Here is a 57,671-nt window from a genome sequence, read left to right as displayed (position 1 = left end):
TGATTTCGGAGTGCAGGTAACGGTAGTTGAAGCTGCTGGCCAGTTACTGCCACAAGAGGATGAAGAGGTAGCTAAAGAACTGCAACGCTTATTGAAAAAACGTGGTGTTAAAATACTGACTGAAACTACAGTGGATGCTGCAACCTGCAAGGTAACGGACGATGGAATTTCGATTGATGCCCGTAAGGGAGAGCAAACCCAAAGTCTATCCGCAGAAAAGTTACTTGTATCCGTAGGGAGAGTAGCGAATATAGAGAATATTGGTCTGGAAAATACAGATGTTCGCTTTGATAAAGGGATTATCGCTGTAAATGCTACTATGCAGACGGCTGAGCCACATATTTATGCGATTGGTGACTGTATCGGTGGACTACAGCTAGCTCATGCAGCCAGCCATGAAGGCATTATGGCGGTCAACCATCTCGCTGGTGAGAAACTTCACCCTTATCATACACATCTTGTACCGCGTTGTGTCTACACACGTCCTGAAGTTGCGAGTGTGGGTCACACTGAGAAGGAAGCTAAAGCATTGGGACATGATGTAGTAACTGGTAAATTCCCCTTCTCGGCCATTGGCAAGGCGATTGTGTACGGTCAGAAGGACGGGTTTGTTAAAGTTGTGGCGGACCGTAGCAGCGGAGATATTCTCGGTGTGCAGATGATAGGTCCGCATGTTACGGATCTAATCGGGGAAGCTGCATTGGCTCAACTGCTGGATGCAACACCTTGGGAGGTTGGCGAGGCTATTCATGCTCACCCTACACTTTCGGAGATCATTGGAGAAGCAATGTTAGCTGTAGATGGAAGAGCTATCGGGATTTAGCTTTTCTTTTTGGGTAAAAAGGGATTATAATAAACTCAAGCCAAGTCTTAGTACCAGGTTTTAAGATCAGGATACAATTGGTCTTAAATCCTGTAAGACTCAGGCTTTATGAATAAGGAGGTATCTCTTTATGGAATCCCAAGATACTGTAAAAACGATTAACAGACATAAGCAGCTTGGACTAAGTGATGGCCAGGTCATCGATATGTACAGATATATGCTGCTCGCACGTAAATACGACGAGCGCAGTCTGCTGCTTCAGCGCGCTGGCAAGATTAACTTTCATGTCTCCGGCATTGGCCAGGAGGCGGGTCAGGTGGCAGCAGCATTTGCGCTGGACCGGCAGAATGATTATTTTTTACCTTATTACCGTGATTATGCTTTCGTACTCTCCGTGGGTATGACTACTCGTGAATTGATGCTGTCTGTGTTCGCAAAGGCAGAAGATCCAAACAGTGGTGGGCGGCAAATGCCAGGTCACTTTGGTAGTAAGCGTCTGCGTATTGTGACAGGCTCAAGTCCTGTAACCACGCAGGTCCCTCATGCGGTTGGTTTTGCTTTGGCAGCCAAAATGCAAAAGAAAAAATTCGTCTCATTTGTAACCTTCGGGGAAGGCTCTAGCAACCAAGGCGATTTTCATGAAGCTTGTAACTTTGCCGGAGTGAATAAGCTACCGGTTATTATCATGTGTCAGAATAATCAGTACGCGATCTCTATTCCTGCTCACAAACAGCTTGGCGGTATGGTCAGCGACCGTGCTCTGGGTTATGGGTTTCCAGGTGTGCGTGTAGACGGCAATGATCCACTGGAAGTATATCGTGTCGTTAAGGAAGCTCGGGAAAGAGCACTTGCGGGTGAAGGTCCTACGTTGATCGAAGCCATGATGTACCGTTTATCTCCACACTCCACATCGGATAATGATTTGGCTTATCGGACCAAAGAAGAGGTTGATGAGAATTGGAAGAAGGACGGCGTAGCAGGATTCCGTAATTACCTGATCGGTCTGGGACTTTGGAGTGACGAGCAAGAACAGGATCTTATTGCTGAATGCAATCTTGAGCTTAAAGCAGCTATCGAATATGCTGACAACGCTCCGTTCCCGAAACCGGAAGATACACTGCTGCATGTTTACAGTGATTCCGACCTGAAAGGAGGAGCATAAATCATGGCTATAATGGAATATATCGATGCCATTCGGCTCGCGATGAAGGAAGAAATGGAACGCGATGAATCCGTGTTTGTGCTTGGTGAGGACGTGGGTCTCAAAGGTGGCGTATTTACCACAACAAAAGGTCTGCAAGAACAGTTCGGAGAAGAGCGTGTACTGGATACACCATTAGCGGAATCAGCTATCGCTGGTGTGGCGATTGGTGCAGCTATGTATGGTATGAAGCCGATTGCTGAAATGCAGTACTCTGACTTCATGCTTCCAGCAACGAATCAAATCATTAGCGAAGCGGCCAAAATCCGCTATCGTTCAAATAACGATTGGAATTGCCCGGTTGTCATTCGTGCGCCTATCGGCGGCGGTGTATTCGGCGGTCTGTACCATTCTCAGTGCCCGGAATCGATTTTCTTCGGTACACCGGGATTGAAGATTGTCGCACCTTACTCTGCTTACGATGCAAAAGGACTATTGAAAGCAGCCGTTCGTGATCCTGATCCGGTTTTATTCTTCGAGAACAAAAAGTGCTATAAGCTGATCAAGGAAGAAGTGCCAGAAGGTGATTACACCGTTCCAATTGGCGAAGCTAATCTGCTGCGTAAGGGAACAGATATTACGGTTATTGGTTATAGTTTGCCATTGCATTTTGCGATGCAAGCAGCAGAAGAATTGGAGCGCGAAGAAGGCATTACAGCGCATATTCTGGATCTGCGGACCTTGCAGCCTCTTGATCGTGAGGCGATCATAGCTGCTGCTCGTGAGACAGGGAAGGTTCTTATTGTGCACGAGGACAATAAAACGGGCGGTATTGGTGGCGAAGTGGCGGCGATTATCGCTGAGCATTGTCTATTTGAACTAGACGCGCCGATCTTCCGTCTTTGTGGTCCGGATGTTCCGGCGATGCCAATCAGCCCACCAATGGAGAAGTTCTTCATGCTTAGCAAAGAAAAAGTGAAGGCAGAAATGCTTCGACTGGCGCAATATTAAAATAGTTGAGTGGACGCGAAGCTTCGTAAAAACTTAAAGATTATGCTTACGAAGTGAGTTTTACTTCGTAAAACTTAAGTTAAATGCTTACGATGCAAGTTTTACTGCGAAGTATTTCTAAGAAGCGAAGCTTCGTAAAACTTAAAGATTATGCTTACGAAGTGAGTTTTACTTCGTAAAACTTTTAAGGAGTGAAAAGATGTCTGACAACCAAAAGTTGACTGACGTGATCATGCCGCAGCTGGCGGAATCGCTAGTATCGGCGACGATCGGCAAATGGCTGAAGAAACCGGGCGATCCGGTAGAGCAATATGAACCATTATGTGAGCTTATTACAGATAAGGTAAACGCTGAATTGCCTTCAACGATAGATGGAGTTATGGGTGAACTATTGGCGGAAGAAGGTCAGGTTGTCAATGTCGGCGAAGTCATTTGTCGTATTGCCGTGCCTGTGACTGCATCTGCTGCTCCAAACGTGACGAACACTAACACAGTTGTAGCTGATTCCTCTAGTAATGTTGCAGGACAAAGTGCCACCTCAACTGCTAACGATACAATGCGTGCACGCTACTCTCCCGCGGTACAGACTTTGGCGGCTGAGCATAACATCGACCTGACTTTAGTTATGGGTACAGGTATGGGTGGTCGAATTACCCGTAAGGATGTGCTGGCCTTCATCGAAAGTGGCGGAGCTACATCTGCAGCTTCGATTTCTGCTAGTCAACCTGCCCCAGTGGTGTCACAACCGCCTGCTCCACAGTTCGTTCAAGCCCAAGAGAAGAAGACGGAAGAGCCTCTTCGTCATTCGGGTCTACATTTGAGCGAATCTCCTCGTATTCCAACAATTGAAGTCGAGGGTGGCCGAGGCAGCAGTTCGGAATACCTGATTGATGTAACACCAATCCGGAATACAATCGCTACAAGAATGCGCCAAAGTGTCTCGGAGATTCCGCATGCTTGGACAATGATTGAGGTAGATGTGACTAATCTGGTCGCACTGCGCAATAAACATAAGGATGAGTTCAAGCGTAAAGAAGGTATCAATCTAACCTATCTGGCTTTCATGATGAAGGCTGTTGTGAGTGCGATTAAGGATTACCCGATTATGAACTCTGTCTGGGCTGTAGACAAAATTATTGTCAAACGTGATATCAATATCTCGTTAGCGGTAGGTACTGAAGATTCGGTTATCACTCCTGTAATTAAGAAGGCTGATCAGAAAAACGTTGCCGGGCTGGCACGTGAGATTGATGAATTGGCACAAAAAACCCGGGAAGGCAAACTGAGTCTGGAAGATTTGCAGGGAGGGACTTTCACTGTAAATAATACTGGATCATTTGGCTCCATTCTTTCTTATCCAATCATTAACTATCCACAGGCAGCGATTTTAACGTTTGAATCGATTGTAAAAAGACCTGTGGTCATTAACGATATGATAGGTGTACGATCAATGGCTAATATTTGTCTGTCGCTGGATCATCGGATTCTGGATGGAGTGATTTGCGGTCGTTTCTTGCAACGCGTTAAGGATAACATTGAAGGATATACCCCAGATACGAAACTTTACTGAAGAATAATAACGAGCCAAACTGTGCAGGCATGAGACTGAAAAAGGGGACCTGACGGTATGAATAATTCGGATATTCGTAAGCTGCAGATTTCATATGACCCTATTATGGAGTATGGGGAGGCTTGGGATCTGCAGAAGGAAAGTGTGCACGCCATTGATGCTGGTGAGCAACCGGAACGATTGATTCTTTTGCAGCATCCGCCTACCTATACTATTGGTTCACAGAATCATCCAGAACATCTTCTTTTAGATGAAGAGCAGCTCAAAGAAAAAGGAATCGCGCTGTTTGAAATCGACCGGGGAGGAGATATTACATATCACGGACCGGGTCAGCTTGTAGGTTATCCGATCCTTATGCTAGGTGAAGAAGGTAAGGTAGATTTACGCGGGTACTTGCGCAGTCTGGAAGCAGTGATTATTGATTATTTGGCATCCTACGGAATTGTAGGGGAACGGAAACCGGAGTATACAGGGGTATGGGTTGGAGACGAGAAGATCTGTGCCATTGGTGTCAAGTTTAACAAAAGCAAATTCCGAAGAGGGTTTGTAACTAGCCATGGTTTTGCTTTTAACATTTCTGAAGGAATATCTGGATACGGCTTTAAAGGTATTATTCCATGCGGTATCACTGAATTTGGAGTAACTTCCCTAGAAGAGTGTGCAGGTCGTCGTTTTGAACTTCAAGATGTGGCTAAAGAATTGGTCCCGTATTTTCTAAGACACTTTCCTTATGAAGAGCAGGATGAGTTCTTCGGCACTATGGCTTAAGGTTGATTAACGAACTAACAGGCAAGCCAAATAGCGGCAAGGGAATCCCTAGCCGCTATTATCAATGTTCCTTGTGTAGATATTAACCTGCAAGGAAAGGCTCGATAACCATAAAGAGCGTAGAGGCAATCATGGCGAACAACATGACGTAGATGAAGATTTTGAACCACTTATTACGTTGCATGAGTAACTCCTTTAGATTTAGTTTAAGTTAATAGCATGAAGATGGTCTTTCTGTACAACCATTGTAACGTATTCACGAAAGAGAGGGAAGTCCAGTGATTTCACAAGACAGATTGATTCAAGAATTTATGGAACTTGTCCAAGTTGATAGTGAAACAAGAAATGAACGGCAGATTGCCGATGTGCTCAAGAGCAAATTTAACGCTCTTGGCTTAGAAGTTACCGAAGATGATTCCCAGGAAAGAACTGGACATGGAGCGGGTAATCTATTCATTACCTGGCTGGCTGAGAACGGTGGATCTGCACCCAAGCTTCTGTTCACTTGCCACATGGATACAGTCGTTCCTGGACAAAATATCAAGCCTACGCTCGGCGCGGATGGATGGATTACAAGTGACGGCACTACGATCCTTGGAGCAGATGACAAAGCTGGGCTAGCTGCACTGTTTGAAGCGATCAGAGTGATTCAAGAGCAAAAATTGCCACATGGTCAGATTCAGTTCGTAATTACTGCGGGTGAAGAATCTGGATTGCTAGGTGCACGTTCGATGGATCCGAGTAATTTGGATGCAGACTTCGGTTTCGCACTCGATTCCAATGGTGAAGTCGGTGCGATTGCAGTTGCGGCACCTACACAAGCTAAGATTACGATGCAAATCTTCGGAAAATCAGCTCATGCAGGTGTTAATCCAGAAGACGGCATCAGTGCGATTCAAGTAGCCAGCAAAGCGATTGCCGCCATGAAGCTTGGTCGGATCGACAACGAAACGACTGCGAATATCGGTAAATTCGCTGGCGGCGGTCCTACGAATGTGGTGTGCGATCACGTTCAATTGGACGCAGAAGCACGTAGTATCGTGCAGGAAAAAGTTGGCGATCAAATCGCTTCAATGCGTGAAGCACTGGAGACCACTGTCCGTGAACACGGTGCAGAATGCGAATTCCGTAGTGAAATTATTTATCCAGCTTTCAGCTTTAATGAAAATGATCCAGTGGTACAACTTGCACAACGGGCTATCACTTCTATGGGACTTACGCCACGTCTGTTCCACTCAGGTGGAGGAAGTGACGCTAACGTGTTCAATGGCTTAGATGTTCCGACCATTAACCTCGCTGTAGGATACGAGCATATCCATACCACTAAGGAACGGATTAAAGCCGAAGACATTGTTAAAGTGGCTGAGCTTGTAGTGAATATTGTTAAAGAGAGCGTAAAGGGCTAATCTAAAGCTCTTTTAATTAAATGAAGGAGCTGCCTCCAAGTTGTTAAGCTTGGGAGCAGCTCCTTATAATTATAAGAGCATGTTTGATTAAGAATTTACCCTGCTTTGGTTGGAATGATCTTGGATTGATCCTTTAGGGAGAGAATGTATGAGAGAGGCATATCGGGCCCATACCGCTCTATCCACCTAGCTAAGATGGCCTTTATTTCCTCCGGTTTACCTACCATTGTAACTGCGGATGAGCTTGTACGGCTGAAGATTTCGTTCATCTGAAATTCCTTCTTTCCCTTTAAATTTGCTATAATACACCGTATGCACAATAGAGAAAAAGGAGACCAGAAACTTTATGGGAGAACAACATTTGCACAGCAAACCCGAGCTTGATGAAGTGACATTGTCTACACAGCCTGTTTTTGATGGGAAGATTATATCTTTACAGGTGGACACAGTGAGACTGCCTGATGGAAATACTGCGACACGTGAAGTTGTGAAGCATCCCGGCGCCGTAGCGGTGCTTGCTTTAAACAACAACAAAATGCTTGTTGTAGAGCAATACCGTCAGCCCATGCAACGCACTGAAGTAGAAATTCCGGCTGGGAAGCTGGATAAAGGTGAAGATCCATTAGTTGCGGCTGGTCGTGAACTTCAGGAAGAGACTGGATTTCACAGTGGAGATCTGAAATTGCTTAAATCCTTCTATACTTCTCCCGGCTTCGCCGATGAGATTATTCATTTGTATGTGACTACTAATGCAAAGCCAGGGGATATGTCACTGGACGAGGACGAATTTCTAGAAGTTTCGGAGCTTACCCTGGAGGAAGCGTATCAATATATGGCTGACGGGCGCATCGCGGACGCGAAGACGATGATGGCAGTGTATGCTTGGCATCTATACACGCTGACAGGCCAATGGAATTAACAACTGAACTGAAGAGTTTCTATTGCGATTTGCATGTTCATATAGGACGAACGTCAGAAGGACAAGCGGTTAAAATCAGCGGTTCCCGTGAGCTCACCTTTGCTGGAATTGCCAAAGAAGCTGCAGAGCGCAAGGGCCTTGAGATGATCGGTATTATTGATAGTCATTCACCAGGCGTTCTACGTGATATTCAACGTTCCTTGGAATCTGGAGAGATGACGTTAGCTGAAGGTGGAGGGATTACTTACCGAGAGACTGCGATCATTCTGGGAACAGAGATTGAAATCCGTGAGCCTGGGCGAAAAGAGTGTCATGTGCTCGCCTACATGCCGGACGTGGAGTGCATGACCGATTTTAGTGCGTGGATGAGTCGCTATATGCGGAATGTGAATCTAAGTTCCCAGCGCCTGTATGCTCCGGCTAGGGAGCTTCAGGATGAGATTTACGGGCGGGGAGGCATTCTTATCCCGGCGCATATCTTCACGCCCCATAAGGGCTTGTACGGCTGTGCTGCAGAGCGTATGGCGGACATCTTTGATCTGGACCGCATAGCTGCGGTTGAACTTGGGCTGAGTGCAGACTCCGAAATGGCTGGATATCTTTCTGAACTGGATAATTTCACGTTTCTAACCAACTCAGATGCGCATTCACTGGGTAAGTTAGGGCGTGAGTATAATGTGATGGACCTGGCACAGCCTTCGTTCGCTGAACTGCGGCTCGCACTAGAACGTAAGGAAGGGCGGAAGGTAACTGCCAATTTCGGACTTAACCCCCGGCTTGGTAAATATCACCGAACCTACTGCGGAGGTTGTGGCAGTATTATTGACGAAGCTTATGTCACATCGGAACGCTGCCAGTATTGTGGCAGTCTTAAATTGGTGAGGGGTGTATTCGACCGGATCCTAGATATCGCAGACCGAAAGACGCCTCTAGTACCCGCAAATCGTCCGCCTTATCACTATCAGGTTCCACTTGAATTTATTCCAGGCCTCGGGAAGGCTAAGATGAACGCGTTACTGCAAGCTTTTGGCACGGAGATGAACATTTTACATGGTTGTGGTGAAGCGGAAATTGCTAGCGTAGTTGGAGTGGATTTGGCGGCTATGATCGTTAGGGCCCGCTCAGGCATATTGGAATTATCAGCAGGCGGTGGGGGAACATACGGTAAAGTCGTACAACCTGGAAAGTAGAGTTATTGTCCTAAGGACAAGTCATATCGCGGGACGTTTTCTCATATGGTGTAACATGTAACCGGAAAGGGGAACGTCTCGATGCGTAATTTAAGGCTGATGATGAAGGAACAGACGCCTCTGTATATTTTTGTCGGCGTATTATTTCTGGTAGGTGTTGTATTTGGAGCTCTTATCGTTAGTGCGCTTACGATGGATCAGCAACAGGAGCTGAGCGATTATCTAGGGAATTTCTTTGTAACGGTTGATCAACAGGGTCTACCCGCAGCACCTGATTCGTATTGGAGCATAGCGGCCTTAAATCTGAAATGGATTGGGCTGATCTGGATCCTTGGATTATCAGTCATTGGGCTGCCAGGAATCTTGATTCTTGATTTTCTTAAAGGGGTATTGATCGGCTTTACGGTCGGTTGTCTAGTAAGTCAATATTCATGGCATGGAATGCTGTTCGCGTTAGTCTCTGTGGCTCCGCACAATCTGGTACTGATTCCTGTGTTGTTGGTAAGTAGTGCAGCGGCGATCGCCTTTTCCTTGCAGATGATTCGTAGCCGAGTGCTAGGACAACGTCGGACACCAGTGACTCGACCGTTTACTATGTACACCATATTGTCACTTGTAATGGCACTGTTGATTCTGGGCATTTCTAGTTTTGAGACCTATGTTACGCCGATCATGATGCGCTGGGTTACGCCCTCACTTGTACAAGCAGTGACTACCTTGGGCTTGCAGTAAAAGCGTTTGACTTCTCAAAGCGACACCCCCTATAATGGAAGAAGTGGTTTGAAGACCGGTGAGGTTATTTTCCAAGGGGGAGGGAGACAATGGAAGCTCGGATAGACAAAATTAAGCAACAGTTACAATCCCAAGGATACAAGCTTACACCCCAACGGGAAGCGACCTTAAGAGTGCTGCTGGAGAATGAGGAAGATCATCTTAGTGCAGAAGATGTTTTTATGCTCGTGAAAGAGAAAGCTCCCGAGATCGGTCTTGCGACTGTATATCGTACCCTGGAACTTCTTAGCGAGCTTCACGTCGTAGAAAAGATTAACTTCGGTGACGGTGTCGCCCGTTATGATCTGCGAACAGATACTGCGAAGCACCATCATCATCATTTGATTTGTGTGCAATGCGGTAGTATGGATGAGATTCGCGAGGATTGGCTAGGTCCGCTAGAAGAGCGGCTGGAGAAAGAATTTAATTTCACAGTGCTTGATCATAGACTTGATTTTCATGGGATATGCTATCGGTGTAGCGATAAGAATAATTCAAACGGGAATCCGTCCTAAGTCATCTTATAATGAAATTCACTTCATAAGCTCTCCCCGGTTTTTTACCGGAGGGAGCTTTTTAAATGATTGGTCGATTAGAGGTATACATATCAGTCCGTTTTGGTGCATAAGGTGAAGGACGAGCAGATCTTAACTGTATGTTAAAGGGAGGCGTCCATATGATCGTTTCTGTGCCCAAAACAGTTCGAAAGCTGTATTTTATGATCATGTTTGTGGCACTAAGCTATTTGCTCTACAGTGCTATGAGCTGGCTTGGTGAATGGATCAGTCCGATAGAAGATTATGGAATTCCTGAAGGCACCGCTGTTCGGGCTTTTGATCATGCCGATCGTGGTGGTGATGGTCTGGATACAAGACAGCGTTTGCGCTTCTATTACTGGTACGGAGAATGAAAGCTTATTAGGAAGCAGGAACAAGCGAGAAGAATGTCGAAGAAAACAAGGTGGATTCATGCAGCGTATACTAAATGTACACATCTGCAGAAGCCTCATGCTGAATGTGCTGCAGGAAGTCACTATGAGTAGCTGCGCCAGGACAGGAGCGTGAAATGATGAAGTCACACTTGCAGCCGTTTTTACATTATTTGTCCGGAGATAAAGGCTTGTCCCCGAATACACTGGAATCTTACGGTAGGGATGTATCGCAGTTTCTGGAGTTCGCTGAAGAGCGGGGGGCTAGTCAGCCTGATGAGATCCGAAGATCTCATGTGATGTTATATCTTGGTTCATTACGCGGAGCTGGCCGAGCAACTGCAACGTTGAACAGGAACGCAGTATCCCTCCGTGCTTTTTTTCATTATTTGCTGAAGGAACGTTTGATTGAGCAGGATCCAACACTGGACATGGAGACCATGAAGCCTGATAAGAAAGCTCCTATGGTGCTTACCATTTCGGAAATCGAGCAGTTATTGGCTGCGCCGGATGTGAGTACGCCACAAGGGGTTCGTGATAAGGCTATGCTGGAATTACTCTATGCAACAGGCATTAAGGTTTCTGAATTAATCTCGCTTAACGTGGATGATGTGAATACAGATATGAAATTTGCACGCTGTACAGGAACATCTGGCAAGGAGAGGGTAGTTCCCATTGGAACCCTTGCTGCTGAGAGTGTATCGGCTTACACTTCCCTTATGAGGGACAAGCTGCTTCGTGATCATCAGGAGGAACAGGCCATGTTCCTGAATAGTCTAGGCGGTAGATTAACCCGGCAAGGCTTTTGGAAAATCATAAAAAAATATGCGCGGGAAGCAAACATTGAGCAGGATATTACACCACATACGCTTAGGCATTCCTTCGCAGCCCATTTACTGGAAGGCGGAGCGGATTTGCGTTCCGTACAACAAATGCTGGGTCATGCCGATATTTCAACGACTCAGATTTATAACGGTATAGCCCGTAAGAATATGAAGGAAGTATATGAGAGCCACCATCCTAGAGCTCGTTAATTCTGCTTTAAAGATGCTTTTTGTGAGTAAGATGGTTATGATGGAATCATACTGAAAGGATAGACTGGGGAATGATCCGCAGGTTATCTTTTAGCAGAAACGGATACCTGATAAGCGGTACATTGTATCGCTAGCTTCGGAAGCCTATGTCTTCTGAAGACGGTACAGCCGTTTCTTCTTGTTGGCAAGAAAGAATATCTATATTAAAAAAGGAGTGAAGACAACAATGTCCTCATTTAAACGAATTGGTTTTATTGTTCTAGATAGTGTCGGTATCGGTGAAGCGCCAGATGCTGCGAATTTCGGTGATGCTGGATCACATACGCTTGGTCATATATTGAATCGTGTTCCTGGTTTGAAGCTTCCTAATCTCCAGAAGCTCGGGTTAGCAAATATTGCACCGCTGCCACCGCTTGAGCCTGTAGCTTCACCAACAGGGTACTACGGCAAAATGCAGGAAGTATCTGTAGGCAAGGATACGATGACCGGACACTGGGAGCTAATGGGGCTGAAGATTGAGGTTCCTTTCAATACGTATCCTGACGGTTTTCCAGCAGAATTGATTGAGAAGTTCGAAGCGGCAACTGGTCGTAAGGTAATCGGGAATAAACCGGCTTCCGGTACGGAGATTCTTGTTGAATACGGCGAAGAGCAAATGAAAACCGGTGCTTGGATTGTCTACACCTCTGCGGACAGCGTGTTCCAGCTTGCTGCACATGAAGATATCATTCCACTCGAAGAGCTGTACAGCGCTTGTAAAATAGCCCGTGAGCTGACGATGGCTCCAGAATTCTCGGTTGGTCGCGTGATTGCTCGTCCATATGTTGGCGAACCAGGTAATTTCGTTCGGACGCCAAACCGGCATGACTATGCCGTGAAGCCGCCAGAACCAACGGTAATGAACGCGCTGGCTGATATCGGTAAGGATGTTATCGCGGTGGGTAAGATCAACGATATCTTTACAGGAGAAGGAGTTACGGCTTCTTATCCGACGAAGAGCAATGAACATGGAATCGAAGTTACTATTGAGCAGCTTCGTCAACCGTTTGACGGTTTCCTGTTTACGAATCTGGTGGATTTTGACTCTTTGTATGGTCATCGTCGTGATCCAGAAGGATACGGTCGTGCACTGGAAGTGTTCGATCAGGCGCTGCCTGAAATTCTATCTGCGCTCGGTGAAGATGATCTATTGATTATTTCTGCAGACCATGGTAACGATCCGATCCATAGTGGAACTGACCATACCCGTGAATATGTGCCGCTCTTGATCTATAGCCCACGGTTTAAACATCCAGAAAGTTTGGGCATTCGTGAAACCTTCTCTGATGTAGCTGCAACCATTTCTGATAACTTTGGTGCGAAGGCGCCGCAGTATGGGACAAGCTTTTTAGCGAAACTGCAATAAAAGGGTTGTGGGTTGCTCCACAACATCAATGAAGGAGGATCATCCATGAGCGCGTTAACTCAAAAGGAAATTCAAAAAGCAGCCATATATATAAAAGACAAATGTCCGGTGGCTCCGGAAATTGGATTGATCCTTGGTTCAGGCCTCGGTGTGCTAGCAGACCTTATTACTGATGGAGTAAGCATTCCATATGATGAGATTCCTCACTTTCCTGTGTCTACTGTAGAAGGACATGAGGGCGAGCTATTAATTGGTATGATCGAAGGCCGCCGAGTCGTGATGATGAAGGGCCGCTTTCATATGTATGAAGGTTATGGACCGGAGGTAACGGCATTCCCTGTACGAGTTATGAAAGAGCTTGGTATAGCCAGTTTATTAGTAACGAATGCAGCTGGTGGAGTGAACACTGATTTCACGCCGGGTGATCTTATGCTTCTTACGGATCATCTTAATATGACTGGACGGAATCCTTTAATAGGACCTAATGATCCTGCACTTGGTGTCCGCTTCCCAGATATGTCGACCGCCTACAGTCGCCGCTTGATCCAGGTAGCGAAAGAGACGGCAGCTCAACAGAATTTCGAGTTCAAAGAAGGCGTATATGCGGGTCTGCTGGGACCTTGCTATGAAACGCCTGCTGAAATCGTAATGCTTCGTACACTAGGCGCCGATGCTGTGGGCATGTCTACAGTATCGGAGACCATTGTTGCTCGTCATGCGGGTATCGAGGTACTGGGCATCTCCTGTATTACTAACATGGCCGCGGGAATCCTGGATCAACCTCTCAATCATGAAGAGGTGATGGAAACTGCAGAACGTGTGCGTGAACGTTTCTTGAAACTGGTCTTAGGCTTTATTCCAAAAATGTAATTTCGGGCACTGCATTTTGAATTACTGGGAGGTCATAATTATGACACAAGTGATTAAATTTCAGCCATTGACGTATGAACAGGTAGTAAAGGTAGTTAATTTAACTAAACCAAAATATATCGGATTTGCTCGCGCAAATGTCCGTGAAATGCAGGTGTAAAATGAGAGCTGTCGACATTATTCAGAAAAAAAGAGACGGTGGAGAGCTGAGTCGTGAGGAAATATCCTTTCTAATTCAAGGCTATAGTAAAGGTGAAGTTCCTGATTATCAACTTTCCGCTTGGGCCATGGCGGTTTACTTTCAAGGCATGAACGCGCGGGAGACCGGTGATCTAACGATGGAAATGGCGATGTCCGGTGATCAAGTTGATCTGAGCCCAATCGCAGGCATTAAGGTTGATAAGCACTCCACAGGTGGAGTGGGAGATAAAACCACCGTGGTGCTTGCACCGTTGGTAGCTTCTGCTGGAGTACCGGTAGCGAAGATGTCCGGCCGCGGATTAGGGCATACAGGAGGCACACTTGATAAGTTGGAGTCGATCACTGGCTTCTCTGTCGAGATGGATCGCGAGCGTTTCTTTGATCAAGTAGGTGAGATCGGAGCTGCCGTGATCGGCCAGTCGGGCAACATTACACCCGCAGACAAAAAGCTGTATGCCCTTCGGGATGTAACGGCAACTGTTGAATCCATCCCTCTCATTGCAAGCTCAGTGATGAGCAAGAAGATTGCAGCTGGTGCAGACGCTATTGTGCTGGATGTCAAAACCGGCAGCGGCGCTTTTATGAAGACGCTTGATGATTCTATTGCGCTTGCCCAGGCTATGGTGGATATCGGCACCCATTTGGGTCGTAATACCGTTGCGATCATCAGTGATATGGATCAGCCACTGGGTTACGGGATCGGAAATGCACTGGAAATTAAGGAAGGAATCGAGACCTTGAAGGGTCACGGTCCTAAAGATTTGCAGGAAGTCTGCCTTATTCTGGGCAGCCAGATGCTTGTTCTTGGCGGTAAAGCCAAGGATGAAGCGGAGGCTCGTTCGATTCTGATGACACATATTGAAGATGGCACAGCGCTGGAGAAATTCAAACAAATCGTGGGTGCGCAAGGCGGCGATGTATCACAAATCGATGATCCGGAGAAACTCCCTGCTGCTAAACGATTCATTGAAGTGAAAGCGAAAACTGAGGGGTTCATTGAGGGTATTCAAGCAGAAGAAATCGGCATTGCTGCTATGCTGCTTGGTGCAGGGCGAGAAACCAAGGAATCTGTAATAGATTTGGCTGTGGGTATTCAACTCTCTAAAAAAGTTGGAGATGCTGTAGAGATCGGCGATACACTTGCAGTATTGCATATCAATGATGCCAGTGACAAGAAAGTAGAGGAAGCTGAGGGTAAGGTGTTAGAAGCTTACCGTATTACTTCTGAGTCGGTTCCACCATTGCCACTGGTGTTCGCGCTTGTTACGAAGGATGGAGTAACACGGTACTAGCCAAGGAAATGTAATTATTGTCCTGACAAAGACCTGAAATAGACAGTAAAGCGAGCCTCCCGTAATAGGAGGCTCGCTGTTTTGTGTTTTTGGCGGAGCATCTACAAATGCTTATCGATAAGATTGAAAATCTGAGAAGCCCCGCTGCTTGTATTACATAATACGACCACAGTCTCTCCGCTAGCCGGATAGATAGCCGATCGGAAGGAAACACCGGGATCGTAGCCCATAATGTGAAATTTGAACACTTTTTCTTCTCGGAGGGTGATCCATACACCATAACCATAATAGCCTTCACCATCCACATGTATGTGGGGAGTAAGCAACAATGAAGTGAGTACTGGACTCAAAAGGGTATGGTTCATTAGCCCGTTCCAGAATAGCTGCATGTCGGGAGCGGTTACGAAAGCCCCACCATCAGCGCCTCCTTTTACCGGGATTGAATAGATGTTGCTTCTCCAGCTACCATTCTCTTCCTCTATGTATCCTAGTGCACAATTGGCAGGTAAGGCATCTAATGTAAAATAACCGGATTGTTCCATTCCGCAAGGCTTAAAGATGTGAAGCTCCACATAATCGGAAAAGGACATTCCACTCAGTTCCTCCAACAGAAGACCTAGCACGATATATCCGGCATTGTTGTAGTGGAAACGTTCACCAGGGGTCCACATCATGGGGAGGTTTTGAAACATCGGTACAAAGTCTTCCAGCTGGCGTAAAGTGTACATAGGTTGTGCCTTCCACAGTTCTTCGAAATCATCCATGATTGTTTCATCAAAATAATCTGGAATCCCAGAGCTGTGCGTAAGCAGCTGATGTATGGTGATTTCAGAATTAAAGAGAGGGAACTCTACCTTCTTTAGATAGTCTGATAATCTGCTTTCGAAAGAAATCAATCCCCTTTCGACCAGTTGACAGACGGCAATTGCTGTGAATATTTTACACCCGGAAGCGATCCCGAACCGAGTATGATTATTGTTTTCGCGCTTATCCGACTTATTGGCATAACCGTAACAGCTGCTGACGATTTCTTTATTATATTGTTTTGCTAGTACTACGCCTGAGAAATCGTTCTGTTTTGCTTCTGTCTCAATATAAGTTTTAAGTGGGTTCATTGTATATTCACTCCTCTGTAAGACAGTATAGGTTCTTAGATATCATTCGTGAAAGCCTACGATTTACCTTTAAAAGTCTTAAAATAAGGACTAAAAAAATGGAAATACTTTAAATTTGAAATATTATTTATTCTCCCCTATAATAAAAATGCTCTGCAACTGCTGCTGGGCTTTTTTTAATTAATGACATCCTTACTTCTTGAGATAAATAATTGTGGTTATTTCCTTAAAAATGGAATAATTTCCACCCTTTCTGACGAAACTGGAACACAGTACCTGTGATATGAAGGTTAACGTTCAGGAGGGGAACCATTGTGAGAAAAATGCGTTTTGCTGTGCTTGTGCTCTGTATCGCTGTGTCGGTTCTAGGACCTATGTCAGGCGCTTATGCAGAAGAAAAAACCAAGGACTCTGGCAGTAATACTGCCGCTGTAGACCTCGCACCGGGAGCACGTTCTGCTATTTTGATGGACGCTGGTACCGGAACCGTTATTTATGAGAAGAACAGCCATGATAAGCTGCCTCCCGCAAGTATTACGAAAATTATGACAATGTTACTAACGGTGGAAGCGCTGGATGAAGGAAGGCTGCAGCTGACTGATAAGGTGCGAACAAGTGAATATGCGGCTTCTATGGGCGGATCGCAGATTTTTCTGGAGCCTGGTGAAGAAATGACGGTAGACGATATGCTCAAAGGCATCGCTATGGCCTCTGGTAATGATGCTTCTGTGGCGATGGCGGAGAAAATAGCTGGTTCAGAGAGTGCTTTTGTCGATCTGATGAATAAACGTGCAGAGGAACTGGGTCTAAAAGATACCCACTTTGCCAACTGCAACGGTCTTCCAGCCGCCAATCACTATTCCTCAGCTTACGATATTGCGGTCATCAGTCGGGAGCTTTTGAAGCATGATCAAATTATCAAATATACCGGTTCCTATCAGGATTACTTACGTAAGGATTCAACCAAACCGTTCTGGTTGGTGAACACGAACAAGCTGGTGCGTTTCTACACTGGTGCTGACGGATTGAAGACAGGTTACACTGCTGAGGCAAAATTCTGTCTGTCCGCTACAGCAGCTAGAGATGGCCTACGTGCTGTCGCTGTTGTGCTAGGCGAGCCGAACACAAAGACACGCAACAGTGAAGTGTCAGGCATGTTCGATTATCTGTTCTCGCAATATAAAGTACACACGATCCATAAAGAAGGGGATGCCATTGGCACCCTAAAGATTGAAAAGGGCGTAAAATCCGAGTTGCCGATAACAGCCAAAGAGACGTACAGTGTTCTTTTGAAAAAAGGTGTGACTCAAGAAGGCATTCGCCACGAACTAGTATTGCCGGAAAGCGTGAAGGCTCCAGTAGCTGAAGGTCAATCTGTGGGCAAGCTAGTGGTCTACCAAGGAACCCAAGTGATTAAGGAATATGAATTAAAAGCAGGGGAAGCTGTGCCGAAAGCAGGCTGGTGGAAGCTCTTTAAGCGCACAACAGGCTCGATGTTCGGCGTAGATTAAAAACGGTTTTTTTGTAGATTACCCCCATGTACTCTGTAGATTCATAGGGGTTTTCTTCTAGTTTTGTCGTGAGGCAGGATTCCTGATTTGCCGCGTAGAAAACCTTGTCCTTGAAGGGAATAGGTACTGTCTTTCAAGGTCAGTTTTCAAAGCAACGAAGAGGAGAGTGGCAAGCATGAATTCTCATGTGGAGATGGAGCATCACAGGGGTGTGTTGATTGTCCGTTTATCAGGGGAGTTGGATCATCACGCAGCCGATTTTGTAAGAATGGATATGGATGAAGCGATTATGCGTGGTCAGGTATCGCATTTGGTTCTTAGTCTTAAGCATCTGCAGTTTATGGACAGTTCAGGTCTAGGCGTGATTCTGGGAAGGTATAAACTGATCCACAGCAAAGGTGGAAAAATGGTTGTGTGTGATGCAACGGCACCTGTGAAGCGGCTGCTGGAAATGTCAGGCCTGTTCAAAATCATGCCCCTATATGACGACGAGAGTACTGCACTCTCGGATTTGGAGGTTGCGTTATGACAAATAGTAAGGCTGGTAACTTCATGAACGTGCAGTTCGCTGCACGCTCGGAGAACGAATCGTTCGCGCGTATAGTCGTAGCAGCGTTCGTTTCCCGGCTTGATCCTACGATGGACGAGCTGAATGATCTGAAGACAGTCGTGTCGGAAGCGGTCACCAACTGTATTATTCATGGGTATGATAGTGATCCGGAAGGTATTGTGACCATTTCGGCTTCGCTGGACAACGAAACGGTACATCTAACTATTGAGGATCAAGGACGGGGCATTGAGGATTTGGAGCTGGCGCAACAGCCGCTGTATACCTCTAAGCCAGAGCTGGAGCGGTCGGGCATGGGCTTTACTATTATGGAGAATTTCATGGATGAATTTGAAGTCACTAGTGAACCGGGACACGGTACTTCTATCTCAATGAAGAAAACCATCGTCTCGAAAAAAGCTTTATACAATTAGGGGTTGGAGCCATGGATGCAGAGTCAAAAAAAGCTCCGCCGACCTATTTGGACGATGCGGAGGTCAAACGTCTTATCGCGCTCAGTCAGGCCGGAGATAGTCTTGCCCGCGACACGCTTGTAAGCTGTAATATCCGACTGGTCTGGTCGGTAGTGCAGCGGTTTATGAACCGCGGGTATGAGCCTGACGATTTGTTCCAGATCGGTTGCATTGGACTACTAAAGTCCGTTGATAAATTTGACCTCAGTTATGAGGTTAAGTTCTCCACTTATGCGGTGCCGATGATTATCGGTGAGATCCAGCGTTTCCTTCGTGACGATGGCACCTTGAAGGTCAGTCGTTCCCTTAAGGAAATGGCTAATAAAGTTCGTAAGATGAAGGACGAAATGTCTAAAACGCTTGATCGTCTACCTACGATTGGGGAAGTTGCGGAAGCGCTAGGGGTTACACCCGAAGAAGTGGTATTCGCTCAAGAAGCCAATAAGCCACCGACCTCTATCCATGAGACGGTGTTCGAGAATGATGGAGATCCGATCACGCTGATTGATCAAATCGCTGACGAATCACAGGAGCGTTGGTTCGACAAGCTGGCATTAAATGAAGCTATCGGAGGCCTAAGTGAACGTGAACGTCTCATTGTGTATCTTCGCTACTATCGTGATCAAACGCAGTCGGAGGTTGCCAGTCGTCTAGGGATCTCTCAAGTGCAGGTATCCCGGCTGGAGAAGAAAATATTGCAGAGTATCCGTGAGCAGATTGCTCAGTAGGATAAAGTTATTCATGTAATGACGCTTGTAAAACAGCGAATTAGAACAAAAAGCCGCCCCGAAAAGGGGGGGCTTTTTATGTGGAGGTGATCTCAATATGCATTCACTCGGCGACGAGAATGTGATCACATGGTCTATGGATATGAAAGAAAATCTGCTGACGATGTCGAATATTTTAGAGGATTGGGTTGGTTGCACAAGTAAGACTATACCGCACAGCCCTGATTTTTTGCGGGAACTTGTGTATGAAGTGGATCTTGATCGATATGATGCCTACATGGAAAGATTAACAGCTGGTCATATTAGTAGTCTTGAGTATCGGATGCAACTACCTGCTGAAGGACTGAAGTGGGTTCAAAGTATCGGCACGCCTATCCTAAATAAGGAGAACAAGGTCTGCCGAATAGATGGAATTATGCTGGACATTACTGAACAAAAAACGGCGCAAATTCAATTAGAAAGCTCATTTTCTTTGTATCAACAGATGTTCTCCAATCTTGACGTGGCGATTTGGTCTTATGATTACGTAGCAAAGAAAGTATTGTTTATATCGGATGCCATTCTCAATATCACTGGTTATTCCGTTGAACAGGCGAAAGAGGATGACTTTTGGTTCCGTATAGCTCATAAGGAAGAAACCCCCTCGATTCAGGAGATCCTATCGACGGCTCGGCAAGGGATTCCAAAGCTTAGTGAGTATCGGATTATCCATGCAAATGGTGAGCCCCGATGGATACAGGTCAGAATCATACCCAGTCTGGATGAATCCCAAGCGGTAGTCCGGCTTGACGGGATCTTGGCAGATATCACGGAAAGAAAGTTGATGAAAGAGGCTTTGCTCAAAAGCGAACAGCGCTATAAATCCTTATTTGACTATAACTCAGACGTCGTATGTGAGGTGAATCTGCAAGGTGATATTTTGGCAATCAATTCTGCAGCAGAGCAAATTACTGGAGAGTCTTTAAGTATGGTCGGAGAGAATTTGTCTATCATGAATCTATTTGGAATAGAAAATATACCGGGGATGCTGGATTATTTTGAAAGAACAGTACGGGGATCTGCTCAGCACTATGTTGTGGACTCTTCCCGTAAGGATGGATCAGTGAGCCACTGGTCTATGAAAAATATCCCGACTTATGTGAATAATCGTATTGTTGGTGCTTTTGTAGTTGCTAGAGATATAACATCAGCAGTAGAAGTAGAACACAAGTTGGCACAGCGTGAGGCAGAGTATAGACTTATTATTAATAACATGAAGGATATGATGGGTGTTCTGGATCAAAAAGGTAATTTTATTGTAGCTTCCCCCTCCTGTGAGACTCTAATCGGTATTCCTGTAGGTTTAATCAAGGACACCACCATCCTAAAGTATATCGATCCAGATGAGCAAGACAGCTTACAAGAACAGATATTAAATATTTTTCGGACAAAAACGAGCAAGATGTTTTACAATCGTTTTATTCATTCAGAAGGTTATATCTTAAATTTAGAATGTCTTGCTACTCCCGTTCTAGGTGAGGATGGAGAAGTAATTAGCATTGTATTTGTAGCAAGAGACATTACTAAGAGAATCCAAATGGAAAGAGAATTAAGGGAAAGCGAGGAACTCAATCAGCAGCTGATCAAGATGTCGCCTGAAGCGGTTGTTCTCCATAGCGATTATAAGTTTGTTTATGTAAATTTTTCTTGTCTTGGTTTATTTGGAGTTTACGATGAGAGTCAACTGATCGGTGAAAATATTTTCAATTGGGCGCATCCAGAGTATCTGACGCTAACGAAAGAACGCATGCGTGAGATCTATAAAGAACCCTATAAAATCTTAGCTCCTGTTGAACAAAAGGTCGTACGTTCAGATGGAACGATTATCGATGTAGAAGTAACCGCTAGCTCCATTTTGCACAAAGGAAAAGTCGCATGTATCTCAATATTTAGAGATATAAGTGATCGAAAAAAAGCAGATGAGGACAGAGAACATACAGAGCAGATTATTCGTGAAAGTGAGGAACGGTATTTTCGCTTGCAAATGAGTCTGGATCAATTCTCCCAAGATCTTTTTGGTGTGATGAAAATTAGTCATATGGAACAGCGGTTACTTAGAGAAGTCAGAGAGACTCTGCAGATAACAAATATAAATTTTATCGCAGTTGAATCTAATTATGATAAATTATGTGAAATTATTGAGACTGAGCATGGGTATTCACTCAAGATCGGGGAGTCCCGAGGAAAAAGCTACTTGCTATCGATTAACGAGAAGACGCTTTTACTAGAAATCGGTTCTATTCGAGTGTGGCTTGAAACGATTACCCGTTATGTCAGTGTTCTCTTTGATCATTTTTTGCTCATTGAAGATTTAACGAAAGATCTTGAGCTAGCAGCTTCCAAGCAATTTGCTCCTACATGGCTTCTCCGCTTTATGTTTAATTTATCCGAGAATGAGCGAAAAAGACTTGCTCAGGACTTACACGACTCAGCGCTTCAAGAACAGATTATCTGGTATCGTAAGCTGGATCTTCTCTTAGGTGAAAGGTCCATTAAAGGGGAACTTAGAGAACAACTAGAACAAATCTCAGAAGGCTTACTCGATGTGATCTATCAACTACGGATTATTTGTAACGAGCTAAGACCCCCTGCATTAATCAATGAAGGGCTTATCTCTTCGCTGGAGACCTTATTTGAATTTACGCAGCTACGTACCAACTATCAGATTTATTTCGAGTCTGAAGCATTCACGCATAAGTTAGATGATGAAGTGCTTATAGGTCTGTACCGTATTGTGCAGGAGCTTTTAGCTAATGCAGCGAAGCACTCTTTTGCGACAGAAGTCTACATCACTTTAGCTAGTGAAGACAATCATATTCATTTGGATTATAAAGATAACGGAATTGGAATGAACCTATTTGGAGAGGATTCTCTCACGAGTATGGGGATTTATGGTATGAAGGAAAGAGTTCGAAGTATGGATGGGACAATAGTATTTCACTCGCCAGATAAAAAGGGATTAGCGGTGAATATATCTATACCTGCAGATTAATCATGCGGCATAACAATTGGATAGAGGGGTAGTCATAGGCATGATTGAAATATTGTTAGTGGATGATCATCCATCTGTTATGGAAGGGACTAGGATGATATTAGAACAAGAGGGGGATATAAAGGTTACGCTAGCCAACTCAGCTCATGAGGTGCTTGAAATGGTTAGTAGTCGTTATTTTGATGTAATGTTATTTGATCTTCATATCGCGGATGTGAACGGGATTGATTTGGCGAAGCAAGTATTAACCTTGAATGCCGATGCGATTATCCTAATCTATACCGGATATGAATTTAATAACAAATTTAACCTGATGATCGAATCAGGGATATTTGGCTTTATCTCAAAAACGACCAATAGAGAGCAGTTGATTACAGCGGTACGCTGTGCATTAAGAGGAGAAGTCATTCTACCACGGACCTTAGTTAAGCAGTTAAGGAAAGTACCGCCTAAAGGATTAGAAATTAATGATGAGCAAGTAGTCTCCATGATCAGCAAAAGGGAACATGAAATGCTAACGGAAATTGCAAAGGGGAAAAGTAATAAAGAAATAGCGGAGATTGTGCTGATGAGTCAGCGATCTCTCGAATATAGCTTAACGAATTTGTTCCAAAAGCTAAATGTGAAGTCTAGAATTGAAGCGGCTATAAAAGCTAAACGGCTCGGAATATTGAAGGAATCAGATTTTACTAATTCATTGTGAAAATACGTAACAACCCTATAGATTGAGATCCCGATCACTAGATAGTGAGGCGGGATTTTTTGTTTTGCGCTTCATTGCGGAGGTGCGCAATAATTTTGCGTGATCACGCCATTTTTTTTCGGTTACCATATTCTTCTTACAGTTTATGATGAAATAGTTCCTAAGAATTACTAAAAATTGACTAACGTAATGAGGTGCAGAAGGATGAAATGGTTTTATAATTTGAGAACAGCAGTGAAGCTAATCTCAGCATTTGTTTTGGTATCAGTCATTTTATGCTTTGTAGGATTCTATGGAATAAGCAATTTGAGTAAGATGGACGAGTCCATCGAGGATATGTATAAGAATCGCTTAACACCGATTGCCTATCTTGGTGAAGCGAATGAACTTTTTTTAACGAATAGAATAAACATACGGGATATAAATACCATGGCCAAAACCGAGGTGAAGAAAAAAGAGTATCGGGATAAATTACATAAGAATGTCCAAAGTATTGAAGACATTATGAGTAAATATAGTAAGACAAAATTGAAAGAAGAAGAATTAGAGAAGATGAAGGATTATCCTGAGATCTGGCAACGTTATACCACCAGTGTAGATCATGCGATTGAATTGGATAAGAAGATCATTAGTAATGATGAATATACGAATTATTTGCTAACAGGAGATTTACAGCTGGCCACTACGAAGATGACGGATTTCTTGCAAGGTTTAATTGACATTAATATGAAGCAGGCACAGGAATCCAGTGATAACGCCAATAAATTATATCAATCCTCCAGGTTGATTACCTTTAGTGTTACGATTATTGCACTTCTAATCAGCGTGGGTTTTGGTTATCTAATCTCGCAAATTATAGCACGGCCTCTAAATCAAGTGATGCGCCTGCTAGGTAAAGTAGCCAATGGAGACTTAAGCGAAACTTCGAATCTAAATTCTAAGGATGAGATCGGAAAACTTGCGAATTCTGTGAATGAAATGGTTCTGAACTTAAGGCATACTGTGGGGGGGATTTTGTCCTCTGCGGAAAGCGTCTCGGCGGCAGCACAGCAAATATCAGCCAGTACTGAGGAAGTAGCTAGCGGCAGTATGAGTCAAGCCACTGCAGCGCAAACGATGAATGAGTTGTTCCGAGAATTGTCTGAGGCGATTAATTCAGTAGCTCAGAGTGCAGAGCAAGCCTCAGAGCTGTCAGATCATACAATGCGTATTGCTCAGGATGGAGGTGCGGTGGTTACCGACTCCATTCAAGGGATGACGTTACTTAACAACCAAATGTCTAGACTAGAAGAAGGCTCAGATAAAATTGGCGAGATCATTGCGGTCATTGATGATATTGCTAAACAGACAAATCTGCTGGCCCTAAATGCAGCTATAGAAGCGGCTCGTGCAGGAGAACAGGGCAGAGGATTTGCTGTTGTAGCGAATGAAGTAAGAAAGTTAGCAGAGCGGAGCAGTGAGGCTACTAAGCAAGTCACGGACATTATTAAAGATATGCAGAAGAATACGCAGCATAGCGTGAAGGCTGTAGTCGAAGGCGTAACTTTTTCACAAAAAAATGGGGAAGCCTTTGAACATATTCTCTCTATGGTGAACGATACTGCTCATAAAGTAACAGAAATCGCTGCTGCCAGCGAAGAACAGGCCGCGCAGTCATCAGAGGTGTTGTACTCAATTGAGAGTATATCAGCAGCAACGGAAGAAATGGCGGCAAGCAGTAGTGAAACGGCAACAACCGCTAATGCATTAGCACAGCTTGCGGAGGAACTAAATGCACTCGTATCTATTTTTAAAGTTAAATAAACAGTGTCATGGGGATCATCATTGATAGGAGAGGAGAAGTAGTGCAAAACATAAAGGTGCTCGTTGTAGCTACTTCAGTAATAATGGGTAAACAGATCTCGAACCTAATTGCGGAGGATTCAATTATCGAGGTCATTGGAGCAGCTCGAAATGCATCCGAAGCGGTTAGCATGGTTCAAGAACTCCGGCCTGATGTCGTGACGATTGATATAGAAGTGCCAGAATTGAATAGTTTAGTAGCACTCTCTAGCATGATGTCACAGCGTCCAACCCCTATCCTTATCCTAAGCTCGGGATCAAAGGATGGAATAACAGCAACCATCACAGGTCTACAGAATGGAGCAGTGGATTTTATCTCCAAGCCAACTCAGTTATTTGGACCAGATTTATCCCAAATAAAAGACGAGCTAATATTCAAGCTTAAACAAGCTGCTCAAATTCCTTTGAGAACTCTTATCCTTAACAATATAACTGTTTCCACAGTGATTGCAGGACAACAAGTAGAAGACGCTCCTAAAACCGGATGTATGGAAGGCTTCGATCAAATCGTAGCCATAGGATGTGGAGTAGGTGGCCCGAAGGCGCTTGAAATTGTAATTGGCTCTCTCCCGGCAAACTTCCCATATCCTTTGTTGATCGTTCAGCATATGCCGCCTAAGTATACGAAAGTATTAGCAGAACGATTAAATCGCTTCTCAAGTGTACAGGTGGTTGAGGCGAAGAATGATCAGTTGGTACTCGGAGGAACGGCATATATTGCACCTGGTAATTGTCATATGACCGTAGTTCAGCAAGGGCAAGTATGTAGAATCAAACTTCACAAGAAAGCTCCCGTGAACGGATACCGTCCATCCATTGATGTATTGTTCGAATCGATTTCTGGACTGAAAAGCTTGAAGCAGCATTTGATACTAATGACCGGAAGGGGAAGCGATGGCGCGAGAGGCATGCTGGATGCCAAACAAGCTGGCGCCCAATCCACCCTTGTAGAATCGCAAGAGACTTCGATTGTAAATGAAATGCCTGAAGCGGCAGTTGAGCTCGGATGTGTGGATTATGAGGTTCCCTCTCATTTGTTAGCCTCGAAGATTATGGAGGTTACGGGGGAGTTGCGGCGGTAGGTGTGGAAGAGTTATTTTAGAGCCTTTTATGAGGGCTCTTTTTTTTCATTGGAAAATACTACTTCGGTTATGTTGTCAGTAAATTTATGATAAATAGTTGAGACTTTACTATGGCTGTAATAACTTCTGTGAGCAATCTAACAACCGATCTCTTCACTTAGTTTTATAGTGTTTACAGGAATAACATAATTCCATTTAATGTTAATCCGCCAAGCTATGAAGGGGAAGGTGCGAGCATGCCTATTTTAGAGGTAGAGAATCTCTCAAAAGAATATAAAGGCACGGGGAAAATGAATGTGTTTCGGGCGCTAAACGGCATAAGCCTGAGTGTGGTTAGCGGAGAGCTTGTAGCGATTATGGGACCTTCGGGGAGCGGTAAAACGACGCTGCTGAATATCCTCAGCGGGATTGACACGGAATATAGTGGGGTAGTCCGGATGCAGAGACTAGTATAAGCGAGATGTCTAAGAACGAGCTTGCACTGTTTCGCCGGCAGCGAATGGGGTTCGTTTTTCAAGATTACAATCTGCTGGATAGCCTGACCCTACGGGAAAATATAATGGTGCCCATGGTTCTGGATGATCAAGAGGTAGACGACATCAATACCAAGACAGATGAGACGTTATTACTCTTTGATCTGGATGAGGTGAAGGACAAATATCCGTATATGGTTTCAGGAGGACAGCAACAACGAGCGGCGATTAGCAGAGCGATTATTAATGATCCGGAGGTGATCTTTGCGGATGAGCCAACGGGGAATTTGGATTCCAAATCCTCAAGTATCGTGATGAAGACCTTCGCCAAACTGAATGCTCTGAAAGGAGTAACAATTGTGATGGTCACACATGATCCTTTTGCGGCCAGCTATTGTAATCGCGTGCTCTTTATCAAGGATGGGAAGGCTCTATTAGAGATTACTAGGGACAATAAAGAACGGAGAGCATTTTTTGATAGGATTCTGGAGAGTCTGGCCTTCATTGGAGGGGGAGAAGATGACCTTTAGGAGAATGGCTATTCAGATTTTTAAGGCGAACCTTAGAAGGTATTTGTTATTTTTCTTATGCAGCAGCTTTACGATTATGGTCTTTTTCGCCTTTTACTCCCTGTATACGAACCCTGATTTTAATGACCCCTATCAAGTGAATGGAATGGTGTCTGGTAATTTATATGCTCCTTTCTTGGTTATGAGAGTGTTTGCTGTTCTATTTATTGTATATGCGCAAATGGCCTTTTTGAAATTTAGAAAAAGCGACTTTGGGCTGTTAATGGTTCTTGGAATGACGAGCCACAATATCCGTAAAATTATTTTGTTAGAAAATAGCATGATCGCACTAGCTTCGATTCTCACGGGTTTAGGTGCAGGGACGGTCTTCTCCGGTCTTTTCTTCTTCATCATCTCGTTGTTTGTTAATATAGGGGACAGTTCTTTTTCACTAACGCTGGAAAGTTATCTGTATACCATTAAATTCTTCGGGATTATTTACATAGCTGTGATTGGAGTCCATTTATTATTAACGCTGAGATACAACATTGTACGCCTTCTAAAAGAATCCAGAGCCGCAGAGCGTAGCCTTCTTCATGGTAAAATCACAGGGATCATCGGAGTCGTACTACTGGGGATCTCCGTTTATGATATGATTACTCATTACAGTCCAGATGATGCCCGTATGTTGTTGATCAATCTGGGAGTAAGTATGGTGGGTGTCTATTTGCTGCTGTCAGGTCTTGGTGACTGGATGAAACTCATCTTTTCGCGATCTACGAAAGCTTATCATAAGCATTTAATGTTTAGCTCCGATTTGAACTATACTCTTGGACGCTCTAAAATAGTACTTTCTCTCATCACCTTCCTCGTCTTCATCACGGTTTTTCTAAGTGGCATTATCTTTTATATTACCTGGGATGCTGAGAATATTCCTGTGAAAAACAACCCTTATGATATTGCCTATGCAGAAGTATTCGGGAAAAATAGCCTTCCATCAGAGACACTCAGCGAAATCACAGATCATGGTGCTACATCGCTGATTTCACACCAAAAGCTTGAATACATTGATTTGTTCTATTTCAAAGTATTTTTGGATCAAAACATAAATACATTAATCGGCAGTGATTATCATGTGGAGAAAGATCACTTTCTTAATCTTGCCTTAGTTGCTCGAAGAGAAGAATGGAAGAATCAAAGACCGGAGATGCCCACCTTCGAAATGAAGCTTTCTTCCGGGAATCATACGCTGCTCTCACAAGGACTTATATTTAAAATGGTATTTAATCCTGTACCGAATCTCATGAATGGTCTTCATGTCATTGTAAACGAAGAGGATTATATGGCGCTGAAAGCGGAGAATATGGATGCGATCGGGAATCTTCAGCTCCTAAATTTCAAGGATTGGAAAAAGACTGCCGATATAGATACCAAGTTGAATGCGGCTTTAGCCAAATACAATAAGGACAATACGAAGTCCTGGTATGGCAATGAACGGCACGAAGCGCTCGTATTTTCCACAAAATCTAGAATAAGTGAGTATTTACAGTTACAGGAGTCCGGTCGATTTGGAATCTTCGTCATTACATTCGTTGGTCTAATATTTTTTGGTGCCTCTTGTATAGTACTGCATTTCAGTATCCAGACCGATTTAGAGCGAGAGAAGATCAAATTCGGGAAGTTGAATAAGATTGGAATTACTTCTAAAAATGTGGCTCAAATGATAGGCGGTCCTTTAAAAGTATTATTTTTTCTTCCTTATGTATTAGGTATTGTGCTAGCTACTGTGTATGTTGTCAGTTCTTCAAGGTTTGAGATGTCTGTAGCTCTGGCGCCATTTTGCTTTTGTTTGTTAGTAGGAGGGGGCTATCTTTTATTTCAAGTACTCTTTTATTATCTATATACCAAAGTATACACTCGCAAGATGCTGGCTCATATCGAACTACTTGATACTCCGACAACGTATAATACAAGATGTGAATTTAATTCCAATTATGATAATATTAACAAATAAAAACGTAGGGGGATTCCGTTTGAAGAAGATTTTATCCAGAATTGCAGTGGCATTATTGATCTTGACCCTAATTGCTATTGTCACTTGCTTCTATATTGGTGAATTCACCTATGCGTATTTATTGATTTTGGTACTGTTTTTCGTCTTTGCGGGTATGGGCCAGCTCTACAAGCTTAAGAATGATGAGTATATGTACAAAAAATTAAACAAAAGCGATTAGTACGAGAACTACACTAGATGATATTCATTGCATAAAGAAACACCCCACTTTAGGCGATATCTAATAAGTGGGGTGTTTCTTTATGTTTGGTACCGTTGCGCTAAATTATCTATTGATGGATCGGGCCATTCTAATATAAGTGTGCCTTTTCCCTCTAATAGCAATGCTATAATCCATAATATTCTCAGGATTAGCCGTTTTATAACCTGCATCGCCAATATGATGCATGTCTGTTCCAGTCATTTTGCACATGAGGGCGATTTGTTTTATCGTATCAGAGTCAGCGTCTTCTTGAGAGGTGCCTATGGCCGTCAGGGTTAAAGCTCCAAGACTATGTGCATATGTAACTAATTCTTTAATGTATTCCATGGTAATACCTGGAACTGTTCCTGGCGCAGGCATTAATATAATATTGGCACCTGCTTCAACAAATTCCTTGATATCAGCTTTGGTGATAATATTTTCACCCGCTTCCTTGAGTGATCCAGATGCATGCATTTTGCCAGCAACTAGAATTATTTCATTTCCCAAAATAGCATGTATCCCTTTCAAGGAACTTGTAATAGCCTTATTAGAAACTCCCGTACCAGGATTACCCGTTAAAATAATCATATCTGCTCCTAGTTCATAAGCTGTTTTAGCCGTATCCGCAGTAGCAAGTCTCCCTTGTGATATCGCTGTTAATCCACCTATAATCTCTTGATCATGATCTACCGGCTCTAAATTAATCCCTATCAACCTTCCAGTCAATCTTTTAATCTCTTTAATTATATTTTGTTTTTCAACATTTGGGATTCCATTAAATATAGGCTCATACACATCGAACATATTTAACAGTAAAATATCTGCACCAAAGGCTGAAGCAAGTTCCGCATTACTAATGGCATGCAGTGTAGGATTATACAGTCCAATGATTTCAGATATTAAGACTCTACCTTCACTAGCAACAATAGAATCTAATATATCTTTTTTTTTCATTTCTACAAAATCTGAAGCATTACAGTCTAATATACGTTTTGTCATGGTAATCCCTCCAATAATTAATAATAAAATAGGCAATAGCAGAAAAGGATATCCTTCTCAGCTATTGCCCATGGAATGGTAACACGCTGTGTTCTTATATATTTAGTTGAATCGAATTATAAATTGATTTGTAAAATTTGTCAATATAGCTTTATGACTCAGTATAGATGAAAAAAGACCCACAAGAAGATCACTTTTTTCAAAGTATCTTTTTGTGAGTCTCATTTAGAGTGCTTGAGTAGGGTGTTTCTTGATGTGTCTATGCTTATTTCTTACCGTTGCGCTCAAGAATCATATCAACGAACAGATCGATTTGTGCGGTAATGGCAATAGGATCATAGCGATAGAAAGTATCAAAATCGTTGTAAAAAAGATGGTCGCTCTTCGCAGCAGCAAGTCCGTTCCAAACGGGTGATTCCTTCAGCTCTTTCAGCTTATCGCCTTTTTTATCAGGATCATAAGTAGTCAGGAACATGTAGTCCGCTGCATATTCTGGCAATAGCTCCATGGATAGCTGCAGTGTTTGGTTGTCATTGCTGTTCTTAGTAGGCATTTTCAGCTTAAGTGCATTATAGAGGGCTTGTCCACCACGGCCCGCATTGTTACCGAAGGTCCACAGCTCACCTTTGTCAGTCAGCTCATATATTCCGAATGTATCATTTTCATTCACGACACTTTTAAGCTTTTCGCGGCCTTCAGAAGCTTTTTTCTCAAAGTCAGCAATGAACTCTTCAGCTTTATCAGGTGCTCCTACGATATCTCCAAACAGTTTTACGGTTTCATAGATGTTCGTAGCAGTACCGTATGGAATGTGAATGGTTGGAGCGATTTTGGATAAAGCATCATAGTTGTCATCGTACATAACTACAATTAGATCAGGTGCAAGTTCTAGTGCTTTCTCAGCGTTGACTGGAGCACCAACATCTTGTGTGTTTTTGAGCAGGTCTTTCAAGAAGGGGTTATCAAAAGTACTAGGTTCAACGCCTATAACGTTAGCTCCAACGGAGAGTAATTCCCCACCATAATAATCTGTAACGATACGCTGAGGTTTAACCGGGATTTGAACAGTACCTTTAGTGGTTTCATAGCTGCGTATTTCAGCAACGGAAGCATCGGGAACAGCCGTTGCCTCTGCACTCGGGGCTGTTGTTACTTCAGTTGTCGCTGTTGGTGTATTAGATGAAGCATTGTTGTTTCCCCCGCAAGCTGTCACAAATACAGACAATAACATTACGAGTGCCAGGATGGGGAATAGGGTCTTTCTTTTTAGCATGGTAAACCTCCCTAAGTATATGTACCAATTGATAATAATGAGAATCATTATCATCGTTATTATCAATTTGAACTGTATCAAAGCTTAGAATTTATGTCAATGCAATAAATTAAATAGCATCAAATAAATCTATCTATTGCCAAACCTAGGAAATGTAACTTACAATAGGCTAATGATAATGAGAATCAATTTCACAGAAATAGGGTGGCATTCATGAATCAACAGATAACTACCAGGATAGGAGCCGATAAAGGAGCAATTAAACGAGAATTTCGTTCACGTCCTTGGGCGGCAACATTAATCTTGGTTGGCGGTCTGGCGTTATTATTATTAGGTATCGCTGTTTCCGTCTCCTTCGGCGCAGCGGATATTAAGCTGTCTGTAGTATGGTCAGCTGTGTTTCACTTTGATCCGGAGATCATGGATCATCAGATTATTAGAGAATTAAGATTACCTCGTGTACTTGGCGGGGCAATGATAGGGGCCAGCTTTGCAGTTGCAGGTGCCATTATGCAAGGGATGACGCGAAATCCATTAGCGGATTCAGGTCTGATGGGTATCAACTCAGGCGCAGGATTTGCGCTCGCACTGTGTTTTGCTTTTTTTCCAAATTTATCGTTTATGTATTTGATTCTATATTCATTCGTGGGTGCCGGAGTAGGTGCAGGCGTAGTATACGGAATTGGATCACTTGCTAAGGGAGGATTAACTCCTGCTCGTTTGGTGCTGGCCGGTGCTGCTTTTAGTGCGCTTTTGTCGGCGCTGAGTGAAGGGGTAGCTTTATATTTTCACATCGGTCAAGATTTAGCCTTCTGGTATGCGGGAGGCGTGGCTGGAACGAAATGGATCCAACTCAAAATCATGTTCCCTTGGATAGGGGCCGCTTTAATAGGTGCAATGGTAATCTCTCGATCGATCACGATGCTCAGTTTAGGTGACGATGTTGCGAAAGGTCTAGGTCAGCGTACAGGGCTTGTGAAGTTGGCAGGTGCATTAATCGTTTTGGTTTTGGCCGGATCATCGGTTGCCGTAGTTGGTGCAGTTGGTTTCATTGGACTGATTATTCCGCATTTGACACGATTTTTTGTGGGTGTCGATTATAGATGGATCATTCCTTGTTCAGCGATCCTCGGCAGTTTACTTGCTGTATTTGCAGATTTAACTGCGCGGATGATTAATCCACCTAATGAAACGCCTCTTGGCGCTATTATTGCACTGATTGGTGTACCTTTCTTCCTTTATCTTGCACGTAAAGAAAGGAGGGAGCTGTAATGATGGAAAAGACGACATTCGGTTCCTTCGAAGCCGCCAAAAACAAACGAGGCTTAATTATCATGATTTCGTTGGCGGTACTAATTGTGATTGCTTTTATTATTAGTATGAATACAGGTTACATACGTTTGACTCCTATGGAGTTGATTAATACATTGTTCGGTAAAGGGACCGACAAGCAGGAGTTAATCTTGTTTCAGTTTCGGCTGCCACGTATTGTGATCTCCGTTCTAATTGGGGCAGGTCTGGCTGTATCCGGTGCTGTGATGCAGGGTGTCTTTCGTAATGCGTTGGCGGACCCCGGTATTTTAGGGATTAATGCTGGTGCAGGAATCATGGTTATGCTGTTAATTTCTTTTTACCCTACGGCAACCGCGGCTCCAGTGTATCTGCTGCCAATGGTAGCGTTCGTCGGTGCGGGGCTAACAGCTGCTTTAATCTATGCTCTAGCTTATAAGCGGCACCAAGGAATATCGCCTATGCGCTTACTGTTGACTGGTGTAGCTGTCGCAGCTGGGATGAGCGCAGCTATGATCGTGCTTACACTAAGGCTTGATCCAGAGAAATACCAATTCGTCGCTACCTGGCTGGCAGGCAGCATTTGGGGAACAAGCTGGAAGTTTGTACTGTCACTCCTACCGTGGATTCTTATTCTGGTGCCTTATGTCATCTATAAGGCAAGGGTGATGAATGTACTGAATCTAGGGGAGCAGACCGCTGTGGGACTTGGTGCCGCAGTAACGAAGGAACAATTTCGGCTTCTTGCGGCTGCAGTAGGGTTAGCTGCGGCGAGTGTCGCTGTCAGCGGTGGGATTGGTTTTGTGGGATTGGTCGGACCCCATTTGGCGAGACGGCTAGTTGGACCGAAGCATCAGCTAATGTTACCAACCTCGGCACTGCTTGGGTCACTGCTCGTTATAACAGCGGATACCATTGGACGCTGGATCCTTCAGCCGTCTGAGATTCCTACGGGTATCGTTGTAGCTGTAATTGGAGCACCATACTTTTTGTATTTGTTAGCCCGTACGAAATCTTGATGAAAGTAGGCTGATCTCTCACCAGAAGGAGCGAATTATTAACATGTTGCGTCGTTTTTTTGCTTACTATAGGCCCTATAAGGGATTGTTTATTCTTGATTTTTCTTGCGCTATTGCTGCTGCACTACTTGAACTGGTCTTTCCGTTAGCCGTTAACCGGGTAGTAGATGATCTACTGCCAAGCGGCAATTGGAGATGGATACTCTATTCATGCCTCGGCTTGCTGGGGATATATATTGTCAGTGCCTTTATGCATTTTGTCGTCACTTACTGGGGGCATAAGCTGGGGATTAATATCGAATCGGATATGAGAAAAAAACTGTTTGACCGAGTTCAGAAGTTATCTTTCAATTTCTTTGACAACAACAAGACCGGCCATCTAGTATCCCGGATGACAAATGATTTGATGGACATCGGTGAGATTGCCCACCACGGGCCAGAGGATCTCTTTATAGCAGTAATGACGCTGCTCGGTGTGTTTGGCATTATGCTCAGTATCAATTGGCAATTAGCTATTCTGACGTTTGTGATCGTTCCGCTTATGATTTATTTATCCATGTACTTCAGCCGGAAAATGTCTAAAGCCTTCCACATCATGTTTGCGGACATTGCTGACTATAACGCACGCGTGGAGAACAATGTAAGCGGCATCCGTGTTGTGCAAGCTTTTGCTAATGAGAATCATGAAATATCCCGCTTTGCGGTCAATAACGAACGCTTCCGTATAACGAAGCTGATGACCTATCGAATTATGGCTTGGAATTCATCCTTTAGCTTTGTTCTCATGAAACTGGTCTCGTTATTCGTTCTCGTATGCGGAACATATTTTGTAATCCAGAAGCAAATGACCTACGGTGAATTTATTGCTTTTGTGATGTTGTCCAATGTATTTTTAGGACCACTGCAACAGATTAACTCGGTCATTGAGACCTATCCCAAAGGCATTGCAGGTTTCAAACGTTATCTCGAACTGCTTGAGACGGAGCCGGATGTTGATGATGCGATAGACGCTAAGACAGTTCATGATCTTAAGGGGAATATAACCTTCCATGATGTGGTTTTCGCCTACAGCGATAAAGAAAACGTACTCCAAAATGTGAATCTATCGATTCAAGCAGGAGAGACCGTTGCTCTGGTCGGTCCATCTGGTGCGGGTAAGACAACGCTTTGCAGTCTACTACCTCGCTTCTATGATGTAAGTGAGGGTAACATTAGCATTGATGGAATTGATATTCGTTCCATGAAGCTTGAATCTCTTCGTTCACACATCGGGATTGTACAGCAAGATGTATTTCTGTTTGACGGAACCATCCGTGAGAATATCGCTTACGGGCGGTTGGGTGCCTCCGATGAAGAAATCTGGGAGGCAGCACGGCGCGCCCAACTGGAAGAGCTGATCAAATCCCAGCCTGCTGGGCTGGATACTATGATCGGTGAGCGGGGCGTTAAGCTCTCTGGAGGTCAGAAGCAGCGGCTGTCCATTGCCCGGATGTTCCTGAAGAATCCAACGATTCTCATTCTAGACGAAGCCACATCGGCGTTGGATACCGAGACGGAGTCCGCAATTCAGGAAGCACTTGCAGAGTTGTCACAAGGTCGTACGACGCTTGTTATTGCTCACCGTTTGGCAACGATCAAGAATGCCGACCGTATTGTTGTCGTTGCGGAAGGTGGTATCGCTGAGCAAGGCAGACATGAAGAACTGTTACAGACTGCCGGAATTTACAGTCGACTACATGAGGCACAATTTGGAGCGTAAGAAGCTAGGGGCATCAATAGAATATACTTTTGGAGGGACATAATGAACAATCAACTGGAATTATACGATGTAACGATTATTGGTGGCGGACCTGCTGGGATGTATACAGCTTTTTATAGTGGAATGAGAGACCTCAAGACGAAGTTGATTGAAGCGAAGGATGAGCTCGGAGGAAGAATGCTTATTTATCCTGAAAAAATGATCTGGGACGTAGGCGGAGTAACGCCGACTCTCTGTCATCAGCTGATCGGGCAGCTCAAGGAGCAGGCGCAGACCTTTGAACCCACCATTGTGCTGGGACAGCAAATCATGAATCAAGAGAGACAGGAAGATGGGACGTATATCTTAACCTCGTCAACTGGTGAACAACACTGGACACGAACCGTCATTTTGGCAATTGGCTACGGAATTCTACAGATGGCTAAGCTCGAAATTGAAGGTGCTGATCGCTATGAGGTGACGAATCTTCATTATACCGTTCAGGAGCTGGAGCCATTCCGTGGCAAAAGAGTGCTGATCTCCGGTGGAGGCGACTCTGCAGTAGATTGGGCGAATGAACTGGAGTCGATCGCAGCAAGTGTAACGATTGTACATCGCCGTGAAAAGTTTGGTGGTCATGAGAAAAATATTGTGCGGATGAAGGAATCCTCAGTCAATGTCCGCGTGCCCTATGCAGTAAGCCAATTACACAGCAGTAATGGGGAAACGATAGATCAGGTGACGATCAACCACATAGAAACAGGTGAAACAGAGCAATTTGAAGTGGATGCAGTGATCGTAAACCATGGTCTTAAGAGCGATTTTGGACCGTTAAAAGAGTGGGGCCTAGATATGGGCGATTGGTGTGCGAATGTATCTGATAAGCTGGAGACCAATCTCCCAGGCATATTTGCAGCTGGTGACTTTGTGGATTATACGAGTAAGGTACGTTTAATTGCCGGTGCTTTCACGGATGCAGTTCTGGCGCTTAATAGTGCCAAGCTGTACATAGACCCAACCGCGACAAAAGTCGCTTATGTATCTTCTCATAATGAACGGTTCAAGGAGAAGAATAAAGCACTTGGAGTCGTTGACGACCATTAATAGCGGTAAATTCTCAAGGAATAGGTTTGATTTTAGTGTTGAGCGTATAGGGCTTCTTATCCATTTCGAGCGGAGAGAAGCCTTATGCGCCTTCTTTATATTTCAAGGTTTAATAGCTTGATGATCTGGAAGGGAGAAGAAATGAAGCTATCTAATTATAACCCGGTTCACAGAATTTATATGTTAAAAGAGGCTGGGAAACGCCAATGCGGCGGTGGTCACATCAGTAATCTCCAGATTGCCCAGTCCCCACTCTTCCTGACTCCAATAGAAGCTACCGTTCTAATAATCATTGAAGGGGAGACAGTAGCTCTTAAAATTGGTGAAATTCTTTTTTTAAGTGCAGGTACGACTTATCAAATTGATGTGGCATTAGAGATGGTTACCCCCATTCACGCAATTTCTTATGAGATATACGGGCTAAGCAATAGCACTGAACAAGAACTCATATATGGACTTTGTCATGGAATTTTCCCGGCGAACGGGATCTTACCTGTACGTACGACGAACAAAATAACCCGCTTATTTAGCGAATTGGAAGACGTTGCTGCCAATACTTTAGAAGCACAGGAAAATAGAATTCAATCCTTGCTGCACCAGCTACATTTGCTGGTCGTAGAGGCTGAAAATGAAGCAGACATTACGGATAGTTCATATTTCAGAATGCTCTCTTATATCCACCACAACTTCCAAAGGGAGATTACCCGGGAGATGATGTCTCGAATGATGGGATTCAATCCTCGTTATTTCTCAGTATGGTTCCGCAAGCAGACGGGTTGGAGCTTCACCGAATATGTAACACATTTAAGAGTGAATAAAGCGAAAAAATATTTGATGTCCAGCCAAGCAACAATACAGCAAATTTCTCAAAAAGTAGGCTATTCAGATGGACTATATCTGAGCCGCAAATTCAAGCAAGTCACCGGGATGACTCCAACAGATTTCCGTTTGCGTCCCAAACCGAAGCGGATAGTAGCGTTGCAATTTTTCGGGGATTTACTTGCGCTGGGTGTGAAGCCTGTCGCGGTTGAAAAAGATGTGATGAACTACTCATTGCTTTTACAGCCGGAACTGACGAATGTACGATCGTTTGAGTTGCAGGGATGTCCGTGGGAAGCGGACTTGTCTGGGCTAGAAGCTGATATAGTCATTGCACCGACCTATCTGAGCCCACGTCAGCTTAAATGCATGGAAAAGTTGGGTCCACTAGTTACGGTGGAATGTGATGAAATGGACCGCTTAGAACAGATTCGTTTATTCGGCAGACTGCTGGGAGAAGAGGAGAGGGCAGAGGCATGGATAAGGCACTATCATTTGAAAATAGATTTGGCCAAGCAACGCTTATCCTCACTAATTGAATCTGGTGAAACGGTAGCGGTGTATGAGATTAGGCAAGATAACGGTATTTATATCTGGAATCATACAGCCCGAGGTGTGTACAATCTGTATCCAATGTTAGGGTTAGCTCCACCGGACAAGGTAAGGTCAGATGTTCTGGAGCGGAATGATCATCTATGCATCTCACTGTCGGAATTGCCAATATACGCGGCTGACCATATGTTTGTGGTTGTATCAGGACGAGAGGACTGGATGTCGAGAACACGTAAACGCATTAGCAAAAGTGCGGTTTGGCGCAATCTTCCAGCATTCATGAATGAACGCATATATTACCTGAAGCTTGAGGAATTTTGGGGCAGCGAAGGGCTTGCACTCGAACGTCAGTTGGAGATACAGACAGATTTGTTAACCGGCCATAAGTTAAGCTGACAATCGTCCATAGCCAAATTGATGTATTAGCGTGTATATATGTTTTCCCACGGAGACGGTATATTAAACAAGGATCTAAATGATATTGATTATCAATATCATAATAATATAAAGTCTCAAGGGGGATTTACATTGTACAGAGTAATATCGTTAGGAAAAACAAGCATGATAGCCGTTGTGCTTACGCTGGTGCTAATGTTGAGCGCATGCGGACAAGCTGCTAATCAGGGAAATGCTCCAGCTAGCACGTCTGCTGAAGTGGCTAAAAGCACTAATGATTCTGTAGTTGCCAGCACGGAGCCGGCTGCTGATGCAGAGTACTGGACATACGAAAGCGACAAAGGTCCGGTGCAGATCCCACGCAATCCACAAAGAATTGTAATTCCGGTACAGGATTTTATCGGTGATCTTCTGACGCTGGGTGTGACGCCCATTGCCATTGCTGGGAATGACATCTTGAACCATCCATATTTCAAAGAGGCGCTTACAGGTGTAGAAGTAGTGGGCGATGACATGACGGTGTCCCTGGAGAAAATAACGAGCCTGGAACCGGATTTGATTATCACTTATCAGGAAGATACCTATGAGCAAATCTCCAAGATTGCTCCGACTGTCTTTATTCCTTGGGGTAAATATGACTATAAGGAACGTTTGATCGAGATCGGGAAAATCTTGAACAAGGAGCAGCAGGCTGTAAAATGGGTGGCGGATTTCAATCAGAAGCTGGAAGCGAAGAAAGCGGAATTGGCCGATCTGATCGCAGCTGACAAAAAGGTGGCAATCTTTGAAATTGCCGGTAAAGAGCTGTATCTATACGGTTCGTCATATGGGCGTGGTGGAGAAATTATATACAACGGATTGGGGCTGCATGCACCTGATCTTGTCCAAGAGGTAGCCTTTAAGGAAGGCTGGGCTTCCCTTTCTCTCGAAACGCTGCCCGAGTATCTAGGAGAAGCTGATTATATATTCCAAGGCTTCAGCCGTGGCGTGGAGCAGGATAAACTGGACATTCTGGACAGTGTCTTCTGGCAAAGTCTACCTGCTGTTAAGGCGGGTCATGTGTTCACATACGATCTCAAAACTTATTATCTCTCTGATGCTTATGCACTGGACAAGCAGCTGGATGAGATAGTCACGTTGTTAAAGTCCCTTCAATAAGATAAATTCGAAGCGTGAGATAAAACCACTCACAGATAAAACGCCTTTAGATGCTTATAAGTTATCTTAGTAGGAATTTTGTACAACAATAAAGGGATGTCCGCTTAGCCGCTATGGCTTCGGACATCCCTTTTCCTCATGCATTATTTATTAGCCAATCGGCCAGCTCTTCGGTCTGGGTTAATACCGCGATAGGGTCATAATACCAGGAACGTTCTTCTTTCCAAACATAGAGGTGTCCATTTTTGACAGCAGGAAGGTTGCCCCAAAATGAATCAGCCTTGTAATCAGCTTCTGTAAGGTTATTTGAGGTTAAGATAATATAATCTCCGGCATACTTAGTGAGCGCTTCTTTAGATATTTCTGCCCATTGTTTCTCCATAATCTCAGCTGCTACAGCTGTAGGAGGCTTGCGGCCTAGCGCCTGATAGATGGGCTGTCCACCTCTGCCAAAGTTATCACCATAGACCCAAATAGACTTCCCACCGTCCTCCATGATGGAGAATGTTGCATTTGCCGGGAGCGCCTTGTCCACTTTCGCTTTAGCTTCGGCTATCCGTTTGTCATAATCTGCAAGCCAATCCTTTGCTTCTTGTTCCTTTCCTAGGAGATCTCCGAAATAAGTTAACTCTGCATGAGCATCTTTTAGATCCCCGTAAGGCACAATGATGGTAGGAGCAATTTTGCTAAGCGTATCATAGCTTTCAGCTTGTCCAGAAATAATCAAGTCAGGATTTAGTGCAATGATTTTTTCAGGTGACATTTTACCGTACGCTCCTGTATCCGTAACACCGGTAAGAGCCTTCTTATAATACATATTTTCTAGGGTCAAGCCTGGAGCTCCGACCGGGATAGTATCAAGTGCTATTAGACTTCCCAAGTATTCCTCAGCGACAATTCGTTTAGGATGAACAGGGATTTCAACATCACCTTTTACGGTACTTACTGTCTTGACAGTAGGGGTTTCAGCACTTTCTGCTTCTTGACTAGTTTCGGTTGGTGCTTGTGTTGCTGCTGTTGTATTACTGGTGTTACTGGTACCACCTGTATTCTCCACCGTAGTATTGGAATTTCCACAAGCTGATAGGACTAGAATTAACGCCAGCATGAGGGGAAATAGAAGCCAATGATTCTGTTTTGAAGTATTCTTGTGTAGATTATGCAATTTGTTGTTCCTCCTATGGTAATTGATTATCATTCTCAATAAGAACTTTACAATCTTCTCTGGTTATTTACTATGGACGAATATGATCTTCGTTTGTGCATATTTATGATGTCATCACATGTAGCAATTCTTGAAGCTGTGCTTGAGATGACAGCGGATCAAATCCATAGAACATGTCACCCTTGTTCAGGATGTATACCCGATTGTTACGGACTGCATCTAACTGCTTCCAATCACGAGAACGCAGAAGGCGAGAGAGGCGTTTTCTTCCCTCAGAAGATGATGGGATGCTAGTGATAATAATATAGTCTGCAGGATAGGTTCCGATTTCCTCAATAGATGACACTAAATACCCCGAATCCATTATTCCGTTCTCCATAATGATGGATGGTGGCTTGAATCCAAGATCTCCGTACAAAATCTGACAACCCCTACCGTAACTGCTACTGAAACAATAAGCTGCCCGGGAACTAAGCTCCCAAACGATGGCTGTCCCTCTTTCCGATCCTATCGAATGGTTCAGTTTCTTATTGGCAGCATGGCAGAGCCCATCGTAATGACCTAACCATTCTTCTGCTCGCTGTCGCCGATTGACCACATCAGCGATCAAACCCAATTGCTCTCGCCAGCTCATTTGCATAAAGGGTAATTCAATGACCGGAGCAACTGGAGTCAGAATCTTATTCTCAGGAATATTGTAGCTGATAATGATATCTGGCTCTGCTGAAGCTATCGAATCAAATAGAAGGGAAGAGTTACCTTCGTTCATCGTAAGTTGTTTGGAGGCTGGCACTTGCTCCAAGCTCCGATGCCAATCCGAATAAACACCGAGTTGAGGCATAATTTCCAGTACCCGTAGGATAGCTGTGTGATTGTAGTTTAAAGCTACAATTTTTTTGTTCTTATTCTGATAGGCTGTAGGTGAAAGACCCACAAGCTGCTTGAATTTACGGCTCAGATAAGTCCCTTCTTCATAACCAACCTCATGTGCCAGAGTTGTTAGATTGGGGGAACTAGTGAGGATTCGTTGCTGTGCTCTGCGGATTCTTAACAGTGTAATATAAGCGCTGAAAGTTTGACCCATAATTTTACGAAAGGTACGTGAGAAGTGTTCAGGGCTTACTCCAGCTAATGTAGCCATCTGCTCCCGAGTGATATCTTCGTTGTAATGAGCTTCTATGTAATTAAACACATGTTCAAGCCAGCTTCCTGAGGTCTCCTTTGTTGCAGCCAGTTCATGATGAAGATCCACGATCAATTGAGTGAATAATTGCTGGACCTTAAATGGTTTCCGATCATCGGGTTGTATCCAAGCACTATAAAGCTCACCTGACAGTGCCATCAATTCTGTGGAGGCGTGGTGTAAGGAGGAACTGTCATTTAGAAAATAATCCTCTTGACTACGGTTGGCTATTCTGGCGTACTCTATCCACATCCCCTGTAACTGTTGCTCAGTTTCTAGCTTTAAATTTGAAGATGCAGCAAAGGTCTTGATGCTTCCGGGTTTGAGGTTATGAGGTTCTCCATCTATCTCAAGCTGCCCCTTACCTTCCCAGACAATCATAATACAGGAATTCGTAGCTGGGATGTTATTGGTTGCGTAGTGGGAAAGGCTTGTTAGGCTACAAATCTTAACAGGCATATAAAAAGGATGGGAATGATGTGGCATTCCGCCGGTTTGGATGGGCATGGTAGAAAACGCTCCTTTTTTTCAATGATAATCATTCTCAATTGTAGTATACCAGTCTTTCTTTCTATTGACTATAATGGCTCTTATGATAGTGTTTAGAATAATCCGCTAGCGGGATATTTTAGGCATGAAAGGAATGGGAATTTCATGACAACTTGGAATTTACAAGGAACCGTAAGTCACTTGTTGATATGTAATGGTAGCAGCTGCAAGAAACACAAAGGTGAAGAGGTAGCTGAAGCGATAGAAGATGAGATTGAAAAGCAAGGTGCACAGAGTCTTATACATACGACGGTTACCCGTTGTAATGGTAGATGTTCAGATTCCTGCGTCGTGATCGCATACCCTGAAGGCGTGTGGTATAAAGAGATCACACCTAAATCAGCAAAATCGCTAGTACGGAAGCATTTACAGGGCGAGAGACTTGAAGATCATCTGCTGTATACATATGATGGTCAGCTGATGGCTGCAGATGATAAGGGAGCTAAAGGAAAGAAGAAAAAATAACTGTCCACTGATCGAAGCTTTGCAGCTAAGTGAAATCTAAGCAGAAATGATTGAAGTACCGTCAATTCACTGGCGGTATTTTTTTGTCTTTTCAGGAAAGCAACTTCGTTTCTTTTTGTTTAGTAGAGGATTATGATTGAATGAAAGGAAGATCTAGGGGGAATAGACATGTTTAAGAGGTTTACAGTGGATGATCATGTTCTGGATCAGAAGGATGTTGCAAGAGATGAGGTTCAATATAATTTGATTCATCGAATTCGTGAAATGAAGACGCTCTTAATCAGAAACGGCGCAGTGGTTTGCGGAATCTTTTTGTGAATTACATGAAGAAACTTTTCATACATATATGATGCTTGAGGCTTATCACTGCCTAGTCGTAAAGAAGCCCTCAAATGTTGGAGGATACTTACGGCTTGCGACTGAAGAATACATCACTACGATTGCAGAATTCATGCAGAAATATGTTCACAATTGCTTCATGAAGGGGTAATACCAATGCTTTATGCGGATGCCAAAAACCCGGTTTCCAACAAAGTATATCAATCGATTGGTTTTGTGGAGGCGGGCAGAATTGCGGATATCAAATTTGACTTGCGCCCCTATCGTTGACTATGCTATTAAAAAGTGAATAAAATAACACTTCATATAAGGTGGCGCATGGGGGAGAGGGTTCGATGGAGAGGCTACAGGTGTGGCCGGGGAAGTTTAAAAAGTTTTTTCTGAACAATAAATTTGTGGTAACCTTACTTATTTTATTGTTAACTGGGGTAACTATCCTGGTGTTCTCAAAGATACCGTTTATTTTTACGCCTTTATCTGTATTGCTGCACACAGTGGCTGCACCATTGTTACTATCGGGTATCGCTTATTACTTGCTGAATCCGCTAGTAGACCTAATGGGAAAAAGATTCAGGATGAAACGTGTGTATGCAATCATCATTCTTTATCTGTTAATTGCGGGTATTATTACGTTGATTCTGGTAATGGTGATTCCGATTCTTCGAACGCAATTATCTGGTTTAATTGACGAGTTTCCAAGGTATAGTGACTTGATCCAGGAACGATTTATGAATCTGACGGGTAGCGAATTCTTTGGTCAAGTTCAAGATAGTATAGGAACCAACCTAAGTGAAATTACCAGTAAAATTACGGCTTGGGGCACTTCTATTCTGAATAATGCGCTAACAGGCGTAGGGAGCTTCGTCGGAGCCGTTACGGAGATTGTGCTGGCGGTGGTGACGACACCGTTTATTCTATTCTACTTGCTTCGTGATGGAAAAAGATTGCCAGATTACATTTTGAAATTTGTACCTACCGCGCTGCAGCCGCAGACTCGGATGGTAATGTCGGAAATGAACGCCCAGGTATCTTCCTATATTCGAGGGCAAATTATAGTAAGCTGCTGCATTGGTGCGCTGCTCTATATTGGCTATTTGATTATTGGTCTGGAGTATTCACTTGTCCTTGCCATTGCCGCTGCTTGTACAGCAGTTGTTCCTTATTTGGGTCCGGCAATTGCAATTACACCAGCCTTAATAGTGGCCATGGTTACTTCACCTTTTATGCTGCTGAAGATGATCATCGTCTGGACGGCTGTACAGCTGATTGAAGGGAAGTTTATCTCTCCACAGATTATGGGCAAATCGCTGAAGATTCATCCGATCACTATCATTTTTGTGATTATTTTTGCAGGTAAAATGTTCGGCGTTCTTGGCATTATCCTTGCAGTCCCTGGTTACGCGGTACTCAAGGTCGTATTTACACATATTTTTCAATGGTTCCGGTTCCAGTCCGGATTGTATAAGCAAATTGAAGATAATAAGGAATAATATGGAAGGGTGAAATGTAATGGTAGGACCGATAGCAGTTACCTCCTACGGTAAGCTTCAAGGACGAGGAGAGGGTGGCGTGAACGTTTGGCGTGGAATCCCTTTTGCCGCTCCGCCAGTTGGAGAGCTTCGATTTCGTGCGCCGCAGCCACCAGAAGCTTGGAGCGGAATTAGAGATGCTTCTGAATTTGGTCCAGTTAGCCATCAGCCAGCGGATACGAGAGGGACTCGATTTGGTGGCAAGACACCGCTTCATTCAGAGGATTGCTTGTATCTAAATATTTGGACACCAGCGGCTTATGATGAGCCGCTGCCTGTTATGGTCTGGATTCACGGTGGTACGTTTGTGACCGGGGCTGGAAGTCAGCCGCAATTTGACGGCACAAGCTTTGCTGAACACGGCAAAGTTATCTTAGTGACAATCAACTATCGGCTGGGTCCGTTTGGATTCATACATATGTCTCCTTTTGGTCAAGAATTTGCTTCTAACCAGGGTTTATTGGACCAAATCGCTGCATTAGAATGGGTAAAGCTGAATATTGCTGCTTTTGGAGGGGACCCGCAGCGAGTAACCGTATTCGGAGAGTCTGCAGGGAGTATGAGTATCGCAGCTCTTTTGGCGATGCCAGCAGCAAAGGGATTGTTCACACATGCGATCATGCAAAGTGGGGCGGCTCAGACGCTTCCCTCAGAGCAGGGAAAGTACATTGCAGCAGCTCTGCTAGCTGAATTAGGGATTGCTCCAGATGGCGATACCAGCCTTCTCCATACCTTTTCCTCTGAACAAATTATTGAAGCAGCCGCACGAATGACAAAGAAATTAACTGGAGGTTCAATCGGCATGTTATTTCAGCCGGTCGTTGACGGGAATACGCTTCCCGTAGAACCAGCACAGGCTGTGAAAGATGGAGTGGCATGTGATATTCCATTGCTGATTGGAACCAATCGTGATGAAGGCAACTTGTTCTTCAGAGCAGAAGCACCAGAGGCAGATTTTGACGAATCCCTTAAGGCACTGGAGCAGATGATGGGGACAGGAAGTCTGAAGGAGATTGCCAGCCACTATTCTTCCACCTGGGAGGGGCAAGCCGAGATTCTAACAGATCTATATTTCTGGGGAACGTCGGTCACCTTGGCGGAAAGTCAATTGAAGTATGCACCTGTATGGATGTACCGTTTTGACGGGACGATCCCAAGTCATCCGATGTTAAACAAAGCTGTGCATAGCGCTGAGATTGTCTATGTTTTTAATAATCTCTCTCATCTAACACATCTTAGGGCAGATATTCATCCAGATATGCAGAAGCTGGCAGAAGTTATGCATGATGCCTGGATTGCTTTTGCTCATCGAGGAAATCCAGCAACTACTGAAGTGTTATGGCCAAGATACAACTTGGAAGAACGTGCTACGTTGATCTTTGATGAAGATACGCAAGTAGTTTATGATCCTGAATCAGAGAAACGCAAAAGAATTGCCACTATGCTAGCTTAAAAAGCTTGAGAGGCTGAACGTTGATGTGGGTAGAAGGGTTTAACCATGTAACTGTGAATGTTAGGAATCTAGCGAATTCTTTAGATTTCTATATAGGAATTCTGGGTCTTCAGCTAATCCATAAAGGGAATACAGATGCCTATCTGGAATGGGGAAGCGCCTGGATTTGCCTAATTGAAAAGCCTGAATTTACTGAATCCATAGGTAGTGTAATTGGGATAGATCACATTGCCTTCAGCGTAGCAGAAGAACATTTCGAGGAAGCTGTTCAGGTATTGCAAGCTCACGAAGTACGATTGATTAGAGGGCCTGTTAAACGGGGACTAGGCTGGACGGTTAACTTTCTAGACCCAGACGGGATACAGTTAGAGCTGCATACCTCCAATCTTAGAGAACGAATGAGCGTTTGGAATAACAAACAAGAATAAACAGAAAGGGGAGCTTCTCAGCCAATATGGCTAATGAGCTCCCCTTTTTTCTATCGACCTAAATACTCCTTAATCCCTAGAACTACTGCTTCGGCTATCCTATTCTGTACATCCACCGTGAAGAGTAATGCTTCGTCCTTGGTATTACTTAAGTAACCACATTCTAATAAAATGGCTGGCATTTTAGTTTCTCTTGTTACATGATAATTCGCTTGACGAACCCCTCGATCCTGAAGATCTGTAGCAACAGTAAGATACTTATGAACGGTTTGCGCGAATAATAAACTATCTTTACGTGTGTAATAGGTCTCTGTACCACTAGGATTGCTCTTACTTCCCACCGGGATACTATTGGCATGAACAGAGATGAACAAATCTGCTTTTACCTTATTGGCGAGGTTAGATCTGTCCTGTAGAGTCGGGTATGTATCATCACTTCGAGTGAGCACAACCTCGATATTTGGCTCTTTCTTTAGTAATTCTGCAATTTTTAGTGCTGTTGGCAAGGTGAAATCCTTCTCTTTGCGGTTACTACCAGTTCCAGGATCTTTCCCACCATGCCCTGCATCAATAACGATTATCTTCTTGTCTGTGTTGCCGGTAGAAGGTGGAGGCGTGGTGACCGGTACTTCAGGTACAGTGGTTGCAGGAGGCGTGGTGCTTGTGCTTGTCCCATTTAGATCCACTATAATAAGTCCATCGTTAGCATTCGTAACACTGTAGTTATTCGCGCTGTTCAGATCAATCACGATCCGGATCGTAGAGGGAGAACTACTGAATAATGAATAACGAATGGTTGAGACGTTAGGATATTCGGTAATCGTCAACTGCCCACTTTGGCTTTTTTCGACAGAAAGGTTCTGATGAAAGCTGTCACCAAAGCTGGTGTTCGGTAAATCTACGACAATTCGGTCTTTATCTGTCATTGTGAATACATTAGGTGTTACACTACCGTTCACCGCAACGATTAGTTTATTATCAACAAAGCTAAGATTTGTGACTGCAGCCGTTGAGGAATTTCCGTCAGTTGCTGTGTTACCATTGGATCCATTATCAGAGGGTGCGGTTACAGAAGTGTCTGGAACTGTAATTTCCGGATCGCTTCCGCCAATCTCTGGTACTGGAGAAGTTAAGTAGACCGTTTTGGCCACATTATCCCAACCGACAGTAGTTCCTGTCTGTTCGCCAACAAATCTTAAAGGGACGAGGGTCGTGTTGCCACTCAGAAAAGGAGGGTTGTCCAGTTTAATCTGTTTCCCCGAAGCCTCTGCCATCGCATTATTCACGATAAGCTTTAATGTCGTTCCCTTTTGCTCAATGGTTGCAGTCTTAGTCACATTATCCCATTTCACAGTGTAACCAAGCTGCTCCGTAACGAGGCGAAGTGGAACCATCACGCTTCCATTTACAATTTGAACCTGTGCTTCTTTTGAAATCTTAAGATCATTGCCGTCTAGATTGATGTGTGTCTCTGCAGAGCCGGCATAACCAGTTCCTGGATAAACTAGCACCAACAAAAGCAGCAGTAACGCCAAAAAACCAAACTTCTTCATCTGCAATCCCTACCATCCCCGTTTCTTGGTTTCTAGCAATTCTTACTTTTTCTTCCTATGATGCAGTTTCAGCTTATATAAATCTTAAACGACAATAGTTTCCAAAAGTTGCGCTCCTTTAGAGTGAAAAAGGGAAAATTTCGGTATAAAAAGCGAAAAGAGAGCTTCCCCATACTTTTGAGTTAGCTCTCTTTCCCTAACAATATTTTATTTCAAAGAAGTATAACCCGTTTTTTCTACCAATTCCTGACCCTGAGCAGATTGCATCCAATCTAGAAAGGGTTGAATATTAGGGTTGTCACTTCCAACAGTCACGGCATAAAATTCTGTAGCCAAAGGGTATTGTCCACTGCGAATACTCTCCTTGTCGGGCTTAACACCATCGATGGCGAGTAGGGCAATTTCCCCACTTTGATTCATTTCTGAGGCGTAAAATAAGAAGCTGTACCCGAGTGCATTTTTATAATTGCGATAGCTGGAGGTTTGTTTAATGATTCCGCTCATAATATCCGCCACGTCTTCCTTAGGTGGTGTCATGAGTGTAGTGTCTCCCATAAACTTTTGCAGCATCGTCTGGCTCCCACTATCCTCTGGCCGTTGAAAAGCGCGAATACGGTTATTAGCTCCGCCTACATCTTTCCAATTGGTGATCTTGCCTGCGTAGATATCTTTAAGCTGGGCGGTGGAAAGTCTAGTTACTTCGTTTCGTTTATTCACAAAAAATACGAAAGCCTCGCGGCCGATGGGTGTGAGCTTCAGCTCGACGCCTTTTCGTTTCGCATGTTTCTGTTGGGCAAGAGAAGGAGCAGCGACAAAAATAATATCAGTTTCACCTTCAATTAGTCTTTTGTAAGCTTCCGGTGTACTACTGCAAATCACTTGACTTGTTTGAAAATCATATGGATTATAACTGGCCGCAGGATAAGCAGATTGCACGAAAGCTGAATACAGTGGGTAAAGTGCGGTTGCGCCATCCAATTTTGGTAAGTCGTTATCGATACGATATGTAGAAGGTTTATCTAAAGTTACTGCTTTGGTATTCTCAGCAAAAGGTTCGTATTGTACCAGATTAACCTCTCGATCATCGACTGTGGCAATGCTGTTGATATATGCTTGTTTGATCTCATATGCTGCGGTTACGAGCACACTAAGTCCGAGGATGGATAGCAATACAATATTGCTTGTTTTTCGGGACAACACATTAAATATAAGGAGTACAGCATAAATAGCTATCACAACAGATAAAATCGCCACAAGTGGAGTATAAAACATTAGTCCCCCGTAAAGCGCGGTAATTATCGAACCTATGAATCCTAAAAAAGCTATGACTCCGACAGTAAAAAAGGAGAACAATAACTTCGTCCAGAATGACCCCTTCATCCCAAATGATTCTTTCATAACAACCTCCTTAGAAAAATTCCTAAACTATGGAAGAATAAACATAATTTCATTATACAGATTTTTTTGGATGAGACAGTAGAACAATAACGATAAAAATATGTAAGAAAAGTTGTGATACATGAAAATTTTATGTATATTTTCATAAAGTACTGGACGAATGGCAAGAAGAGGTTTATTCTGAGATTGTGAAAAAAACAACGGAATACAAGATTCTCGGGGTAGGGTGAAATTCCCAACCGGCGGTAATGTTCAAAGCGAACTGAGCCCGCGACTCACTTGTTCTGCTTGCAGAGAAGTGACTGATCTGGTGTGAATCCAGAGCCGACGGTAAAGTCCGGATGGGAGAGGATCATAAGATAAAGGCGCTAGGAGTCTATCCTCTACGTCTTTATTGATAATGCCCCCGAGTCGACCTTTTATGGTGATTCGGGGGTTTTTGGTCTCTTATCGAGGGTTTGTATCGACAAGGAGAATGGAATTATGAGTAATGTAACAGTTTCATCATCAGCAAATAAGGTAAGCAGCACGTCACCGTTACGCAGTGGGTTTTGGCTCGTTGTGTTCGGTGCAGCACTATGGGGCGTTGATCCGCTCTTTCGTATTATCCTCTTAAAATCTTTGACCTCATCGCAAATTGTTCTTTTGGAGCATGTGGTGCTTTTCTTGGCTGCTTCCCCTGTTCTTTGGCGTCACCGGGCGGAGCTAAAAGGCATTGGATTTCGCCAGATTGGAGCTTTGCTAATTGTTTCCTGGGGAGGTTCTGCCGGGGCGACAATTCTATTTACGATGGCACTCTCCAGTGGGGATTTAAATGCTGTGCTGTTGCTTCAAAAGCTTCAGCCGATATTCGCTATCGGTCTTGCAGCCTTAATTCTTAAAGAACGTCTGCCTAAAAATTTCGGAATCCTCATTATTGTGGCACTGGTAGGAACCTATCTGCTGACCTTTGGCTGGAGTATTCCTTTCGGACATGTGAACAACTTTATCGGTGTTAGCAGTCTGATGGCCTTAGGAGCGGCCGCATTGTGGGGTGGCTCGACCGTAATGGGGCGTTATCTGCTTGGGTCAATGAAATATGAGACAGTGACTTCCCTAAGATTTATATTGGCACTGCCGTTGCTTTTCGTTATCACCACATTAGAAGGTGCTCCTTGGCAGATTAATGGTGGATTTGGTGCATCTGCTGCCATAGCTATTAATTTGTTGCTGCAGGCTTTGCTGCCAGGACTACTCAGCATGCTAATGTATTACAAAGGACTCAGCACTACCAAAGCTTCTTTCGCTACATTGGCTGAACTAAGCTTTCCTATGACGGGAGTAATTATTAACTGGATCGTATTCCAGCAGCTCGTCACGCTACCGCAAATTATCGGGTTTGCGCTGATCTGGACCGCTTTATTCTTCATATCGAGTCAACAATCTAAAGCACAAACGCTCTGAACAGACTTTGATTTATAGATTGAACTAAATAAAGTATAAAGGGATGACTGGAATGCCTAGTGGCTTTCGGATCATCCCTTTTTGTATGTCGCTACAATACATTAGACTGCAAAAACTGCAGAAATGTTTGGTACGTAGCATATAGCGCAATAATTTAAGCCTTTACAATAGAGAGGATGATAACAGTGCTTGAACAAGCTATCACCTGTCTACCTCATTTTGCAGGGAGAAATTATCTATGTGTTAATGAAGATTATTTGTACAATTGAAATTTATTTTACCAAAATCGTGAGTATCATTGTCATCATGCTGATTCCTATTACGATCCTTTATTTCTATTCCAATAAGACGACCACGGATGTGCTGCGTACGGAGTTAAATACTTCGAACAGCAATCAGCTCAGTTTTTTTCAGAATCAAGTAGAGAGCAATATGGAGCTTAAGCATTCCCGATATCAATGAAAATTCAACATTTCAGCATCTTTGGGAATTGATTCAGAGCTTCAAGAGTAAAAATAAGGCTTTGCTCCCATACTACCGTTATCTTGCACCGGAGCTACTTGACCACAACCTTTAGGAGGAATGCGGATGAAACAACATTCTGCTCCCGCCATCTATATACAGCTTAAGAACCGGGTGACGGTGCCCAAAGGTAAAGGTGTCACATTGGGTGATATTGCATTTTTGATCGCGGAGCCAGAGCTGAAAGAGTCGCTGGAATCAATTTTGCTAATGAAGCCAGAGCAAAGTGACGGCAATCTAATTTTGATTGATCTTCTGATAGTTATTCCCCGCATTTATGAGCTTGTGCCCGAAGCGGACATTGAGCCGATCGGTGAAGGCAGAACGATTGTGCAGATTGAAAGTTCGGTGGAGAGGCGGAAGCCTTCAGTAGCGATGTTTGTTTTAGTGTGGCTGCTATTGTTCTTTGGGTCTGCGCTGACCATCATGAATTTTCATGCTGATGTAAACATGCAGGAGGTTCAAATCCGAATTGTGGAGATGATAACCGGTCATCGGGATGAACATCCGGTTGTATTTCAGATTGCGTATTCTGTAGGAATCGGCTTTGGGATGGTCATTTTTTTCAACCATTTATTTAAGAAAAAGTGGAATGAAGAGCCTACACCGCTAGAAGTGGAAATGTACCTGTATCAGAAAAATATCGACCAATACGTCATCAATGAGGAGTATAGCAAAATGAGGCGCCGTGGAGAAAATCAACCAGAGAACGTGGAGGACGGAAGATGACGGCACCTATAACACTAGGGTTGAATTTGCTGCTGGGTATTGCAGGGGGGATCGCTGTAGGTGGCGGTGTGATCGCTTTATTTGTGGTTCTCGATATGGTGCCCCGTCTGGCTCAATTAACTTCTTCTTACGATAAAGTACATTGGTACGAGGGTGCGATGGTAGCCGGATCATTGCTAGGGACCGTAAGTGATTTTTGGAATTGGAAAATATCCTCAGGTCCTTTAGTTGAACTTGGTATAGGACTTTTTGACGGGATTTTTGTCGGGATGCTCGCTGCAGCATTGACCGAGGTATTAAATGTGCTGCCGATACTTGCTAAACGCTTGAACATGGCACATTATCTGTTCGGGCTGTTAATGGCGATGGTAAGCGGGAAGGTCGCGGGTTCTTTGTTCGACTGGTTTGTATACCGACAGTAAACGGGGGGTTATAGAATGAGCAAATTTATTCACAGCGGTGATTTTGTGCCAGAAGAGGATCATCAGGAAGAAAACGCTGCGGCTGCCGCAGCAATGAAGAATACTGCAAAGGATTTAGTTGCTGATCACACGGAGACTAACGGAGCTTCTATGACCAGTGAAGACGCAGATCCGGCGGAAAATACTACAGCAGCTGATCCAAGTCAAGGACAGCAGGATGCAGAAGCTTCTGTGGAGCTAGGGGAAGAAGGGCAGAGCCCCGAAGCGTCAGCTCATCCGGATTCCGGGCAGCAGGACGCGGAAGCATCAGATGAGCTAGGGGCAGAAGAGCAAAGCGCTGAAGTATCTGAACAGCCGGATTCCGGGCAGCAGGATGCAGAGGCGTCAGATGAGCTAGGGGCAGAAGAGCAAAGCGCTGAAGTATCTGAACAGCCGGATTCCGGGCAGCAGGATGTAGAAGCATCAGATGAGCTAGGGGCAGCAGAGCAGAGCACCGAAGCATCAGCTCAGCCGGATTCTGGGCAACAGGATGCAGAGGCGTCAGATGAGCTCGGGAATCAGGAGCAGAATGAGCCTAGTAAAGGATTTTTTGCCAGGTTATTCGGCTTAGATTCAGACCCGGAATCCGAAGATGAGACGCAAGCTCAGAATACTCAACAAGCAAGCGGATCAGAGTCCGCAACAGAGTCCGGTGAAGAATCTCAAGCCAAAGTGACGCAAAAGTCCAAACCATCTAAGAAGCAAGCGCAACAAGAGTCACAAGACATTAGCAATCAAAAGGGAAGCGGCAGGCTACAAAAGAAACGGGATCGCGAGCACTCCAACTCGTTAAAAGAATCTGTCATTTACTGGCAAGGTAGTGATGAGATCTCAACGTCCCTGCAAGATACGAAACAAACACTTACTGAGGTAATGGGACTGGGCACAAGCTTTGATGTAACGTTTAGACAGATGTCTTTTGGCGGACATAAGACAGCTCTACTCTGTTTAAGTGGATTTACCAATACAGATGTGACCGATGATATTCTAAAACGTCTGACCTATCTCACATCTGAGAATTTTTCTACGGGTGTGCTGTCTACCTTTATGAATGAATATGTCCCTCACATTCAGGTGGAAGAGGGTAATTCTTTAAGTGAAAGTATCGAGAAAGTACTAGAAGGTTTAAGCGTACTATTCGTCGAAGGTGAGAACAAGGTTATCATCATGGATACTCGTTCTTACCCTAGTCGCAGTCCAGCCGAGCCTTCGATTGATCGGGTGGTGCGTGGTGCGCGCGACGGTTTTACTGAGACATTACTGAGCAATATCTCGCTTGTCAGAAGACGGATTCGTGATCCAGGGCTGAAATATGAGCTATTTCGGGTTGGACGACGGACACAGACAGATGTATGCGTGGCTTACATTGATGATATCGTTGATAAAACACAGGTTAAGTCTGTTATCGACAAAATCAAAAGCATTGATATTGATGGTATTCCTCTGGCAGATAAACAATTAGAGGAGGCGATTATCGGCGGTGGATGGAATCCATATCCTATGGTGCGTTATTCTGAACGCCCTGACGTCGTAGCTTCCAATTTATTGGAGGGACGGGTAATAATATTTGTAGATACCTCACCAATTGTTATTGTTCTTCCGACTACTTTTTTTGATCTTTGTCAACATGCAGAGGAGAATCGTCAGACTCCTTTTATGGGAACGTACTTACGGTGGGTCCGTTTCATCGGTATATTTGCGTCCATGTTCCTGCTGCCGCTATGGATGTTGCTTGTCATTCATCCTGAACTAAAGCCGGCTATGCTGGATTTCATTGGACCTCAAAAGACTGCCAGAATTCCAATACTCGCCCAGTTTCTTATTGTGGAGCTTGGGGTTGATTTACTGCGGATGGCCGCAGTACACACTCCAACCCCTTTAGGCTCAGCGATGGGTCTGATTGCAGCGATATTGATTGGTGATATAGCGGTGAAGAGCGGCCTATTTGTAAATGAGGTTGTTCTATATATGGCTTTAGCATCCATAGGCATGTTTGCGACCCCGAGCTATGAGCTGGGTCTTGCGAATCGAATAGTCAGGCTTGTGTTATTACTAGCCGTAGCGGCATTCCAGGTGCCAGGATTTATGATTGGGACGACGGTACTGACTATTTTCCTAACTACCCATCGGTCCTATAACTCCTCTTATATGTGGCCGTTTATACCTTTTAATGCAAAGGCAATGAGTGAAATTCTAGTGCGCAAGCCAGTCTTAAGCTCGAAGACAAGGCCGTCTTTCAACAAAACTAGAGACAATACAAGAGTGCCGCCTACTCAAAAGAATGATTAACAATCGTAGGAAAATACAAAACTACTGCAAATTAGTCCATTCAATGGAGTTCCCACTGTCTGCTATACTGAATACACTAAAGACAGGGTGGAACCTTGATATTCCACAGAAATTGGAGGACTAAAGAATGTTTCTACACGGTACTAGCCGAATTAACGATGCTGGGCATCTGGAGATCGGCGGATGTGATGTAACAGTATTGAAAGCGGAATATGGAACCCCGCTATATATATTGGACGAGCAATTGGTGAGACAACGTTGCCGGGAATATATGAATGCTTTTAAATCCTCTGGACTTGGGTTCCAAGTAGCTTACGCAAGCAAGGCGTTCTCAGTAATGGCTATGGTTCGTTTGGCTGATGAAGAAGGATTGTCGCTTGATGTTGTATCTGATGGCGAACTTTATACTGCTTTGCAAGCTGGCTTTCCTGCAGAACGTATTCATTTTCATGGCAACAATAAGACATCTGAAGAGATCGAAATGGCTATTGATGCCGGGATCGGCTGCTTTGTAGTCGATAATCTGGTAGAGCTTAACCTATTGCAGTCGATTGCATCTCGTAAAGAAGTTAAGGTTAACATCTTATTACGTGTGACACCAGGTGTCGAAGCGCATACGCATGAGTACATTACAACAGGCCAGACCGATTCCAAATTCGGTTTTGATATCGGCAATGGATCAGCATATGAAGCAGTTAAAGCGGCAGCCAGCAAAAAGAATTTAGTGCTGCTTGGCGTACATTCCCATATTGGTTCTCAAATTTTTGAAACGGATGGATTCCAGCTTGCTGTTGAACGTGTAGCGAGTTTTGCTCGTAGTGTTAAAGAAGGTTTGGAAGTGGACTTCCGTGTAGTAAACCTAGGTGGAGGTTTCGGTATTCGTTATGTTGAGGGTGATACCCCGTTACATGTTTCTGAATATGTAGCTGCAATTACGGATGCCGTGAAGACTCATTTTGCTGGAATCTATAATGCTTTGCCTGAAATTTGGGTGGAGCCGGGCCGCAGTATTGTTGGAGATGCAGGGACCACACTTTATACAGTAGGTACGAACAAGGATATCCCAGGCGTTCGTAAGTACGTTGCCGTTGACGGTGGAATGACTGATAATCCACGTCCTGCATTGTACCAATCTAAATATGAGGCATTACTTGCTAATCGTGCGAATGAAGAAGCTACAGAAACTGTATCCATCGCTGGTAAATGCTGCGAGAGCGGAGATATGCTGATTTGGGATGTAGAACTGCCTGAGGCTGAGAGCGGCGATCTGCTGGCTGTAGCCTGCACAGGCGCTTACAATTACTCGATGGCGAGCAACTACAACCGGCTTCGCCGTCCGGCTTTAGTGTTCGTTCAGAACGGACACAGTGATCTTGTAGTGCGTCGCGAAAGCTATAATGATCTTATTGCCAACGATATTGTTCCTGAGCGTATCGTTAAACAAGCCGCGGTTGCTAAGTAACAGCCGTTAATGTTAGGTAGGGAAAATTGGGAAGCCATAAAGAGCAAGCAGGAATTACTCCTGCTTGCTTTGCTTTGTGCGTAGTTTCATAGTAATATAATTGAGGTATTCTAATTTTGTTTATTTTGAAAGGGGTCATTTACATATGGCAAAGCAAGCGAAAATTACTCTTGAAACAGGCGGTGTAGTGCTGATCGACTTGTTCGATCAAGATGCACCAAACACTGTAGCTAACTTTGAAAAGCTAGCAAAAGATGGTTTCTACAATGGATTGACATTCCACCGTGTTATCCCTGGTTTTGTAGCTCAAGGTGGATGTCCTAACGGAACTGGATCTGGTGGTCCAGGATACACAATCAACTGCGAAATCAACCCAAACAAACACGAGCGCGGAACACTTGCTATGGCACATGCGGGTAAGAACACAGGCGGAAGCCAGTTCTACATCTGCTATGCACCGCAACCACACTTGGATGGAGTTCACACTGTATTCGGTAAAGTAGTTGAAGGTATGGATCTTGTTGATACTTTCAAAGGACGCGACAAAATGACTTCGGTAGAAATCATCGAAGCTTAAGAATTATGAATTTAAAAAGGCTAGTCTCCGGATTATCGGAGGCTGGCCTTTTTTTGGTACGCCCAGCATGGGCGTCATCTTTAGGGTGAAAGTCCCGAACGGGGGCTGGCGAGCGCCTACCGTTAGCCAAGGGCAAGGGTGTCCACCGTGAGGTGGAATCTGAAGGAAGCCGGAGGC

General features: G+C 44.1%; 55 protein-coding genes and 1 riboswitch (1 of these 56 running past the window's edge). Of the genes, 46 read left to right on the top strand and 9 right to left on the bottom strand.

Annotated features, from left to right (window positions below):
- The 5 genes from lpdA to lipB all read left to right on the top strand — a co-directional run.
- Positions 1-823: the 3' portion of a dihydrolipoyl dehydrogenase gene (gene lpdA / locus L1028_RS06005; protein WP_234532320.1), read on the top strand. It extends 599 nt beyond the left edge of the window; 823 of the gene's 1,422 nt are visible here — the last part of the coding sequence; the start codon falls outside the window, past its left edge; the stop codon is at positions 821-823.
- A gap of 130 nt (positions 824-953) precedes the next feature.
- Positions 954-1,985: a thiamine pyrophosphate-dependent dehydrogenase E1 component subunit alpha gene (locus tag L1028_RS06000; protein ID WP_234532319.1), complete on the top strand. Its 1,032-nt coding sequence runs from the start codon at positions 954-956 to the stop codon at positions 1,983-1,985.
- A gap of 3 nt (positions 1,986-1,988) precedes the next feature.
- Positions 1,989-2,975: an alpha-ketoacid dehydrogenase subunit beta gene (locus L1028_RS05995; RefSeq protein ID WP_042190385.1), complete on the top strand. Its 987-nt coding sequence runs from the start codon at positions 1,989-1,991 to the stop codon at positions 2,973-2,975.
- 199 nt (positions 2,976-3,174) lie between these two features.
- Positions 3,175-4,545, top strand: a complete 1,371-nt coding sequence (locus tag L1028_RS05990) for a dihydrolipoamide acetyltransferase family protein (protein ID WP_234532318.1) — start codon at positions 3,175-3,177, stop codon at positions 4,543-4,545.
- A 57-nt stretch (positions 4,546-4,602) separates the two neighbouring features.
- On the top strand, positions 4,603-5,313 hold the full coding sequence (gene lipB, locus L1028_RS05985) for a lipoyl(octanoyl) transferase LipB (RefSeq protein ID WP_234532317.1): 711 nt from the start codon (positions 4,603-4,605) through the stop codon (positions 5,311-5,313).
- A gap of 82 nt (positions 5,314-5,395) precedes the next feature.
- Here the strand turns inward: lipB and prli42 are convergent, their stop codons facing one another.
- Positions 5,396-5,497, bottom strand: a complete 102-nt coding sequence (gene prli42, locus L1028_RS05980; RefSeq protein ID WP_094872112.1) for a stressosome-associated protein Prli42 — start codon at positions 5,495-5,497, stop codon at positions 5,396-5,398.
- Positions 5,498-5,591: 94 nt separating this feature from the next.
- On the opposite strand from prli42, the gene L1028_RS05975 reads away from it, so the two are divergent.
- Positions 5,592-6,719, top strand: a complete 1,128-nt coding sequence (locus L1028_RS05975; protein ID WP_234532316.1) for a tripeptidase T — start codon at positions 5,592-5,594, stop codon at positions 6,717-6,719.
- A 95-nt stretch (positions 6,720-6,814) separates the two neighbouring features.
- On the opposite strand, the gene L1028_RS05970 is transcribed toward L1028_RS05975, so the two are convergent.
- The gene (locus tag L1028_RS05970) at positions 6,815-6,988 is read right to left on the bottom strand and encodes a hypothetical protein (RefSeq protein ID WP_179085764.1); all 174 of its coding nucleotides are present in this window, start codon (positions 6,986-6,988) and stop codon (positions 6,815-6,817) included.
- Positions 6,989-7,065: 77 nt separating this feature from the next.
- Here L1028_RS05970 and L1028_RS05965 point away from each other — a divergent pair, with 77 nt between their 5' ends.
- From L1028_RS05965 to L1028_RS05925, 9 genes are all read left to right on the top strand, one after another.
- Positions 7,066-7,638 carry an NUDIX hydrolase gene (locus L1028_RS05965; RefSeq protein WP_076299537.1) on the top strand — a complete coding sequence of 191 codons (573 nt, stop codon included), beginning with the start codon at positions 7,066-7,068 and terminating at the stop codon, positions 7,636-7,638.
- A complete protein-coding gene (locus L1028_RS05960; RefSeq protein WP_234532315.1) occupies positions 7,629-8,828 on the top strand; it encodes an endonuclease Q family protein in 1,200 nt (399 codons plus the stop codon). The genes L1028_RS05965 and L1028_RS05960 overlap by 10 nt, the downstream gene beginning before the upstream one ends.
- Positions 8,829-8,909: 81 nt before the next feature.
- Positions 8,910-9,560 (top strand): stage II sporulation protein M, encoded by a 651-nt coding sequence (gene spoIIM, locus L1028_RS05955; RefSeq protein ID WP_234532314.1) that lies wholly within the window; start codon positions 8,910-8,912, stop codon positions 9,558-9,560.
- 89 nt (positions 9,561-9,649) lie between these two features.
- Positions 9,650-10,114, top strand: coding sequence for a ferric iron uptake transcriptional regulator (gene fur / locus L1028_RS05950; RefSeq protein ID WP_042129744.1), 465 nt, complete (start codon positions 9,650-9,652; stop codon positions 10,112-10,114).
- A gap of 161 nt (positions 10,115-10,275) precedes the next feature.
- Positions 10,276-10,509 carry a DUF4227 family protein gene (locus L1028_RS05945; protein WP_234532312.1) on the top strand — a complete coding sequence of 78 codons (234 nt, stop codon included), beginning with the start codon at positions 10,276-10,278 and terminating at the stop codon, positions 10,507-10,509.
- Positions 10,510-10,667: 158 nt separating this feature from the next.
- Positions 10,668-11,561, top strand: a complete 894-nt coding sequence (xerD, locus tag L1028_RS05940) for a site-specific tyrosine recombinase XerD (RefSeq protein WP_234532566.1) — start codon at positions 10,668-10,670, stop codon at positions 11,559-11,561.
- Between the two features lie 226 nt (positions 11,562-11,787).
- Positions 11,788-12,966 carry a phosphopentomutase gene (gene deoB, locus L1028_RS05935; protein ID WP_234532310.1) on the top strand — a complete coding sequence of 393 codons (1,179 nt, stop codon included), beginning with the start codon at positions 11,788-11,790 and terminating at the stop codon, positions 12,964-12,966.
- A gap of 45 nt (positions 12,967-13,011) precedes the next feature.
- Positions 13,012-13,836 carry a purine-nucleoside phosphorylase gene (locus tag L1028_RS05930; RefSeq protein WP_234532308.1) on the top strand — a complete coding sequence of 275 codons (825 nt, stop codon included), beginning with the start codon at positions 13,012-13,014 and terminating at the stop codon, positions 13,834-13,836.
- A 161-nt stretch (positions 13,837-13,997) separates the two neighbouring features.
- A complete protein-coding gene (locus tag L1028_RS05925) occupies positions 13,998-15,329 on the top strand; it encodes a pyrimidine-nucleoside phosphorylase (RefSeq protein WP_234532306.1) in 1,332 nt (443 codons plus the stop codon).
- A 101-nt stretch (positions 15,330-15,430) separates the two neighbouring features.
- On the opposite strand, the gene L1028_RS05920 is transcribed toward L1028_RS05925, so the two are convergent.
- Positions 15,431-16,444, bottom strand: coding sequence for a serine hydrolase domain-containing protein (locus tag L1028_RS05920; RefSeq protein WP_234532304.1), 1,014 nt, complete (start codon positions 16,442-16,444; stop codon positions 15,431-15,433).
- A gap of 374 nt (positions 16,445-16,818) precedes the next feature.
- Here L1028_RS05920 and L1028_RS05915 point away from each other — a divergent pair, with 374 nt between their 5' ends.
- The 12 genes from L1028_RS05915 to L1028_RS05865 all read left to right on the top strand — a co-directional run bounded on the left by L1028_RS05915 (position 16,819) and on the right by L1028_RS05865 (position 29,577).
- The gene (locus L1028_RS05915; RefSeq protein WP_234532564.1) at positions 16,819-17,955 is read left to right on the top strand and encodes a D-alanyl-D-alanine carboxypeptidase family protein; all 1,137 of its coding nucleotides are present in this window, start codon (positions 16,819-16,821) and stop codon (positions 17,953-17,955) included.
- A 175-nt stretch (positions 17,956-18,130) separates the two neighbouring features.
- On the top strand, positions 18,131-18,484 hold the full coding sequence (gene spoIIAA, locus L1028_RS05910) for an anti-sigma F factor antagonist (RefSeq protein ID WP_042129729.1): 354 nt from the start codon (positions 18,131-18,133) through the stop codon (positions 18,482-18,484).
- The gene (gene spoIIAB / locus L1028_RS05905; RefSeq protein ID WP_234532302.1) at positions 18,481-18,936 is read left to right on the top strand and encodes an anti-sigma F factor; all 456 of its coding nucleotides are present in this window, start codon (positions 18,481-18,483) and stop codon (positions 18,934-18,936) included. The genes spoIIAA and spoIIAB overlap by 4 nt, the downstream gene beginning before the upstream one ends.
- 11 nt (positions 18,937-18,947) lie before the next feature.
- Entirely contained in the window at positions 18,948-19,703 is a 756-nt protein-coding gene (sigF, locus tag L1028_RS05900; RefSeq protein WP_234532300.1) for an RNA polymerase sporulation sigma factor SigF, read from the top strand.
- A gap of 97 nt (positions 19,704-19,800) precedes the next feature.
- Complete coding sequence (locus L1028_RS05895) at positions 19,801-22,734, top strand: PAS domain S-box protein (protein WP_234532298.1); 2,934 nt, start codon at positions 19,801-19,803, stop codon at positions 22,732-22,734.
- A gap of 40 nt (positions 22,735-22,774) precedes the next feature.
- The gene (locus L1028_RS05890; RefSeq protein WP_234532296.1) at positions 22,775-23,437 is read left to right on the top strand and encodes a response regulator transcription factor; all 663 of its coding nucleotides are present in this window, start codon (positions 22,775-22,777) and stop codon (positions 23,435-23,437) included.
- Positions 23,438-23,641: 204 nt separating this feature from the next.
- Positions 23,642-25,240 (top strand): HAMP domain-containing methyl-accepting chemotaxis protein, encoded by a 1,599-nt coding sequence (locus tag L1028_RS05885; protein WP_234532294.1) that lies wholly within the window; start codon positions 23,642-23,644, stop codon positions 25,238-25,240.
- Between the two features lie 41 nt (positions 25,241-25,281).
- Positions 25,282-26,361, top strand: a complete 1,080-nt coding sequence (cheB, locus tag L1028_RS05880) for a chemotaxis-specific protein-glutamate methyltransferase CheB (protein ID WP_234532292.1) — start codon at positions 25,282-25,284, stop codon at positions 26,359-26,361.
- A gap of 236 nt (positions 26,362-26,597) precedes the next feature.
- On the top strand, positions 26,598-26,816 hold the full coding sequence (locus L1028_RS31445) for an ATP-binding cassette domain-containing protein (RefSeq protein WP_341482485.1): 219 nt from the start codon (positions 26,598-26,600) through the stop codon (positions 26,814-26,816).
- A gap of 5 nt (positions 26,817-26,821) precedes the next feature.
- The gene (locus L1028_RS05875) at positions 26,822-27,364 is read left to right on the top strand and encodes an ABC transporter ATP-binding protein (RefSeq protein WP_341482484.1); all 543 of its coding nucleotides are present in this window, start codon (positions 26,822-26,824) and stop codon (positions 27,362-27,364) included.
- Positions 27,354-29,357 carry an FtsX-like permease family protein gene (locus L1028_RS05870; RefSeq protein ID WP_234532290.1) on the top strand — a complete coding sequence of 668 codons (2,004 nt, stop codon included), beginning with the start codon at positions 27,354-27,356 and terminating at the stop codon, positions 29,355-29,357. The genes L1028_RS05875 and L1028_RS05870 overlap by 11 nt, the downstream gene beginning before the upstream one ends.
- 19 nt (positions 29,358-29,376) lie before the next feature.
- Positions 29,377-29,577, top strand: a complete 201-nt coding sequence (locus L1028_RS05865) for a hypothetical protein (RefSeq protein ID WP_234532288.1) — start codon at positions 29,377-29,379, stop codon at positions 29,575-29,577.
- 105 nt (positions 29,578-29,682) lie between these two features.
- Here L1028_RS05865 and L1028_RS05860 read toward each other — a convergent pair whose 3' ends face one another.
- Both L1028_RS05860 and L1028_RS05855 read right to left on the bottom strand, forming a co-directional pair.
- Positions 29,683-30,600 (bottom strand): DUF7916 family protein, encoded by a 918-nt coding sequence (locus L1028_RS05860; RefSeq protein ID WP_234532286.1) that lies wholly within the window; start codon positions 30,598-30,600, stop codon positions 29,683-29,685.
- Between the two features lie 265 nt (positions 30,601-30,865).
- Positions 30,866-31,873, bottom strand: coding sequence for an ABC transporter substrate-binding protein (locus L1028_RS05855; protein ID WP_234532284.1), 1,008 nt, complete (start codon positions 31,871-31,873; stop codon positions 30,866-30,868).
- A gap of 213 nt (positions 31,874-32,086) precedes the next feature.
- On the opposite strand from L1028_RS05855, the gene L1028_RS05850 reads away from it, so the two are divergent.
- From L1028_RS05850 to L1028_RS05825, 6 genes are all read left to right on the top strand, one after another.
- Positions 32,087-33,145 (top strand): FecCD family ABC transporter permease, encoded by a 1,059-nt coding sequence (locus L1028_RS05850; RefSeq protein WP_234532281.1) that lies wholly within the window; start codon positions 32,087-32,089, stop codon positions 33,143-33,145.
- Positions 33,146-33,147: 2 nt separating this feature from the next.
- Positions 33,148-34,182, top strand: coding sequence for a FecCD family ABC transporter permease (locus L1028_RS05845; RefSeq protein ID WP_042194295.1), 1,035 nt, complete (start codon positions 33,148-33,150; stop codon positions 34,180-34,182).
- Between the two features lie 43 nt (positions 34,183-34,225).
- Positions 34,226-35,941, top strand: a complete 1,716-nt coding sequence (locus L1028_RS05840; RefSeq protein ID WP_234532279.1) for an ABC transporter ATP-binding protein — start codon at positions 34,226-34,228, stop codon at positions 35,939-35,941.
- Between the two features lie 42 nt (positions 35,942-35,983).
- Complete coding sequence (locus L1028_RS05835; protein WP_234532277.1) at positions 35,984-37,024, top strand: NAD(P)/FAD-dependent oxidoreductase; 1,041 nt, start codon at positions 35,984-35,986, stop codon at positions 37,022-37,024.
- Positions 37,025-37,165: 141 nt separating this feature from the next.
- A complete protein-coding gene (locus L1028_RS05830) occupies positions 37,166-38,791 on the top strand; it encodes a helix-turn-helix domain-containing protein (RefSeq protein WP_234532275.1) in 1,626 nt (541 codons plus the stop codon).
- Positions 38,792-38,923: 132 nt separating this feature from the next.
- Positions 38,924-39,949 carry an iron-hydroxamate ABC transporter substrate-binding protein gene (locus L1028_RS05825; RefSeq protein ID WP_234532273.1) on the top strand — a complete coding sequence of 342 codons (1,026 nt, stop codon included), beginning with the start codon at positions 38,924-38,926 and terminating at the stop codon, positions 39,947-39,949.
- Positions 39,950-40,085: 136 nt separating this feature from the next.
- Here the strand turns inward: L1028_RS05825 and L1028_RS05820 are convergent, their stop codons facing one another.
- Positions 40,086-41,114: an ABC transporter substrate-binding protein gene (locus L1028_RS05820; protein ID WP_341482483.1), complete on the bottom strand. Its 1,029-nt coding sequence runs from the start codon at positions 41,112-41,114 to the stop codon at positions 40,086-40,088.
- A 103-nt stretch (positions 41,115-41,217) separates the two neighbouring features.
- Positions 41,218-42,804, bottom strand: a complete 1,587-nt coding sequence (locus L1028_RS05815; RefSeq protein ID WP_234532271.1) for an AraC family transcriptional regulator — start codon at positions 42,802-42,804, stop codon at positions 41,218-41,220.
- Positions 42,805-42,951: 147 nt separating this feature from the next.
- Between L1028_RS05815 and L1028_RS05810 the strand changes: the two genes are divergently transcribed.
- From L1028_RS05810 to L1028_RS05790, 6 genes are all read left to right on the top strand, one after another.
- A complete protein-coding gene (locus L1028_RS05810) occupies positions 42,952-43,311 on the top strand; it encodes a (2Fe-2S) ferredoxin domain-containing protein (protein WP_234532269.1) in 360 nt (119 codons plus the stop codon).
- A gap of 168 nt (positions 43,312-43,479) precedes the next feature.
- The gene (locus tag L1028_RS05805; RefSeq protein ID WP_234532267.1) at positions 43,480-43,629 is read left to right on the top strand and encodes a hypothetical protein; all 150 of its coding nucleotides are present in this window, start codon (positions 43,480-43,482) and stop codon (positions 43,627-43,629) included.
- A gap of 177 nt (positions 43,630-43,806) precedes the next feature.
- Positions 43,807-43,920, top strand: a complete 114-nt coding sequence (locus tag L1028_RS31625) for a GNAT family N-acetyltransferase (protein ID WP_423803018.1) — start codon at positions 43,807-43,809, stop codon at positions 43,918-43,920.
- 65 nt (positions 43,921-43,985) lie between these two features.
- Positions 43,986-45,140 carry an AI-2E family transporter gene (locus tag L1028_RS05800; protein WP_234532266.1) on the top strand — a complete coding sequence of 385 codons (1,155 nt, stop codon included), beginning with the start codon at positions 43,986-43,988 and terminating at the stop codon, positions 45,138-45,140.
- 19 nt (positions 45,141-45,159) lie between these two features.
- Complete coding sequence (locus tag L1028_RS05795; protein ID WP_234532265.1) at positions 45,160-46,632, top strand: carboxylesterase/lipase family protein; 1,473 nt, start codon at positions 45,160-45,162, stop codon at positions 46,630-46,632.
- A 23-nt stretch (positions 46,633-46,655) separates the two neighbouring features.
- Entirely contained in the window at positions 46,656-47,060 is a 405-nt protein-coding gene (locus tag L1028_RS05790) for a VOC family protein (protein ID WP_234532562.1), read from the top strand.
- A 50-nt stretch (positions 47,061-47,110) separates the two neighbouring features.
- Here the strand turns inward: L1028_RS05790 and L1028_RS05785 are convergent, their stop codons facing one another.
- Together L1028_RS05785 and L1028_RS05780 are read right to left on the bottom strand one after the other, a co-directional pair.
- A complete protein-coding gene (locus L1028_RS05785; RefSeq protein ID WP_234532264.1) occupies positions 47,111-48,613 on the bottom strand; it encodes an N-acetylmuramoyl-L-alanine amidase family protein in 1,503 nt (500 codons plus the stop codon).
- A gap of 207 nt (positions 48,614-48,820) precedes the next feature.
- Positions 48,821-50,011: a substrate-binding domain-containing protein gene (locus L1028_RS05780; RefSeq protein ID WP_234532263.1), complete on the bottom strand. Its 1,191-nt coding sequence runs from the start codon at positions 50,009-50,011 to the stop codon at positions 48,821-48,823.
- Between the two features lie 208 nt (positions 50,012-50,219).
- Positions 50,220-50,368: riboswitch (FMN riboswitch) on the top strand.
- A 126-nt stretch (positions 50,369-50,494) separates the two neighbouring features.
- On the opposite strand from L1028_RS05780, the gene L1028_RS05775 reads away from it, so the two are divergent.
- The 7 genes from L1028_RS05775 to L1028_RS05745 all read left to right on the top strand — a co-directional run bounded on the left by L1028_RS05775 (position 50,495) and on the right by L1028_RS05745 (position 57,494).
- Positions 50,495-51,454 (top strand): DMT family transporter, encoded by a 960-nt coding sequence (locus tag L1028_RS05775; protein ID WP_234532262.1) that lies wholly within the window; start codon positions 50,495-50,497, stop codon positions 51,452-51,454.
- A gap of 189 nt (positions 51,455-51,643) precedes the next feature.
- On the top strand, positions 51,644-51,916 hold the full coding sequence (locus tag L1028_RS05770; RefSeq protein ID WP_423803017.1) for a hypothetical protein: 273 nt from the start codon (positions 51,644-51,646) through the stop codon (positions 51,914-51,916).
- Positions 51,917-52,042: 126 nt separating this feature from the next.
- Positions 52,043-52,705: a stage V sporulation protein AA gene (locus L1028_RS05765; RefSeq protein WP_234532261.1), complete on the top strand. Its 663-nt coding sequence runs from the start codon at positions 52,043-52,045 to the stop codon at positions 52,703-52,705.
- Positions 52,702-53,127, top strand: coding sequence for a stage V sporulation protein AB (locus L1028_RS05760; RefSeq protein ID WP_234532260.1), 426 nt, complete (start codon positions 52,702-52,704; stop codon positions 53,125-53,127). The genes L1028_RS05765 and L1028_RS05760 overlap by 4 nt, the downstream gene beginning before the upstream one ends.
- A 711-nt stretch (positions 53,128-53,838) precedes the next feature.
- Entirely contained in the window at positions 53,839-55,455 is a 1,617-nt protein-coding gene (locus L1028_RS05755) for a spore germination protein (RefSeq protein ID WP_423803023.1), read from the top strand.
- A 127-nt stretch (positions 55,456-55,582) separates the two neighbouring features.
- On the top strand, positions 55,583-56,917 hold the full coding sequence (gene lysA, locus L1028_RS05750) for a diaminopimelate decarboxylase (protein WP_234532259.1): 1,335 nt from the start codon (positions 55,583-55,585) through the stop codon (positions 56,915-56,917).
- Positions 56,918-57,062: 145 nt separating this feature from the next.
- Positions 57,063-57,494, top strand: a complete 432-nt coding sequence (locus L1028_RS05745) for a peptidylprolyl isomerase (RefSeq protein ID WP_234532258.1) — start codon at positions 57,063-57,065, stop codon at positions 57,492-57,494.
- Positions 57,495-57,671 lie beyond the last annotated feature (177 nt).

Origin of the sequence: Paenibacillus pseudetheri (assembly GCF_924513355.1) — a bacterium.
GTDB classification, from domain to species: domain Bacteria; phylum Bacillota; class Bacilli; order Paenibacillales; family Paenibacillaceae; genus Paenibacillus_AQ; species Paenibacillus_AQ pseudetheri.
This window is presented reverse-complemented; position numbering and strand designations above follow the sequence as displayed.

Bases quoted from the DNA above. Each gene is read 5' to 3' on its own strand.
- L1028_RS06000 (WP_234532319.1), top strand. From the start codon at position 954: ATGGAATCCCAAGATACTGTAAAAACGATTAACAGACATAAGCAGCTT.
- L1028_RS05995 (WP_042190385.1), top strand. From the start codon at position 1,989: ATGGCTATAATGGAATATATCGATGCCATTCGGCTCGCGATGAAGGAA.
- L1028_RS05990 (WP_234532318.1), top strand. From the start codon at position 3,175: ATGTCTGACAACCAAAAGTTGACTGACGTGATCATGCCGCAGCTGGCG.
- lipB (WP_234532317.1), top strand. From the start codon at position 4,603: ATGAATAATTCGGATATTCGTAAGCTGCAGATTTCATATGACCCTATT.
- prli42 (WP_094872112.1), bottom strand. From the start codon at position 5,497: ATGCAACGTAATAAGTGGTTCAAAATCTTCATCTACGTCATGTTGTTC.
- L1028_RS05970 (WP_179085764.1), bottom strand. From the start codon at position 6,988: ATGAACGAAATCTTCAGCCGTACAAGCTCATCCGCAGTTACAATGGTA.
- L1028_RS05965 (WP_076299537.1), top strand. From the start codon at position 7,066: ATGGGAGAACAACATTTGCACAGCAAACCCGAGCTTGATGAAGTGACA.
- L1028_RS05960 (WP_234532315.1), top strand. From the start codon at position 7,629: ATGGAATTAACAACTGAACTGAAGAGTTTCTATTGCGATTTGCATGTT.
- spoIIM (WP_234532314.1), top strand. From the start codon at position 8,910: ATGCGTAATTTAAGGCTGATGATGAAGGAACAGACGCCTCTGTATATT.
- fur (WP_042129744.1), top strand. From the start codon at position 9,650: ATGGAAGCTCGGATAGACAAAATTAAGCAACAGTTACAATCCCAAGGA.
- L1028_RS05945 (WP_234532312.1), top strand. From the start codon at position 10,276: ATGATCGTTTCTGTGCCCAAAACAGTTCGAAAGCTGTATTTTATGATC.
- xerD (WP_234532566.1), top strand. From the start codon at position 10,668: ATGAAGTCACACTTGCAGCCGTTTTTACATTATTTGTCCGGAGATAAA.
- deoB (WP_234532310.1), top strand. From the start codon at position 11,788: ATGTCCTCATTTAAACGAATTGGTTTTATTGTTCTAGATAGTGTCGGT.
- L1028_RS05930 (WP_234532308.1), top strand. From the start codon at position 13,012: ATGAGCGCGTTAACTCAAAAGGAAATTCAAAAAGCAGCCATATATATA.
- L1028_RS05925 (WP_234532306.1), top strand. From the start codon at position 13,998: ATGAGAGCTGTCGACATTATTCAGAAAAAAAGAGACGGTGGAGAGCTG.
- L1028_RS05920 (WP_234532304.1), bottom strand. From the start codon at position 16,444: ATGAACCCACTTAAAACTTATATTGAGACAGAAGCAAAACAGAACGAT.
- L1028_RS05915 (WP_234532564.1), top strand. From the start codon at position 16,819: ATGTCAGGCGCTTATGCAGAAGAAAAAACCAAGGACTCTGGCAGTAAT.
- spoIIAA (WP_042129729.1), top strand. From the start codon at position 18,131: ATGAATTCTCATGTGGAGATGGAGCATCACAGGGGTGTGTTGATTGTC.
- spoIIAB (WP_234532302.1), top strand. From the start codon at position 18,481: ATGACAAATAGTAAGGCTGGTAACTTCATGAACGTGCAGTTCGCTGCA.
- sigF (WP_234532300.1), top strand. From the start codon at position 18,948: ATGGATGCAGAGTCAAAAAAAGCTCCGCCGACCTATTTGGACGATGCG.
- L1028_RS05895 (WP_234532298.1), top strand. From the start codon at position 19,801: ATGCATTCACTCGGCGACGAGAATGTGATCACATGGTCTATGGATATG.
- L1028_RS05890 (WP_234532296.1), top strand. From the start codon at position 22,775: ATGATTGAAATATTGTTAGTGGATGATCATCCATCTGTTATGGAAGGG.
- L1028_RS05885 (WP_234532294.1), top strand. From the start codon at position 23,642: ATGAAATGGTTTTATAATTTGAGAACAGCAGTGAAGCTAATCTCAGCA.
- L1028_RS31445 (WP_341482485.1), top strand. From the start codon at position 26,598: ATGCCTATTTTAGAGGTAGAGAATCTCTCAAAAGAATATAAAGGCACG.
- L1028_RS05875 (WP_341482484.1), top strand. From the start codon at position 26,822: ATGTCTAAGAACGAGCTTGCACTGTTTCGCCGGCAGCGAATGGGGTTC.
- L1028_RS05870 (WP_234532290.1), top strand. From the start codon at position 27,354: ATGACCTTTAGGAGAATGGCTATTCAGATTTTTAAGGCGAACCTTAGA.
- L1028_RS05860 (WP_234532286.1), bottom strand. From the start codon at position 30,600: ATGACAAAACGTATATTAGACTGTAATGCTTCAGATTTTGTAGAAATG.
- L1028_RS05855 (WP_234532284.1), bottom strand. From the start codon at position 31,873: ATGCTAAAAAGAAAGACCCTATTCCCCATCCTGGCACTCGTAATGTTA.
- L1028_RS05850 (WP_234532281.1), top strand. From the start codon at position 32,087: ATGAATCAACAGATAACTACCAGGATAGGAGCCGATAAAGGAGCAATT.
- L1028_RS05845 (WP_042194295.1), top strand. From the start codon at position 33,148: ATGGAAAAGACGACATTCGGTTCCTTCGAAGCCGCCAAAAACAAACGA.
- L1028_RS05840 (WP_234532279.1), top strand. From the start codon at position 34,226: ATGTTGCGTCGTTTTTTTGCTTACTATAGGCCCTATAAGGGATTGTTT.
- L1028_RS05835 (WP_234532277.1), top strand. From the start codon at position 35,984: ATGAACAATCAACTGGAATTATACGATGTAACGATTATTGGTGGCGGA.
- L1028_RS05830 (WP_234532275.1), top strand. From the start codon at position 37,166: ATGAAGCTATCTAATTATAACCCGGTTCACAGAATTTATATGTTAAAA.
- L1028_RS05815 (WP_234532271.1), bottom strand. From the start codon at position 42,804: ATGCCCATCCAAACCGGCGGAATGCCACATCATTCCCATCCTTTTTAT.
- L1028_RS05810 (WP_234532269.1), top strand. From the start codon at position 42,952: ATGACAACTTGGAATTTACAAGGAACCGTAAGTCACTTGTTGATATGT.
- L1028_RS05805 (WP_234532267.1), top strand. From the start codon at position 43,480: ATGTTTAAGAGGTTTACAGTGGATGATCATGTTCTGGATCAGAAGGAT.
- L1028_RS31625 (WP_423803018.1), top strand. From the start codon at position 43,807: ATGCTTTATGCGGATGCCAAAAACCCGGTTTCCAACAAAGTATATCAA.
- L1028_RS05800 (WP_234532266.1), top strand. From the start codon at position 43,986: ATGGAGAGGCTACAGGTGTGGCCGGGGAAGTTTAAAAAGTTTTTTCTG.
- L1028_RS05795 (WP_234532265.1), top strand. From the start codon at position 45,160: ATGGTAGGACCGATAGCAGTTACCTCCTACGGTAAGCTTCAAGGACGA.
- L1028_RS05790 (WP_234532562.1), top strand. From the start codon at position 46,656: ATGTGGGTAGAAGGGTTTAACCATGTAACTGTGAATGTTAGGAATCTA.
- L1028_RS05785 (WP_234532264.1), bottom strand. From the start codon at position 48,613: ATGAAGAAGTTTGGTTTTTTGGCGTTACTGCTGCTTTTGTTGGTGCTA.
- L1028_RS05780 (WP_234532263.1), bottom strand. From the start codon at position 50,011: ATGAAAGAATCATTTGGGATGAAGGGGTCATTCTGGACGAAGTTATTG.
- L1028_RS05775 (WP_234532262.1), top strand. From the start codon at position 50,495: ATGAGTAATGTAACAGTTTCATCATCAGCAAATAAGGTAAGCAGCACG.
- L1028_RS05765 (WP_234532261.1), top strand. From the start codon at position 52,043: ATGAAACAACATTCTGCTCCCGCCATCTATATACAGCTTAAGAACCGG.
- L1028_RS05760 (WP_234532260.1), top strand. From the start codon at position 52,702: ATGACGGCACCTATAACACTAGGGTTGAATTTGCTGCTGGGTATTGCA.
- lysA (WP_234532259.1), top strand. From the start codon at position 55,583: ATGTTTCTACACGGTACTAGCCGAATTAACGATGCTGGGCATCTGGAG.
- L1028_RS05745 (WP_234532258.1), top strand. From the start codon at position 57,063: ATGGCAAAGCAAGCGAAAATTACTCTTGAAACAGGCGGTGTAGTGCTG.